General features: G+C 46.0%; 38 protein-coding genes, 2 tRNA genes and 1 pseudogene. 22 read left to right on the top strand and 19 right to left on the bottom strand.

What is annotated here, in order from left to right; translation table 11 throughout:
- Positions 1-91: 91 nt before the first annotated feature.
- The 3 genes from QUB44_RS23355 (at position 92) to QUB44_RS23345 (ending at position 3,434) form a co-directional block, all read left to right on the top strand.
- Positions 92-688, top strand: coding sequence for a VapE domain-containing protein (locus QUB44_RS23355; protein WP_333371186.1), 597 nt, complete (start codon positions 92-94; stop codon positions 686-688).
- A 362-nt stretch (positions 689-1,050) separates the two neighbouring features.
- Positions 1,051-2,511, top strand: coding sequence for a hypothetical protein (locus QUB44_RS23350; protein WP_333371184.1), 1,461 nt, complete (start codon positions 1,051-1,053; stop codon positions 2,509-2,511).
- Positions 2,512-2,735: 224 nt separating this feature from the next.
- Positions 2,736-3,434, top strand: a complete 699-nt coding sequence (locus tag QUB44_RS23345; RefSeq protein ID WP_333371182.1) for a hypothetical protein — start codon at positions 2,736-2,738, stop codon at positions 3,432-3,434.
- Between the two features lie 604 nt (positions 3,435-4,038).
- Here the strand turns inward: QUB44_RS23345 and QUB44_RS23340 are convergent.
- Together QUB44_RS23340 and QUB44_RS23335 are read right to left on the bottom strand one after the other, a co-directional pair.
- Positions 4,039-4,111 (bottom strand) — tRNA-Thr (locus tag QUB44_RS23340).
- 144 nt (positions 4,112-4,255) lie between these two features.
- Positions 4,256-6,415: a WD40 domain-containing protein gene (locus tag QUB44_RS23335; protein WP_333371180.1), complete on the bottom strand. Its 2,160-nt coding sequence runs from the start codon at positions 6,413-6,415 to the stop codon at positions 4,256-4,258.
- A 383-nt stretch (positions 6,416-6,798) separates the two neighbouring features.
- Between QUB44_RS23335 and QUB44_RS23330 the strand changes: the two genes are divergently transcribed.
- The 5 genes from QUB44_RS23330 (at position 6,799) to QUB44_RS23310 (ending at position 16,386) form a co-directional block, all read left to right on the top strand.
- Entirely contained in the window at positions 6,799-7,941 is a 1,143-nt protein-coding gene (locus QUB44_RS23330; RefSeq protein ID WP_333371178.1) for a sulfate ABC transporter substrate-binding protein, read from the top strand.
- A 103-nt stretch (positions 7,942-8,044) separates the two neighbouring features.
- On the top strand, positions 8,045-8,905 hold the full coding sequence (gene cysT, locus QUB44_RS23325; protein ID WP_333371175.1) for a sulfate ABC transporter permease subunit CysT: 861 nt from the start codon (positions 8,045-8,047) through the stop codon (positions 8,903-8,905).
- Positions 8,895-9,779, top strand: a complete 885-nt coding sequence (gene cysW, locus QUB44_RS23320) for a sulfate ABC transporter permease subunit CysW (protein WP_333371173.1) — start codon at positions 8,895-8,897, stop codon at positions 9,777-9,779. The genes cysT and cysW overlap by 11 nt, the downstream gene beginning before the upstream one ends.
- A gap of 234 nt (positions 9,780-10,013) precedes the next feature.
- Complete coding sequence (locus QUB44_RS23315; protein ID WP_333371171.1) at positions 10,014-10,373, top strand: NIL domain-containing protein; 360 nt, start codon at positions 10,014-10,016, stop codon at positions 10,371-10,373.
- 658 nt (positions 10,374-11,031) lie between these two features.
- A complete protein-coding gene (locus QUB44_RS23310; protein WP_333371169.1) occupies positions 11,032-16,386 on the top strand; it encodes a DUF4347 domain-containing protein in 5,355 nt (1,784 codons plus the stop codon).
- Positions 16,387-16,531: 145 nt separating this feature from the next.
- Here QUB44_RS23310 and QUB44_RS23305 read toward each other — a convergent pair whose 3' ends face one another.
- The gene (locus QUB44_RS23305; RefSeq protein ID WP_333371167.1) at positions 16,532-16,912 is read right to left on the bottom strand and encodes a cytochrome c; all 381 of its coding nucleotides are present in this window, start codon (positions 16,910-16,912) and stop codon (positions 16,532-16,534) included.
- Between the two features lie 180 nt (positions 16,913-17,092).
- Here QUB44_RS23305 and petG point away from each other — a divergent pair, with 180 nt between their 5' ends.
- A complete protein-coding gene (petG, locus tag QUB44_RS23300; protein ID WP_006632329.1) occupies positions 17,093-17,212 on the top strand; it encodes a cytochrome b6-f complex subunit V in 120 nt (39 codons plus the stop codon).
- Between the two features lie 100 nt (positions 17,213-17,312).
- Here petG and QUB44_RS23295 read toward each other — a convergent pair whose 3' ends face one another.
- From QUB44_RS23295 to QUB44_RS23255, 9 genes are all read right to left on the bottom strand, one after another.
- Entirely contained in the window at positions 17,313-17,531 is a 219-nt protein-coding gene (locus QUB44_RS23295; protein WP_333371165.1) for a hypothetical protein, read from the bottom strand.
- Positions 17,532-17,553: 22 nt separating this feature from the next.
- Complete coding sequence (locus QUB44_RS23290; RefSeq protein ID WP_333371163.1) at positions 17,554-18,636, bottom strand: glycosyltransferase family 1 protein; 1,083 nt, start codon at positions 18,634-18,636, stop codon at positions 17,554-17,556.
- Between the two features lie 92 nt (positions 18,637-18,728).
- Positions 18,729-19,799 (bottom strand): glycosyltransferase family 1 protein, encoded by a 1,071-nt coding sequence (locus QUB44_RS23285; protein WP_333371161.1) that lies wholly within the window; start codon positions 19,797-19,799, stop codon positions 18,729-18,731.
- Positions 19,800-19,813: 14 nt separating this feature from the next.
- Positions 19,814-21,943, bottom strand: a complete 2,130-nt coding sequence (locus QUB44_RS23280; RefSeq protein WP_333371159.1) for a glycosyltransferase — start codon at positions 21,941-21,943, stop codon at positions 19,814-19,816.
- A 250-nt stretch (positions 21,944-22,193) separates the two neighbouring features.
- Positions 22,194-22,727: a hypothetical protein gene (locus QUB44_RS23275; RefSeq protein ID WP_333371157.1), complete on the bottom strand. Its 534-nt coding sequence runs from the start codon at positions 22,725-22,727 to the stop codon at positions 22,194-22,196.
- A gap of 200 nt (positions 22,728-22,927) precedes the next feature.
- Positions 22,928-24,001 (bottom strand): glucose-1-phosphate thymidylyltransferase, encoded by a 1,074-nt coding sequence (locus tag QUB44_RS23270; protein ID WP_333371155.1) that lies wholly within the window; start codon positions 23,999-24,001, stop codon positions 22,928-22,930.
- A 285-nt stretch (positions 24,002-24,286) separates the two neighbouring features.
- Entirely contained in the window at positions 24,287-24,997 is a 711-nt protein-coding gene (locus QUB44_RS23265; RefSeq protein ID WP_333371153.1) for a M15 family metallopeptidase, read from the bottom strand.
- Positions 24,998-25,181: 184 nt separating this feature from the next.
- Positions 25,182-25,343, bottom strand: a complete 162-nt coding sequence (locus QUB44_RS23260) for a DUF433 domain-containing protein (protein ID WP_333371151.1) — start codon at positions 25,341-25,343, stop codon at positions 25,182-25,184.
- Positions 25,344-25,483: 140 nt separating this feature from the next.
- The gene (locus tag QUB44_RS23255; protein ID WP_333371149.1) at positions 25,484-26,146 is read right to left on the bottom strand and encodes a class I SAM-dependent methyltransferase; all 663 of its coding nucleotides are present in this window, start codon (positions 26,144-26,146) and stop codon (positions 25,484-25,486) included.
- Positions 26,147-26,155: 9 nt separating this feature from the next.
- On the opposite strand from QUB44_RS23255, the gene QUB44_RS23250 reads away from it, so the two are divergent.
- Both QUB44_RS23250 and QUB44_RS23245 read left to right on the top strand, forming a co-directional pair.
- A complete protein-coding gene (locus QUB44_RS23250; RefSeq protein WP_333371147.1) occupies positions 26,156-26,386 on the top strand; it encodes a hypothetical protein in 231 nt (76 codons plus the stop codon).
- Positions 26,387-26,429: 43 nt separating this feature from the next.
- On the top strand, positions 26,430-26,582 hold the full coding sequence (locus QUB44_RS23245; RefSeq protein WP_333371145.1) for a hypothetical protein: 153 nt from the start codon (positions 26,430-26,432) through the stop codon (positions 26,580-26,582).
- 342 nt (positions 26,583-26,924) lie between these two features.
- On the opposite strand, the gene QUB44_RS23240 is transcribed toward QUB44_RS23245, so the two are convergent.
- Both QUB44_RS23240 and QUB44_RS23235 read right to left on the bottom strand, forming a co-directional pair.
- Positions 26,925-28,442, bottom strand: coding sequence for a hypothetical protein (locus tag QUB44_RS23240; protein WP_333371143.1), 1,518 nt, complete (start codon positions 28,440-28,442; stop codon positions 26,925-26,927).
- Between the two features lie 166 nt (positions 28,443-28,608).
- The gene (locus QUB44_RS23235; RefSeq protein ID WP_333371141.1) at positions 28,609-28,986 is read right to left on the bottom strand and encodes a DUF433 domain-containing protein; all 378 of its coding nucleotides are present in this window, start codon (positions 28,984-28,986) and stop codon (positions 28,609-28,611) included.
- Between the two features lie 248 nt (positions 28,987-29,234).
- On the opposite strand from QUB44_RS23235, the gene rpmH reads away from it, so the two are divergent.
- The 10 genes from rpmH (at position 29,235) to QUB44_RS23185 (ending at position 37,603) form a co-directional block, all read left to right on the top strand.
- On the top strand, positions 29,235-29,372 hold the full coding sequence (gene rpmH, locus QUB44_RS23230) for a 50S ribosomal protein L34 (RefSeq protein ID WP_006632320.1): 138 nt from the start codon (positions 29,235-29,237) through the stop codon (positions 29,370-29,372).
- Between the two features lie 41 nt (positions 29,373-29,413).
- Complete coding sequence (gene rnpA, locus QUB44_RS23225) at positions 29,414-29,818, top strand: ribonuclease P protein component (RefSeq protein ID WP_333371138.1); 405 nt, start codon at positions 29,414-29,416, stop codon at positions 29,816-29,818.
- Positions 29,790-30,182, top strand: coding sequence for a PH domain-containing protein (locus QUB44_RS23220; RefSeq protein ID WP_333106065.1), 393 nt, complete (start codon positions 29,790-29,792; stop codon positions 30,180-30,182). The genes rnpA and QUB44_RS23220 overlap by 29 nt, the downstream gene beginning before the upstream one ends.
- 203 nt (positions 30,183-30,385) lie before the next feature.
- Positions 30,386-31,534 carry a membrane protein insertase YidC gene (gene yidC / locus QUB44_RS23215; RefSeq protein WP_333371136.1) on the top strand — a complete coding sequence of 383 codons (1,149 nt, stop codon included), beginning with the start codon at positions 30,386-30,388 and terminating at the stop codon, positions 31,532-31,534.
- Between the two features lie 11 nt (positions 31,535-31,545).
- Complete coding sequence (locus QUB44_RS23210; RefSeq protein WP_333039170.1) at positions 31,546-32,019, top strand: R3H domain-containing nucleic acid-binding protein; 474 nt, start codon at positions 31,546-31,548, stop codon at positions 32,017-32,019.
- Between the two features lie 97 nt (positions 32,020-32,116).
- Positions 32,117-32,629: a YceD family protein gene (locus QUB44_RS23205; protein ID WP_333371134.1), complete on the top strand. Its 513-nt coding sequence runs from the start codon at positions 32,117-32,119 to the stop codon at positions 32,627-32,629.
- A 108-nt stretch (positions 32,630-32,737) separates the two neighbouring features.
- Positions 32,738-34,246, top strand: coding sequence for an AAA family ATPase (locus QUB44_RS23200; RefSeq protein ID WP_333371132.1), 1,509 nt, complete (start codon positions 32,738-32,740; stop codon positions 34,244-34,246).
- 147 nt (positions 34,247-34,393) lie between these two features.
- Entirely contained in the window at positions 34,394-34,855 is a 462-nt protein-coding gene (locus tag QUB44_RS23195) for an SH3 domain-containing protein (protein ID WP_333371130.1), read from the top strand.
- 463 nt (positions 34,856-35,318) lie between these two features.
- Complete coding sequence (locus QUB44_RS23190) at positions 35,319-35,495, top strand: hypothetical protein (protein WP_006632312.1); 177 nt, start codon at positions 35,319-35,321, stop codon at positions 35,493-35,495.
- A 530-nt stretch (positions 35,496-36,025) separates the two neighbouring features.
- Entirely contained in the window at positions 36,026-37,603 is a 1,578-nt protein-coding gene (locus tag QUB44_RS23185) for a peptidoglycan-binding protein (RefSeq protein WP_333371128.1), read from the top strand.
- A 177-nt stretch (positions 37,604-37,780) separates the two neighbouring features.
- Here QUB44_RS23185 and QUB44_RS23180 read toward each other — a convergent pair whose 3' ends face one another.
- From QUB44_RS23180 to lipA, 3 genes and pseudogenes are all read right to left on the bottom strand, one after another.
- Positions 37,781-38,308, bottom strand: a complete 528-nt coding sequence (locus tag QUB44_RS23180) for a transcriptional repressor (RefSeq protein ID WP_190742311.1) — start codon at positions 38,306-38,308, stop codon at positions 37,781-37,783.
- 433 nt (positions 38,309-38,741) lie between these two features.
- The gene (sigC, locus tag QUB44_RS23175) at positions 38,742-40,007 is read right to left on the bottom strand and encodes an RNA polymerase sigma factor SigC (RefSeq protein WP_333210576.1); all 1,266 of its coding nucleotides are present in this window, start codon (positions 40,005-40,007) and stop codon (positions 38,742-38,744) included.
- 807 nt (positions 40,008-40,814) lie between these two features.
- Positions 40,815-41,690, bottom strand: a pseudogene (lipA, locus tag QUB44_RS23170) (lipoyl synthase); the annotation flags it as partial.
- A 102-nt stretch (positions 41,691-41,792) separates the two neighbouring features.
- On the opposite strand from lipA, the gene QUB44_RS23165 reads away from it, so the two are divergent.
- A tRNA-Pro gene (locus tag QUB44_RS23165) sits at positions 41,793-41,866 on the top strand.
- A gap of 78 nt (positions 41,867-41,944) precedes the next feature.
- On the opposite strand, the gene QUB44_RS23160 is transcribed toward QUB44_RS23165, so the two are convergent.
- Positions 41,945-42,229 carry a flagellar alpha dynein gene (locus QUB44_RS23160; RefSeq protein WP_333371125.1) on the bottom strand — a complete coding sequence of 95 codons (285 nt, stop codon included), beginning with the start codon at positions 42,227-42,229 and terminating at the stop codon, positions 41,945-41,947.
- Between the two features lie 32 nt (positions 42,230-42,261).
- The gene (locus QUB44_RS23155) at positions 42,262-42,555 is read right to left on the bottom strand and encodes a hypothetical protein (protein WP_333371123.1); all 294 of its coding nucleotides are present in this window, start codon (positions 42,553-42,555) and stop codon (positions 42,262-42,264) included.
- Positions 42,556-42,755 lie beyond the last annotated feature (200 nt).

Genomic DNA, 42,755 nt, shown 5'->3' with positions numbered 1-42,755 from the left:
TAAGTTAGGGTGAATCCGACTTCTAAACTCTAAACCTAAACCCTGCCTACTGTCTAGAACGAAATAGCCCTGGGTTTGCAATAGTAAGTGGATTATTGAGCTAGGAGAGTGTGAAGATAGTCTTACACCTTATCTCTTAAGTAAATTAAAGGGGTTTATTACGAAAACAAGCGACACCTATCGCAAGCCTTATGATAGTAAACCGATTACAATCCCTCGACAGTTTATTCTGGTAGGTACAACGAACAAAGATAAGTTTTTAGTTGATCCTACAGGTAATAGAAGATTTTGGTGCTTAGATGTAAACGAGAAAATAGATATTGACTGGGTAAAAGAAAATAGAGATTTGATTTGGGCTAGTGCTGTTAAAGCCTATAAAGATAATTATCCTATCTACTTAAATGAAACTGAGCAAGAAATGCTTAATGCCGTAAATAAAAAATATGAAGCAAATGATATGTGGGAAGATATAGTAGCTGATTGGGTAGAGAAACAAGAAAAGCCTTTTGTTTTGAGCGATGTCTTAACACAGGCTATAGGAAAAGAACCTAAGTCTTGGACTAAAAAAGATCAAGAAAGGATTACTAATATTCTGACAGGTTTAGGCTTAGAAAAACCCACTAAAGCTAGTAGAGTCAACGGTAAGTCGGGTAGATACTGGCAAGTACCTGTGGCTGTAACTAGGTAATTGCTCAGTTACGGTTGAGTTCCAAGCTGAATCCTTTATATATCACGGGGTTCAGCTATTTTGTAACTGTGTAACCGTGTAACTGTAAAATTTTAAGTAATCGTTTGGATCGATCGGTAAATCTAGTTAATTGATAGACCCGGAGAAAATAAAGATCCAATGGTGTTAAAGTTAGTTGAGTTACAGTTACATAGTTACACAGTTACACTTGTCAGGATAAAGTCACCTACTGATAAATAGCTAAAACTATTGCTATAGAATTTTAAGGCTTCAGACAATTAGGTGATTTAAGTCACAGTATATGCAGAGGACTACTGTTAAATTCATAATCATAATTACCAAAAATAAAGGAGTTAAGTATTATGGAAGTGGCTATATCTATGTTCTTAGCTGAAGAAATCACCGCTACTGATGAAAGATTAAACTATTTATCGCATGAGGAGCTGAGTCTAATTTGTCCTCATCGTGAGTGTAGGGAACTTGTCTTCCATAAGCCATGTATAGAGGGAAAAAGAGTTCCTCACTTCTCTCATTTCAAAGAGACAGGCAAGAACTGTAAGTTGGAAAGAAAGGGCAATACCCATTCCGGTGAACCCAGTAAGGATTCAGAGAGTAGAGAACAAAGCTTAGAAAAATTCCAGACTAAGTTTAAAGACATCCTCGACCAAGCCATAATTAATAATCCTAATCAAACAATCTCAAGTATTAATGAGCTTAAGGAGTGTAGGCTTCAAGGTCTAAGCTTAGTGGATACACATAAAATTGATATTCCGTCATGGTTAAGTTGGTTCAAAAAGGAAAGAAAACTTATTGAAGAAATTGCCTTATCTTTAATTAAAAACAATAATGAATTATCAAAAATACAGGGTCGAGTTTTAACATATATAGTTGATTACTTATGCGTTCCTGCTAGTGAATACATTTTAGAGGATATCCTTTACTATGTGTTTTATTTGTTAAATAAAAACGTCTCTGTTAATAACGATTCTCAGGAAGTTTGCTCTAAAGTTATTGAGTTAATACTTTATGTTTCTCGAAGCTTAACATTTGATGAGTTCCCAAGTGAAGCCATAGGGAAACATGAGATTTTAAATTTTGGTAAAACCCTAGGTGAAATAGGTACTAAGCTAGAAAAGGAACATCAACGTATAATAAATGAACCTGAGCGAGGTTTTGGGTTCAATAAGTTCGGATTATACCGTCCGTTTGGCTACGAAAGCTGGAAAGAAACTGAGCTTGAGTATATCTCTGGCAAGCGCAAACAGAACAAAAAAGGGAAAATAAGGTATGTTAAAAGTAAGGGAAAATCTCCCCAAAAGTTGAGTATATGTTGGGAAACAGATGGTAGCGAACAGCATCTCATCTTTAAGCATAATAGCGTGATAGTTGCAACTTTTTCTAAACTGAACAATGACTCACTTCAGTGGAAACCTTTATCGGGTTTTAATAAGTTGTCTAGACAGATTGCAATTCCCACCTGGTATCAGTACGACCCTATACTGAGTACGTCTCTAGAGCAATTTTTTTTACAATGGCTAGTGAGTCAAGGATTTGCCGAACACCTAAGCCTATGCTCTCGTAGACGAGCATATTCTCCTGCATTAGTAAAGCTACTACTACTGTATATGTCTTATGCAGCAGAACAGACAGAAATATCTACAGAAACCGAATTACTAGGAAGTGATATGCAAGTATCCCTAGACAAGGTAGGAGAAACCTATAAGAACCTAATATCAGGTCTGGTACAGGATACCCCCCATATGAAGCGAATCTACGAATTAGACGAAACATTTGCTCTACAAGCAGTCAAACCCACTGAATAGACCTCTCTAGTGATACTGGAAACAGCAGTAGAACCAACCACGTCACCTCCTACTCCAACAGTCGATGTAATGACAGAAAACTAAAGAGAAACAGTTAGGGTACGTGTGGTGAATACTCTAGCTCTTTCTTTACAGGTATCTGTAAAGGTAGCTACTAAACTATAAAACCTTAACTAAAAGTCATTAGTAGAAGTCAACAAAACACACAAACAATGGAGTCAACCATGCTAGACCTAAGCGTACTCGGACACACAACTTGGGCATATCGTTCAACCGAAAATATCCGTTACGAATACCGACTCGGTAAGGGTACAAAAAACAAAAAAGGTGAGATTGTCTACAAAGAGATCAAGGGTGAAAGTCCAAAGGAAATATCAGTTACTTGGACGGAGGATCAACTAGGTCAGCATCTCCTCTTAAAGGATAATACAGCAACGGTCGCAACCTTTAGCTTACTCAATGACAAAACAATTGTTTGGCAACCTCTAGAAGCTTATGAACGGGAACAAACGAGAATAATCGCAATACCCACTAATCCGAATAATGACCTAGTAATAGCAGAAACCCTTTTCTCTTTCTTTGAGCAATGGTTATACTCAAAACCGTTTGCACAGCGTTTAGATCAGTTGAGTAAGGAATTGGTCTATCCCCCTCGACTTGTCAAGCTGTTACTTTTGTTTATGGCGTACCAAGACGAGCGGTCAGACAAAGGTCAAGACGCTGCTGAATTGTCGATGATGATGAATATATCACTTGATAGTGTTGTTCAAAAGTTTAAATCCTACATAGAGCAATTGACGGGGGATGTTCCATATATGCAACGTCTTTATAATGTAGATGAGAAGTTTATCTTGTCTCCTGCTAAGCCCACAACACCAGCGATTGAGTCTATACAGGTAACTCCTTCTACTCCTGATGTGTAAGTAGTCGAGCCAATGCCACGATCTACTAATGAACCCTTACCCTACTAGATAGCCAACCAGCTCTAAATCCCTATCTAGCTTAGCTTTACTTCGCACTTTTTATACACTACTAAGATAGGACATTATATCTAAAAAGTGATATAGGAAAGTATATATGAAATATGAGTATCTATAGGAACAGAGTAGAGACGATAGCTAAATGGTTGAGGTTGGAGTAACCCGCTTTCCCTATGTGCTTCTATTACATAATTTATTTCAATGCAAACTCAAGCTTCTATAACTAAAACCAATCATATTATATGCCTCTAGATTGAGCTACATGGAGCTATAAGGCACGTAGGGGTATGAATCTACATTTATTGTGTAGAGGAGCCTTAAAACTCGATTTAAGAGGGATAGAGTGAGATGTGACCGCTTAGGGTCTAGGCAAGTAGAATTATTAGGAAGTAATTATCTTTCTATCTAAAGAATTTTGATTTACTTATAAAGCCTAGCTTTAAGACCTTAGTTGGGTATGAAACAGGTATTGTGGTACTAGACCCACTTCATACCTAGAAATGAGCAGAAGGCTAGAAGTGTTATCTAACCTTGGTTTGAGCTATAAAGCTGGTGACAGGATTTGAACCTGCGACAGGCTGATTACAAATCAGCTACTCTACCAACTGAGTTACACCAGCAGTGAAACTTAATATAGCAAACTTATAGTCATCAGCGCAACCCCCCCAGCCAACTTTTTTTTCAAATTCCCCCAAAATCTCTCCCCGCAAGGGCTGAACAAAAATGATCTTCCTCTGAGCAATGCCCGATGCTTTTGGGCCCACTCACGAATCGCAGCGCCAAATCTTAATCGTCTGATCCGCACTCCCGCTGGCGAGCAAATTGCCCGAAGGTGCGATCGCCACCGAGTACACCGTACCCGAATGTCCCTTAAGAGTGCTCAACAGCTCCCCGGTCTGCAAATTCCAAATATTAATCGTATTATCATCGCACCCGCTAGCCAAAGTCAAACCGTCCCGACTGATAGCAACCGACTCGCCCCGACTCACATAATTCTGCAAAATATGCACCGCCTCATTCGTTCCTAAATTCGTTACACCGTTTCCCCTCCCAGAATTAGTATTTAAAATCCGCAACAAACTGCCCGTGTGCAAATTCCGCAGCTTAATCGTATAATCATTGCTGACGCTAGCAAGAATCTGACCGTCCGGCGCGATCGCCACAGAATTCACCCCAACATTCAACCCCGAAAGAGTCCGCAGCAACTTGCCACTTTCCACATCCCAAACCTTGCTCGTCGCATCCGAACTGCCACTGGCCAATATTTTACCGTCCGGGCTAAAAACCACCGAATTCACATTGTCAGAATGACCCCTCAAAGTCCGCAGCAACTCACCACTCCGCCAATTCCATAGCTTAATCGTATTATCAGCCCCGCCGCAGCTAGCAATTACCAGACGCTTCGGGTTAATCGCCACCGAATTCACCTCCATAGAATGTCCCGGAAAAGTACACAGCAAATCGCCGTTATGCAAATTCCAAAACTTAATTGTTTCGTCCGAACTACCGCTGACCAACATTTTTCCGTCATAGCTAATAGCAACCGAATTTACGCGATCGGAATGTCCCGTCAGAGTGCCAATTAATTCCGTGGTTTCTAAATCCCAAATCTTAATAGTTTTATCCCAACTACCGCTAGCCAAAATTTTGCCGTCAGGGCTAATCGCCAGAGAATTCACAAACGATGAATGTCCCGGCAGCGTATATACACACCGCCATTTCTGATGTTTTAATTTGTGAGCTAATTCCTTCACCCGCTTAGCTGCCGCCTCAGCTTCCTCTCTGCGTTTGAGTTCAGCCTCCTCCAAACGCTGGCGTTCCGCCCTAGCTTTCGCCTCTCGCAGCGCCAGCCGCCGCATCTCTCCCTTATAGACTATTCGCTGCTGCTCCTGAATTTCTTTAAGAGTTTCAATATACGGTTTTGCCCAATCTTTAGAAAACCATTCCTGAGCAAATTCCGCCTCTAAATTAAATAACTGAGGTTCGTGAGTAAAATCGATATTTAAATAATACAAATCCGCTAAAAAAGCGGCCAATAACTTGTGAATAGTCACAATTATTTGCCGAATAATCCGCAGGCTCAGCTTTCTATCTTTTCCCTCTGCCTCCAACTGGTGATAAACCTCTTCCCAATTCCAAGGCTGCATCGCCACTAGAGAAACGCTCTGATTGATGACTCCCCAAAAACCAACATGAAAATTAACTTCATAATCGCTGATATCGCTGTACAGTATAGCTGTCGGTACGGGAGACAACACAGTCTGCAACCGCTCCACATCAATATCAGAAATAGATTTTTTGAAATAGTCTCCGTAAAACTGAACCGGGCACAAATCTCCGTGCGGGGGGTAGTGCTGGTTCAAAAAAGCTCTTAACTTAGCCGGCAGCTCGATATTCAGATTGTGGCGAAACGAATCCGGGCAATCTTGGCTAATTTTTGCGGGAGCAACTAACAGCAGCAATCGGTGCTGCTGCTGCTGCAAAATCTGTTCAGTTTCCTGCCTGCTCAAATTAGAAAACCAGTTGTCCCTGTCCCAAATAGTTTGAATTTCGCTCAGCTTAACTCGAATTGCTTCTGATTGAAACTCCCGCATTAAGTCGCGGCAAAGTCGGCTAATTGCCCGCTTATCTCTTACTTCTTGTGCCTTAATTCGATTAGCCCGTTCTTCCTTTACCCTTTCTTCTGCGCCGGCGATCGCGATTAATTCTTGTTCTCTGGCCTGCTGCCGCTGCAAATATCTCATTTGTGCTTTAATCCAGCGGGGGTCTTTTTTGATTTGCTGGTTCAAAGCTGAAGAACCCGATGGCTCAATTTCTGCATAGCGTTCGCTGACAGCGTTTGCCCCCAATCTTTCTCCCAATTCAGAGGCTACAGGCTTCAACAGTTCAATTAGGGTGTCTGAGACTGGGCGGGGTAAGGACATACCAGTTAAAACTTTTTCTTACTTAAGGGCGATCGCGCGAGTCAGGTATATCTCGCTGGGGTGGGGACTCTGGGCAGGGCTATTACATTTGGGCGATCGGCCGATTGTATATGTAAGGCGTATCGTGCAGGCGTATCGTGCAGCCGCGCCAGCTTAGCACCTTAACTCAATAATAATATTTATTTATACACTTTACATTTTACCCCGAATCTGAATCGAAAACACCGACGGAAAAGACTTCAAGATATGCGATCGACCCTGAGTTTACCAAATTCGTTTTTTTTGTTGCCATTTCACTCGCTCTTGTCTATAATCGTACTTCACAACCATAATTACGGTATTCCGACCTAATAACCGTACTTTCTCGCTTAGGAACAAATATAATGAGTCCGTGGCAACGCCTAACTCAACACCTTCACTGGCCGCAAGAGCCATCAGCCAGCACAAATAAATCATTGACTGCCCTGAAAAGATTTGTGTCGCTATTTTTAGTGGGAATAACTTTAAGTCTCGCCGTTGCATCCTGTGGTCAGGGAACCACCAACAACCCCGCAACCACTCCAGGCGGTGGTAGCCCAGCAGCCAACAAAGGCAATGTAGAATTAACCCTAGTATCCTTCGCCGTCACCAAAGCCGCCCACGAAGCCATAATTCCCAAATTCGTAGAACAATGGCAAAAAGAAAAAGGCCAAACCGTCACCTTCTACCCAAGCTACGGCGGTTCCGGTTCCCAAACTCGCGCCGTAATTGACGGTTTAGATGCAGACATCGTACACCTAGCCCTCGCCCTCGACACTCAAAGAATCGAAAAAGCCGGACTAATTGAGCCTGGGTGGGAAAAAGAAGTCCCCAACGAAGGCATAGTCAGCAAATCCGTAGGAGCAATAGTCACCCGCGAAGGCAATCCCAAAGGCATCAAAACCTGGGAAGATTTAAGCAAAGACGGAGTAAAAGTGATTACTGCAGATCCCAAAACATCAGGCGTTGCACGCTGGAATTTCCTCGCACTCTGGGGTTCGGTTGTTAAAACCGGAGGAGACGAAGCCAAAGCATTAGATTTTACTAGCAAAGTCTACAAAAATGTCCCCATCCTGACTAAAGACGCCCGCGAAGCCACCGATGTATTTTTCAAACAAGGCCAAGGCGACGCCTTAATTAATTACGAAAACGAGGTTATTTTGGCTGGTGAGAAAGGCGAAAAACCGACTTATACTATTCCAGACGTGAATGTGTCGATCGACAATCCCATTGCCATCGTCGATAAAAACGTTGATAAACACGGCACTCGCGAAGTCGCCGAAGCATTTGTCAAATTTCTGTACACCCCGGAAGCTCAGCGAGAATTTGCTAAAGCAGGCTTCCGCCCAGTAGATGCGACAGTAACGGCGGAACCGGAATTTGCCCAAAAATATCCCCCCATCAAAACCCTCTTTACAGCTCAAGACTTAGGAGGTTGGGGAGATATTCAGCAGAAATTCTTCGATGACGGAGCTGTTTTTGACAAAATCCAAGGTTCAATTAGATAGTAGTGGCCGGGGCGGGTTTACGAGATGATTGGTTTTAGGCAATTATTATTGGTAAAACCAGCCCCTACAGCAATTATTCTTTCCAACTCAAAACTCTTCACTTATGGCTGAATCATCTGCAATCAGTAACCCTCAATCTCCGATCGAAAATATCAAAAGGGCGATCGGCAAAATCACATTACCTTGGGGAATCACCCTAGGCTACCTCAGCTTAATGCTGTTAGTTCCAGTTGCAGCATTGCTGCTGAAAGCCAGCACAGCAAGCCCCGCAGAATTTTGGAAAATTGCCACCAGTCCGATCGCCCTTTCCGCCTACGATGTCACCTTCTTTACGGCATTAATTGCGGCATTAATTAACGGAGTATTCGGCACATTAATTGCCTGGGTATTAGTCCGCTACGACTTTCCATTAAAACGGATTATAGATGCAGTCGTCGATTTACCCTTTGCACTCCCTACCTCCGTCGCAGGTTTAACCCTCGCCACAGTTTACAGCGATAACGGCTGGATTGGTTCGCTTTTTGCACCTTTGGGAATCAAGATATCCTTTACTCGATTGGGCGTAGGTATAGCGATGATATTTATTTCCTTGCCATTTATAGTTAGAACCGTACAGCCAGTTTTACACGAAATGGAAAAAGAGATCGAAGAAGCAGCTTGGTGCTTAGGTGCTTCTCAATTTGAAACCTTCTGGCGGGTAGTTTTGCCGCCGCTATTTCCGTCTATTTTAACCGGAGTAGCACTCGGCTTTTCGCGAGCAGTTGGCGAGTACGGCTCTACTGTAATTGTAGCTTCTAACATACCCTTCAAAGATTTAATCGCGCCAGTATTAATTTTTCAAAGATTGGAACAGTACGACTATGCAGGAGCAACAGTTATCGGCACTGTCATGTTAGCTATTTCCCTGACAATGCTGTTCGCAATTAATCTCTTACAAGCATGGAGAAGACGCTATGACGGCTAATATCAATTCACCCGCTGATTACAACAACAAATTTCCGCCCGTTGGTTCTAGCCGGCGTCAAGAAAAAGCGTGGGTCAAACCCACTTTAATCGGAATTGCGCTCGGCTATCTTGCTCTTGTGTTATTTATCCCCACCCTCAACGTTTTTTACCAAGCTTTCAGAAAGGGAGTAGGGCCATTTTTTGCTAACTTAACATCGCCAGATTTTCTGCACGCAGCGCAACTTACCCTAGTGATTTCTCTGATAGTTGTGCCTATAAATACAGTATTCGGTTTGTGTGCCGCCTGGGTAATTGGCCGCCATAAATTTCCGGGCCGCACGCTATTAATTAGCATTTTAGACGTGCCTTTTGCCATATCTCCCGTAGTTGCAGGTTTAATGATTGTACTGCTTTACGGTCGGGTGGGATGGTTCGGGCCGTGGCTGGATGCGGCAAATATCAGGGTTATTTTTGCCTTCCCTGGAATGGTGCTGGCTACTGCTTTTGTTACCTTGCCTTTTGTGGCGCGCGAAGTAATTCCTGTTTTGGAAGAAGTGGGAACCGATCAAGAAGAGGCGGCGAAAACTTTGGGAGCAAATGACTGGCAAATTTTTTGGAATGTCACGCTTCCCAGTATTCGCTGGGGATTGCTTTACGGAGTAATTTTGACCAATGCTAGAGCAATGGGAGAATTTGGAGCAGTCTCGGTGGTGTCTGGAAATATTGCTAAAAAAACGCAAACTTTGCCTTTGTTTGTAGAGGATGCTTACAAGCAGTACGCGACGCAGGCCGCATTTTCGGCTGCGGTAGTTCTCGGTCTTTTAGCAGTTGTTACCCTCGTTCTTAAGGAGATTTTAGAACGAAAAACTAGGATTAAAGAAGTTGAAGAATAGTCATTAGTCATTAGTCATTAGTCATTAGTCATTAGTCATTAGTCATTAGTCATTAGTCATTAGTCATTAGTCATTAGGGCTTTAGGGTGCGCTGTCAACCTCATCCCTCAAACCAGTCATTATTAAGCTGCGACGCTATCGACAATCTGGTTGGAATATCGAAAATATCGCAGATCCGCACCCTACAAGATATTGGTGCAAAATATAAACTGAAACAAACATCAGGAGGCTTAAATGTTAGCTCACAACACTAGCGAATCTCAATTTGAGGCGATCGGCGATTTTCACAGAACCCAAGAATCAGATATTCCCAAATCTGATAGTGGTGACAGCAGACCAACTCAAACCCGCATTCGCATTCGTGTTCCTAAAGAGTACCATCAGGAACCTGTAATCTCTAACCTGATTTCTGAATACGGTTTGACGGTGAATTTTAATGCCGCTTTGTTGGGTGTCAAAACTTTAGATGACGGTTGGTTTGACTTGGAACTTAACGGTACAACTAAACAGATTGAAACGGCTCTGATGTATCTCAATGATTTAGATGTGGAAATCTGGAGCAATTCCAATAACCCGGCTGAAGAAACTTGGTAATTAGTGAGCCTTGGACGCACACAACTGGAAGAGGAGTTAATATTCGGGACTGCCACGCCTAATTTTCTTTCCTCTTGCCGGTTTATTGAGTCTAATAGTCTCTAGGAATGTTAGTCATGAGTCAGCCTATCTATTCCTGTAAAATAACCGTTATCAAGGTTCTAGTGAGGAATGCAAGCCTTCATAAAACTCAGAGGACTTGCATTCCTTACTACCAAGCAAGTTGACTGCGGTTGTTCGATCGCACATACCGATAATTCAGCAGCCAACAACTACCAAATAATATCAGCTTACAGCTAATAACCGTGACTGATAACTCTTGATTAACAAATATCGATCGCCCTCAGTTAACTATTGGATTGATAATTTTTATAAAATCTGGTGTTTTCTCCATCTCTGGTATATCAGTAAACAGCGCGCAAGTCTTCTCCAACATTTTTGTAACAGCCGGAACAATATCCCCCTTTAAAACTTCTAAGCAATCAAACTAACTCATTTAGGGCATGAAAGCATAAAAAAAGTTTTTTGTCAATATTCAATTTAGGTGAAAATTAGGGGCGATCGACTCTCATCCGCACTCACCGGAAAAAACTCGATCGCTGTTGCGGTTGGTTTGTGATATGAATTTGATGTGTGCGTGTACCAGGAGAATTTGAACGTGGAACTCTATAAAGAACCGAAACACCAGATTGTTTTTGCAGATTCACAAGTTAAAGATTGCGAAAGTTTAACAGAAACGGTCAATCCCGATACAGAAATTGTTATTCTCAAAGCCGATCGCGACGGCATCGAGCAAATCGCCGAAACACTTAAACAGCGGCCAAACATTGCAGCCGTCCACATTTTGTCTCACGGCGCAGCAGCCAGCTTGCAACTGGGAGGCACAGAATTAAATCTCAGCAACATTGAAAGCTACCGCAATTATTTAGAAACATGGTTTGCTTTGCCAGCAGCCGAAGCAAACTCCAACTCTTCAATTACAGCTAAACCAGAAATTCTGCTTTACGGCTGCAACGTCGCCGCCACAGAAGCAGGTGTCGCCTTCGTGGAAAGGCTGAGCCAGCTCACGGGAGCAAATATTGCCGCTTCCGATAACTTGACTGGGAATGCTGCGTTGGGTGGAGACTGGGAACTCGAAGTAACTACGGGAAACATTGAAACACCTTTGGCATTTTCTGCTGAGGCGAGGGAAGCTTATAGTGCAGTTTTAGTCGCCACATTTGGGGAACTGCAAGATGCGATAACTCTGGCTAACGCTTTGCCCAATGCAGACACGATCGCCATCACAGGCAACATCGCCTTCGGGGTGGGACAGGTTCTGCCCAGGATTTCCACCCCCATCACCTTTACCGGCGGCGGTTTCACCCTAGATCTCGGCAATAACCGGGGCTTTTTTGTAGACAGCGCGACTGCCCCAGTCAGCTTTTCCAACCTGACACTGACCGGTGGTCGAGCGCAAGGCGGTGCCGGTACGGGCGGCGGCGGCGGTGCGGCCGGCATGGGCGGCGCACTATTTATCAACAGCGGCACTGTCACAGTTAACAGCGTTACCTTCAATGGCAACAGCGCTACCGGCGGCGCGGGCAGCCCCCCCCCCGTCGCACCCGCAGTCGCAGGCCCAGGCGGCAACACCGATTTTGCAGGTCTGTTTCCCTTCGTTTCCGCAGGCGGCCCCGGTCAAACTGGTCTTCCCGGCTTGGTAAATAACGGCGCTGCAGGTGGACCCGGCGGCCCGGGAGGCAATGGTGGCGCTGGCAGTGGCGGATTGCCAGGAACTGGTCTTAACGGCGGAATTGGTGGCGCGGGAGGGGTTGGTGGCAGCGGTACACCGGGCGGTACTAATGGCGGAGTTGGCGGCCCTGGCGGTGCTGGTGGCGCTGGCGGCCTCGGAGGAGGAGGCGGAGGAGGAGGCGCCGGCGGCGCTGGTGGCGTCGCCGGCAGTGGCACAGTAGGTGCAGCCGGCCCTGGGGGCATTGGCGGCGCTGGCGGCTTCGGAGGAGGAGGCGGCGGCGGCGGCGGGGGTGTTGGCGGCAACGGCGGTGTCGGGGGCTTCGGAGGAGGCGGCGGCTTCGGTACAGTAGGCGGAGCCAGCACGACAGTCGGAGCTTTCACCCCGGGCGGCGTCGGCAGCCCAGCCGGCGGCGGCGGCGGTGCTGGTTTGGGAGGCGCAATTTTTGTTAATACTGGCAGTTTGACCCTGAACAACAGCACTTTGTTCAGCAACACAGCAACCGGAGGCGCGGCTGGCGGCGTGGGGGCGACACCAGGACAGGGCGCGGGTGCGGCGATTTTTGTCAACAGCGGCGCTACTGCAACTCTGACTAACAACACTATCACTGCTAATACTGCGGCTGCGACTGCTCCTGCTGTTGCTGTAGGGGGGGGTATTGCTACTAACGGCGGTATTGTGGATCTCAGAAATTCGATCGTCGCCGGGAATTTGGGCGGCGCGAATCCTGACGACGTGTTCGGAACCTCTTTCGCCGCCACCAGTATCAACAATTTGATCGGGATCGTTGCTGGCAGCAATTTACCTGCCACCCAGCAACTGACCGTTCCTCTAGCAAATGTCATCGCCCCTACCGCAGCATTGAACCAGGCTACAGGCGTTCCCCTGACTTATGCTTTGGCTGACAGCACTGGGACTCCTAATCCGGCGATCGATACTGGGGATGCCACGGCTGCGGCTGCTGCGGGTGCGACTGACCAGCGGGGTGCTGGCTTTCCCCGGACGATCGGCGCTAGTGTTGATATCGGTGCTTATGAATACGGCCCGATCGTCACAGGCGTTAAATTCAACGACCTTAACGGGGATAGCCTGCAAGGTGCCGCGGCGACTGAACCAGGTCTTCCGGGCTGGGTGATTTCTGTAGGCACGAAGAGCGCTACTACCGCAGCCGACGGCACTTACATCCTCCGCGACGTAAAAACAGATACTCCGATTACAGAAGCCCCGCCCGCTGGAACGCCTCCGACTGCTTGGGTGCAGACCCTCGGCCCGACTCCGGCAAATACGGGTATTGTTAATGTCACGGGTGCCAATTTCGGCAACTTCCAACTGACATCGATCGCAGGCAAAACCTACACCGATATCGGGGGCAACGGCTTCACGCCCGATGACACGGTATTAAACGGCATCACCGTTAACTTATACAAAGACACCAACGCCAACGGCACGCTAGAAGTCGGCACAGATACTGTTGTCGGCACTGCACAAACCACTGCAGGAGCCGGAGATTACACATTCTCGGAGATAGGCCCCGGCAATTACCTGATACAAGCCACTGCCCCAGCCAACTCCAGCATCTCTTTCCCCGTTGCCGCAATTCTCGTTAGTGCCCAAAGCGGTACTCCCGTCACCGGTCAAAACTTCGGCGTTTTCCAAAACATCACCGTTAGCGGCACCAAATTCACCGACCTCACAGGCAACGGCTTCTCTGCTGACGACACCCCCCTCAACGGCACTACCGTTCGCTTGTTCAAAGATACTAACGATAACAGCACTTTAGATACGGGTGACGCGGAAATCGCCTCTCAAGTTACCGGGACAGCGCCAGCGGCTGCTGGGACGTATAGCTTTGCCAACGTCGGCTCCGGTCGGCACTTTGTGAGAGAAGACGTGCCGACGGGATTCTCACAAACCGCCGGACCGACTTTTTATCCAATTAACCCAGTCAGCGGCACAAACATTACGGCTCAAGACTTCGGCAACTTCCAGTTGGGCAAAATCAGCGGGATCAAATTTAACGATCTCAACAAAAATGGCATCCAAGATGGGCCAGAAGAACCACCGCTAGGAGGCTGGACAATTTACTTGGATGCCAACAATAACGGCGTGCAAGACGCAGTAGCAGCCGAAACAGGCACTAACGCCGCCGTCACCGATGTCGCCGGTAACTACCAGTTCACCAACTTGCCAGCCGGCACTTATACAGTGCGGGAAGTGCCACAAACAGGCTGGACGCAAATTGTGCCCCCCGTCAACGAAGCTACGCCTACTCTTTCCGGCGCGTTTACGATCGCCGTCACCAGCGGCACAGACTCCCAAAACAACAACTTCGGCAACTTCAGACCCAACTCGATTAGTGGTCTTAAGTTCAATGACCTCAACAGCAACCGGGTACAAGATACCGGGGAACTAGGGCTGGCCAACTGGCAATTCTTCCTCGATACCAACGATAACGGCACTCTCGACACCGGGGAACCGAACACCCTCACCGATGCCGCCGGTAACTACCAATTCCTCGATTTATCAGCAGGAACCTACAAGGTGCGGGAAGTCTTGCAGCCTACTTGGACGCAAACTACCCCCGACCCGGATGACATCACTGTCACCAGCGGTCAAGACATCGCTAATATCAACTTCGGCAACTTCCAGTCGAGCACTATCAGCGGTCAAAAATTCAATGACCTCAACAACAACGGCGTTAAGGATGCCGGAGAATTGGGGCTAGGTAACTGGCAAATATTCCTCGACAGTATCACTCCCGATGGCATCTTTCAGCAGGGCGAACCCACTACCATCACTGATGCAGCGGGCAACTACACTCTCCGAGATATACCCGCAGGTACTTACCAGGTAAGGGAAGTCCAGCAAAATGGCTGGACGCAGACGACCCCCAACCCCGCCCCCGTTACGGTTAATCCCTCCGATAACATCACAGGCATTGACTTCGGCAACTTCCTGCCCCAACCCGGGGCGATCCAAGGTCTGAAGTTCCAAGACACCAACAACAATGGCACTCAGGATGCTGGAGAACAGGGTTTACCCAATTTCCAAATTCAGTTAACCAATGTCGTAGCTGGAACTGCTCCTGATCCTGTTACGACTACCACAGACAACAGTGGCAACTACCTGTTCGCGAACCTAACCCCGGGAACCTACCGCGTCACGGAAATCAACCAACCTGGGTTTACCCAAAGCACACCCCAACCCGCCGACATCACCCTAACTTCGGGCGCTATTGTCAGCGGCATCAACTTCGGGAACTTCCCAGCGCCGACGCCGACACCTGAACCGACGCCGACTCCGACGCCTCCGCCACTGCCTCCTGTACCCACGCCGACGCCTGCACCGACGCCGACACCTGAACCGACGCCGACGCCGACACCACCTGTACCGACGCCGACGCCGACACCACCTGTACCGACGCCGACACCACCTGTACCGACGCCGACGCCGACACCACCTGTACCGACGCCGACGCCGACACCTGAACCTGTACCGACAGATTTGGTTTGCCCTGAGAACTTCCCCAGGATAGCTACTCCCAATGAGGCGGGCACTCCTTCAGCGGGTAATGTGATCAATGGCCCTAACGGCGACGATACGATCGTGGGTAGTGTCGGCAGTGACTCTATCTTCGGGTTGAGCGGCAACGATTTGATCTTTGGTCGAGGGGGCGGTGACTATATCAATGGCAATATGGCCAACGATACTGTCTACGGAGGCATCGATAGCGATACTCTCTTCGGTGGCAAAGGCTTTGACCTGGTTTTTGGCGATCGCGGTAACGATACGATTTATGGCAATCGTGGCAACGATTCTCTTTCTGGCGACGAAGGCAATGACTTATTGTACGGGGGCAAAGCCGATGACGTAATTTTGGGAGGCGCTGGCGACGACGTGCTATTTGGCGATCAAGGCAATGACACTCTCTGCGGCGACGACGGTAACAATACCTTAATTGGCGGCAGCGGTGATGATTTGCTCTTTGGTGGCACCGGCGATAACTTGCTCTTTGGTGGCATTGGCAGCGATACCCTCGTCGGTGGCAGTGGCAGCAATGGCTTTGTCTTGTCAGCGGGCGGAGGAATTGACACGATTTTCAACTTCACCGCAGGAGTTGATTCGATCGGGTTGGTGGGAGGCTTGGACTTCAATCAACTGTCGTTAACCGAAACTAATGGCTCGACGGCGATCGGAATCGCCAACAGCGACCAGATTTTGGCTATACTGACGGGCGTACAGCCGAGCCAGTTATCGGCTCAAAGTTTTAGCTTGCTGGTTTAGTCCGCAGATCAAACTCGGCAGTTAAAGTCGAGCATACACTTGCCTGCCGTCCCAGCAGAGAGGGACTAACGGAAAGCAGAACCTCTAAGCATAGGTTTCGAGGCTTTGCCAAAGAAGGGGAACAAATTCCGTTCCCCTTCTTTTGTCAAATTTGTTCGAGATACTTCAGCAAGTCGGCCATTTCTTGCGGACTCGGCTGAAACTGTGGCATTGGTGGGGTTTGCCCGCTGGTAACTTGCCGGATCAGATCGAATTCGGATTTGCGCTCGGACACTCCGTGCAAGTTGGGCCCGACTTGACTGTCTGAAACGGAGATGTGACAACCCGCACAGTTCATTTGAAAGATGGCGGAACCCTGAAACGGGTTGCCCGTGAGGGATAGTACGCTTTTGACGTAAGGATCTGCGACTTGAAAGTGACGAATTGTGATAATTGCCAAGATGATGGCAAGCAACACCGCTAGCGCAAATATGGCCAGTCGCTCGATCGGGTTTTTAATTTCATTCCTGGCAAGTTGGTTATTCAAAGGAGTTCAATTAAAAATAGTATCTACAAGAAAATTTATTTCTCATAACATAGCTTAATCGTTCGCAGCGGGGAGAGCAAGATCTAATACTCCCGGAAGGACGTTTTTCGGAAAATCCATCTGTGTAAGTGCTGGTAATATTAAAAATAGGTTGTTAAATCTTAACGTTAAGGAGCTCTCATGGTAGAACCGCTGCTTTCAGGTATTGTTCTGGGTCTAATCTTTGTTACTCTGGCGGGGCTGTTTTTTGCTGCTTATCAGCAGTACAAGCGCGGCGATCAGTTGGGTATCAATAAGTAAAAGAGGCTACAGTCCCTAACTCAGGCTGTCAGGGGGAGGGGGAATTGGGAATTGGGAATTGGGAATTGGGCATGGGGGATGGGGCATGGGGCATTGGTCATTAAATCGGCCTACTTCCTTCTTCCCTCTTCCCTCTTCCCTCTTCCTTCTTCTCGACATCCGTTACATCCGTTACATCCGTTACCGAATCCGTTGCCGAACTTCCCTCTTCCTTCTTCTCAACATCCGTTACATCCGTTACATCCGTTACCGAATCCGTTGCCGAACTTCCCTCTTCCTTCTTCTCAACATCCGTTACATCCCTTACATCCGTTACCAAATCCGTTGCCGAACTTCCTTCGTTAAAGATATCGATCGAGAATAGCAGCAGTTTCCAAGCCTGTTTTTTCCCAGCTAAATTGTTTTGCTCTGGCTAAACCGAGCTTCCGCAAGTGCGATCGAACTTTGGCATCGACTGCAAGCTCTTGCATAGCCGAAGCAATTTCCTCGACGCTGTAGGGGTTGACTAATAAGGCGCCGTCCCCCGCCACTTCGGGCATTGAAGACAGGTTAGAGGTGATGACAGGAGTGCCGCAGGCCATTGCTTCGAGCACGGGGAGGCCGAATCCTTCCCAAAGACTGGGGAAAACCAGGGCGATCGCTTGGTTGATGACTTTGAGCAAGTCGGCCGCGGGAATGTAATCTAAGAATTTTACTCGATCGACCAATCCCAATTCTTGAACCTGTGCCTTCAGCAGCGGCGTGTAGCGTTTGTCTTCCGAACCTGCTATCCACAATTCGTATTCGGAATTATGATGCAAAGCAGCAAAGGCTGCTACAACTCGCTGCACGTTTTTATAAGGATTGTGGCGACCGATATAAAGAAAATAATTGCTTGTTGGCAAGTCTAAAAAACGGAAAAAACTGGTATCATATCCGGGGAAAATTGGCGTAATTAAATTAGTAGGAATCTTGCAAAAATTAGCGATATCTTTGGCAGTTGATTCTGAGTCGCAGATGACGTGTTGAGCCTGCTGCAGCACTTGGGGAATGTAATAGCGGTGGTAAGGCGTCAGAGGATCGAAGCGGCGGGGAAATCGCAGCGCTATCAAGTCATGTACTGTAATTATATAGCGGCAACCTGCAAATAAAGGAGCTTCGGGAATTGGGGAAAATAACAGGTTAGATTTTAGCTGTTTGTAAATTTTGGGGAGTTGGGTTTGTGTCCACAGTAATCGGTTGATGTGTCCTTTGGTTCCTTGTTCTGGTGTGAGGTTTGGGGGGATTTGGTAGCAATTGCTATTGGGGAATTTTTCGGCGGTTAGTAATGTTGGGTTGAGGGATTTTAGGTGGGGAAATAGGTTTTTGGCGTAGATGGCTAAGCCGGTTGGTTTGGAAATTAGGAAGGAAAGGTTGATTAGTAAGTTAGATTGGGGATTGGGCATGGGATAATATGTAGATTGCGGTTTTTGGTGGGATTTTTTTAACCGCAGAGGGCGCAGAGGACGCAGAGAGGAGAAAGGAAGAGAGGGAAGATTTAAAGATATTGTTGTAAGATGTTGGCGGTTGCTGTTCCGGTTTTGTGCCAGCTAAATTGAGATGATCTGGCTAAACTAGCAGTTTTTAAGTTCGATCGCACTTTTGAATCTGTGGCTACTGTTTGCATGGCTTCGGCTATTTCTCCGACGCTGTAAGGATTGACTAATAATCCGGCATCTCCGGCTACTTCTGGCATCGATGACAGGTTGGATGTGATGACGGGTGTGCCGCAAGCCATTGCTTCTAAAATTGGTAAGCCGAATCCTTCCCAAAGTGTAGGGAAAACTAGGGCGATCGCCTGATTCATCAATACGGGCAATTGAGAATAAGGAACGTAACCGAGAAACTTTACCAAAGATTGTAAACCTAATTCTTCCACTTGTGCTGTCAACTGCGGTGTGTAGGCATTGGGAGGCCCTGCTAGCCACAATTCGTAATTTGTGCGATCGGGCAAACTCGCAAATGCAGCAATTAATCTTTCTAAGTTTTTGTAAGGATCGTGTCTACCCGTATAAAGAAAATAATTTTTGGTTGGCAAGTCGAGATATCTAAAATTAATATTATCGCAAGCTAGGGGAATTGTGGTCATTTTCTCAGGCGGAATGTGGAAAAAATTAGCAACATCTGCCGCCGTTGCTTGAGAATCGCAAATAATGTGTTCTGCTTGTCGCAAAACCTGCGGTATGTAGTAGCGGAAATAAGCTGTTAATCTAGAAAACCGTTGGGGAAACCGCAAAGGAATTAAATCGTGAACTGTGACAATGTAGCGACAGCCGGAATACAAAGGTGCTTCGGGAATAGGGGAAAATATCAGGCTTGACTGCAATTTTTTGTAAATCTTTGGCAAGTTGAATTGAGTCCACAGCAGCCTGTTAATTTGTCCTTTCGACCCTCGATCCGGTGTCAGAGTTTCTGGGATTTGATAGCAAGTATAATTGTCAATTTGCTGGGAAGTAAGTAATGTTGGTTTTAGCTTTTGCAGTTGCGGGAAAAGATTAGCTGCATAAGTTCCGATTCCCGTTGGTTCAGGACTTAAGAAGGATAAATTGATTAAAAGTGGGTTAGACACGCTTGAATTAGCCTTTAAGTTCGATCGAGCATTTGAGCTATATCGGCAGGATTTGGCAGCCGAATTGTAGCATACTCTTGATGAATAATATCAAAAAAACTATTGACTTTTTTTTCAAAATGTGCAAGTCTAAAGTTCTGACTGCGTTGCTGTGCACCAGCTTGAAGTTCTGCTAGCAAATCAGGATTAACAATTAGTTGATGTGAATGCTGACAAAGTTCCTCAACGGTATTGAACACAAAGCCCGATCGCCCATGTTCGACAATTTCCGGTTGGCCGCCGCCGTTGAAAACAATCGGAGCACAACTGTTGTGCATTGCTTCCACAGTCGCCATCCCGAAATGCTCAAATCTTTGAGGATTGACTTCACCCAAACCGCAGCCGTGCCAAAATATGCTTGCTCTAGCATAAAGCGATTTTACCTCATCGAAGTCAACATTGACTTTTAGATCGATCGCCCTTGAATCTTGCTTCAATAAATTCTGAACAGTCTTTAAATAAGGATTTTTCGGAATGCTGCTGCCAACTAAAATTAGTCGCCATCCTTGAAAATCTTCGGGGTAATCCGCTAGCAAACTGCGGAAAGCTTTAATTAGTTCAATTTGCTTTTTTGTTCCCCCAGCTTCAAACTGTCCCACCGCCAAAATTATGTTTTCTTTCGGCACTTTAACTGTTGCCATTTCCACGGGCGGATAAAGCAGAAAAGTTGGCTGTAGGTTCCAGCGTTTCTCCAACCACTTGACGGTAAATAGACTGTTGGCAATAATGAAAGTGTAATCATCGACAGCAAAGTGACGGTTGCGGAAGGTATTGGGAAAGTGACAGAAAAATACTGAGATTGGCGACAGTGGTTTAACTTTTTCCAGTTGGTTCGCGTTGATGAAAATATCGTAGTTTTTGCTTTCTCTGGCAATTTCATCAAAGGGATTTTCCATATCCTCCACGATGATGCTGGAATCGATGCACTGCATTCCGCGTTTCTCATAAAACGCCAAGGGAATAATTTTAATTTTGCATCCTGAAAGGTTGAGTCCGTACCACGATTCTAAATCGGAAACAGCAACTGGTTTGTTAGCAATAAAAGTAATGTCAAATTCATTTTGTAACAGCGAGGCGAGGGTAGCGACGTATTTTTGACCGCCACCAATAAAATGCAGCCCATGATCGTAAATGGCGATCGACATTTTGCGATCGCCCCGAACCACCTGTAAGCGAGACAAAATGCGATCGATCTTCATCCGACTGTAAATCACCGCCAACTTTTCCGACAACTGTGGCAATACAGTTTCGATGATTTCTGGTTTCTGATAATCTAGAAGTTTTTTAATCGCTATAAATAAACTCTCGAACAGCAAATCGTACTGCTTATTAGTAAAAAAATCCGAAGTGTGAATTGCTTTGACTAATTGCAACGGTTCATGTTTCGCCAAATACAAAAACCGATTGCGGTTGCAGAAATACTCTGTCAGTTTGCTTCCTTTACTCGAACCCCGATATTCGTGATGGGCGATAGCTGCGGGAGTATAAAGCATTTTCCAACCGCGTTTGTGGCAGCGTTTGGCAAACTCTACATCCTCGAAATACATCACAAAATCTTCATCTATTGGCCCGACATCTTCCAGACATTCTCTCCGAAAAAGCACCGCCGCCCAACAAAGCCCTTCGACTTCCCGTTCTGTATCGTACTGTCCCGAATCTTTTTCGCCAAAACCGACATCTTGCCAATAAAAATTAGGTAATTGCTGAATACCTGCGCTGTTAATTCGCCCGTCTTTAAACAACAATTTGCCGCTAGTCGCACCGACATTCTTATTAGTTTCTAGCAGTTTGACAAGAATCTCTAACCAGCGACTGTCAAGGGTGGCATCGTTATTTAGAAAGCCGATATATTGCCCTTTTGCTTTGCTGATGCCGAGGTTGAGAGCTTTAGCAAAGTTGTTGGCGGAATTGACAAAAACGCGAACTTTCGGAAACAGTTCGCGAAGGGAATTAACGGAATTGTCTTGAGAACAATTATCAATTACAATTAAATCGAGTTGCTGTTCGGGATACGCAAGTTTTTGTAGAGATTTTAAGCAATCTTTCGTGTAGCGCAGACCGTTATAGTTAACTATAATTAACGAGCATATTGGCAGTGCAGTCATTCGATTTTAGATTTTAGATTTTAGATTTTAGATTTTAGATTGAGTAATTGAAGGATTGAATAATTTTCGATTTGGGATTTGGAATTGAAGAATTTTCGATTGAAAAATTGAAGGATTGAGGAATTTTCGATTTGGAATTTGGGATTTTCGATTGAGGAATTGAATAAGTTTATATTTTTGATTGAAGCATTGCTCTCGCGAATAAATCTGGGGCCTTGTGACCAAATTATTTTGGGTCATCTTTGATGCTTTATTGTGGTTGATCGAGCAATTGAGCGGTAATCTTCTCTAAAATAGCAGTATGTTGCTGCTGCACTGCTTTAATTTGCTCTATTTCCGACTGAAAAGCTGCGATCGCCTTTTGTTGAGTCTCAAGCTGTGCTGTAACTTCGGGAGATGCGCTGCTGAACTCCGATTTAATTTTTTTCTCTAGAGTTTGTTGATTTTCTTGCAATTTTTGCAATTGAATGCTCAATGTTTGAACGACGCGGGTATTCGCAAAATTGTAAATTACTTGTCGTTCCAGTACGGGTCTGAGCAATTTTCTGACTATTTTCCTAACAGCAATTACTGCGGAACCAAGCCGCCTTTGGTAAGAGGTAATGGGGATGTTATAAATGTCGAAACCCGCCTTTAAAAGGGCGATATCTTCGTCATCTTCATTTTGGGCGATCGCACTATTTTCTCTTCCCAGCAGCGACGGCTGTGCAATACCAATTCGCGGCTCCAAAGTTTGCCGCAATTTATCTATTATCTGTTGAGTTGGTATTTCTTCGTACTGCAATCTTCCGCCTCCTTTAGATAACTTAGTATGACTTATTATGCAACAAGCATCTTGGCTGCTTGAATAATAATTGTAACTAATTGTGGAACAGGCATCTTGGCTGTTCAAGGGCGGGCAGGATGCCCAACCCTACTCCCCACAAGAAAATTCATCTCTTGTTAAATCAGGATTATTGCTTCGGATATTGGCAATATCTCAATTTAAGCTAACTCAATTTGACTGTCATCACCAATCAGAAACCGCAGAGCTTTTGGACGAGCTGGCGCAATAGTCAGTTGAGCTCGCTGCCCGATTACGCTGTCAACAATTCGCTGGTGAATGCCAACTATTTTCGCCCCTTGCAATATTACACTGTGTTCGATATCAGCATCAATCATCGTCACGCGATCGGCAATACTGCTGTAAGGCCCGATAAAGCAATTTTCAATGCGGCAATTTTCCCCAATTACCACCGGCCCCCGAACTGTAGAATTAATGATTTCCGTTCCTTCGCCTATTTGGACTCGTCCGATAATTTGACTTTTTGCGTCTACTTTTAATTCAGTTGAAGCTACGATACAGCTATCTAAAATGATTTGGTTTGCACTCAGCAAATCGTCTTTTTTCCCCGTATCCAGCCACCAACCCTCTAAATTGCAGGCTTCTACGTGTTTTTCCTTATTGATGAGTTGTTGAATGGCATCGGTAATTTCGAGTTCGCCCCGGGGCGAAGGTTGAATTTGATCGATCGCCTCGTGAATAGTAGCAGCAAAAAAGTAAATCCCCACCAGTGCTAAATTCGATGGCGGAACTTGTGGTTTTTCTACTAACTGCAAAACTCGCCCGTTATCATCAACTTTTGCAACACCGAAAGCAGAGGGATTGGGAACTGGACGCAGCAAAATCAGAGCGTCTAGTTTCTGCTTGTTAAAAATCTCTAAAAACGGATCTAACTGATTCTGGATTAAGTTATCTCCTAAATACATAATAAACGGAGAATCGCCCAAAAATGGTCGGGCAACTTTCACCGCGTGAGCGAGTCCCGCTGGCTCTGCTTGCAAGATATAAGTAATTTTTGCACCGAAGCGAGATCCATCTCCTGTTTTCGTCTTCACCTCTTCACCGGTTTCGGGACTAATAATAATCCCAATATCCGTAATCCCAGCCGCCACAATTCCTTCAATTCCGTACCACAGTATCGGCTTATTTGCTACAGGAACCAACTGCTTAGCACCCGTATAGGTGAGGGGACGCAAGCGTGTTCCTTTGCCGCCAGAGAGGATGAGTGCTTTCATTGGGTGAACTCTGAGTTATCCTTTAGGGTTTGCAGTGCTTGCTTGATTTGCCTGCACTTGTTCGCTCTCGTTGATTTTAAACCACCGCTACCCCGCTGGCAATAGTTGCCGTGTCTTCTGATACAAATTATTTATGCCGATCGAGCTTTTATAGTCCTAGACGCATAGACTGTCAGGAACCAGGTTTCTTGCCGAAGAAAGCACCTAAAAGCTGAGATTTTTTATCAATAAACCCGGTTTCTCAAGGTTGCGAGTGCGGCAGTACAGATTTAATTGCGTACCGTTTTAATAGCGCCCGTATCGGGCAATCAATTGATTACCACTATTGTTTTGATTTGTCAACCAAGCCCACATCTGATCGCCCTGACAAAAATGCCACCATTCGTTAGGATGCTGCTGAAAACCCGCATTTATCATCGCATTTTTCAAGATTTGCCTGTGACGGTGATATTGCTGTTCTTGTGGGTGATTGCTGTTAGCAAAATAATCTGGATAAGAACGTTCTGATATTTCATCAATCGGAGAACCCATATTAATTGGCAGATTATTTTCATCCACTAAATTTATATCTAAAGCTGCACCTGTACTGTGAGGGGGAGGCGTCGCGCGATCGAGGCTCGGTACTGCCCAAAATTGATATACGTGTTCTATAATCACTTGGCGTTTCTCTTCGGAAACTGGAAATTCGCAGCCTTGAGCTAGGGCAATTTGATTAAAAGTATAATCTACCATAAATTGCTGGACTTCCACCGGGCGATAAGCGTCAAATATCAGAATTTTCCAATTTTGATAATTTTGCTGTAGCTGGGCTTGAGCGGCGATTAAACTATCTACAACTCCTTGCCGCAAATAGTAAGGCGAATCTGCTTTGCTATTGTGATAGGGAGCACCCAACTTTTGATAAGGGTGTGGCATTTCAAAAACAAAATGTTCTGGTGGAATAGGGACTAAAGGTTCGCCAGATTCGTTAATAGATATTTGGTGATATGGTTTCATATCAAGGTGTTACCCTAGTTTATTATTACTGATGAACTACAATACTCGGTATATGCTTTTCACTTGAGTCAGCCGCGCGGCCAATAGCAAAGCAGCTATAGCAAAACCATTTGATTTGTAAACAATGGATTCAATCATCACAAACGTTTCAGGTGGTTCTACATTCACGACTCAAATAGACTTGCTATAGAATATCCTCATGTTCTAAATCGTCATAGTCATCTATAATTTCTTTAGCATTCATACCAGAACTGAGTAATTCAAGAATCCACTCTACTGGATATCGGAGACCGCGAATACAGGGTTTTCCGTGGCAGATATTTGGATCGAGTGTGAGGCGCTGCAAAAGCTGGTTTTCCATATTTTAGGAGCAAATATTAAATATATCCTAACCTAAAGAGCGTAGCTTCCGATCATTTTGTAGTAAGGACTTTAGTGCTTTCAATCTCCACCTAAAGTCCTAAAGTCCTTACTGCCAAAAAAATTCTAACTTTGGCGGTAAGCAACTACCGCATAAAATGGATCGCCGCTTCCTATTCGCAGCATTTGCATAAAACTCGGCAAGTTAGCCTTGCGAACAATTACTTCCGGCTTGCTAAACCCGGGTATGTTCGCTCCTTTGACGGAATCAAAGTAACCCTTGACTAATTCTACCCGATCGCCCTCCGATCCTTCCCGCCAAGCCGCGATCGCCTTTTGATAAAACATCCGGTTGGAAAAGCTCATAATTGCTACTCCACCAGGCTTCAAAATCCGGTGAATCTCCGCAAAAATCGCATCCGGGTGCTGCAAATACTGTACCGAAACACAGTTGACAACTGCGTCAAACTCTGCATCCGGCAGCGGCAGTTTAGGATTTGCGTTCAAATTCTGCACGAAATAATGATTCAGTCTGCGATTCTTTGCCAACTCGTCTTCATTCATGCCGTGCCCTTCCACATGGGCAAATTGCATCTCGTCAGGCAAGTGAGAAACCCAACTGCTCATCATATCAAAAATCCGAGTATTCGGTTTCAGCCGTTCCCGATATAAATCGGTGAGTTGCTGAATGAATCCATCGTCTACGTGAGTCACAAACCGGGGAGCGGAATAGAACAAATTGTCGTCGGTGTCGTCTAACTTGGTGCGTTGGTCGGGTGGAAGCAACATAAATTCTGATTGCAAACTAGATTTACTCTTTCTAGTTTAAGAACAATAAGAATTGTTAACATATCCGGCAGAGGGCGGATTCCCGGTTTTAGCGTAGCAGTCGATCGCCAAAAAACCGACTTGCACCCTTTGGGCTTGTGGCAAGAAGACGGTTTGCCGACTTCAGCATTGGCGACAGAGAAACTGCAAGAGGTAGGCGGGACGGTGAGACGCGCGATCGCATGGAAGAAACAGGCCTAGTCCGCCGCCAGAGAGAGACGCGCGATCGGCGCATTTGGCGCATTTGGCTGACAGACTCCGGCATACAACAGAGCGGGAAAGACAACGCACAGAGCAAGAGCGACTGGCGAAGGAGCAAGTCCAGCAACGTGTAGAACGCTTAGAGGAAATGCTGCGATCGCAAGGTATCGATCCCGATCGATTACTGGATGTATAGGATGGTAGCTCTTGTAGAGAGGGGTGAAAACTCCAATGTGCGAGAAATTGGGTAATAAATTGAGTTTTCAGTCGGGAATTCGAGCAATAATCTATCTGTGGCGATCGCACCTGAGCCCAAGCAACATTTAGGCAGAATTTCACGAGCTAATTGCTGCGATCGATCTGTGCTCTGTCCTGTCCCTACTCAGAAACGAAGTGAGATAACGTTCCCAATCACCCGCCGCAGATATCCTCGAACCTCCACGAGATAACCTTCCGACGCTCGGTGTGCATTGGGGCTCTTATGTGGCGAGCCCTGCGAGCAATGCTGTTTATCACCTTTTCTATTTCCTGGACGGCTTTATTCAGGAAGGCCAAGACGCTGATAAAGCTCTTCCTGCTTATCATACAAAAAAGAATCAGCAAAACTTTTGTTAGTTTGAGATATTAAATTTTCATGAACATCATTGAATGATTTATTTCGTAATTCATCTAAAACCTGAGACAAGTTAAAACCAGCAGCAATATGAGGTTGTAGAGCTTCTAGCTCATCAATCGAAAGTATTTGCCAGTCAAGTCCAGTTACTCCTTCGGCAGTTAATAGGGTATTTATATACTCTCGAAAAAATTCGCTATTAATCAGAAATAGTGGTTCTAGTGAAACAAGAATTGGCTTAAACGTACTACAGTGGTGAAACTTCTGAAGCTCAGAAATTTTAGCCTGACAAGCAGATATGAAACTAGCAAGTTGCTTTAAGCCTTTCTTTACTTGCGCTAGACTACTCTTGACTGAATCTTCACTGGCTATTGCTTGTGCAGCTCTAGAAAAACGAGTTGCTTTACATTCAAATAAAAGCACTGTTGAACCATCAACTATAATCCAATCTGGAGCTTTCCCTTTTTCAGCCGGATAGAAGTTTCGGATGTCTGACTCTGATAATAGCTGCTCCGACAACAAACATTTTTCCAATACAAGACCTACATACCGTTCAAAAACAAAGCCGAAATATTCAGAAAATTCAGTACCATAGGTATTAAACATTTGATAAAAAATTCCACTTGAAATTCTTGAAGCGACTAACTCAGGTACAGGCGCATGAATAAAATCCTTGTCCGGAGTATAAAATTGCTTGTTTTGGCAAGGTCTAATAATTGGATACGAAAACAGAGGATTAAAATCATACATTCGGAAACGCCTATCTCGATTTTTTCGCTTCTCATATAGTTGAACCAATTTCGACTTATCTGCTATCAGTTGATTGAGGACTGCTCTGAGAGATTGGTCGCTTACATTAATTCCCTGTTTCCGCATCTTCTTGAAGTAATTTTGGCTGACGCTAAAATTTCCACTACATGCAGAATAGATTACAAAACCTATGGTTATAAAATCGATAACCGAAACTCCAGTGATAGCCTGAAATTTACTGTTAAAATCAAATTCAGGAATACCTGGAAGGTTTTTTAATTGTTGTGGAATTTCATGGAACAATAACGCTGGGCGTGAGAATTCACTAAAAAGACCAGGTTTAAAAGGGAATTGACTACTAACAATTCTTAACAGCAGAAAGACGGGATTTTCATCAATGAATTTATCATGCAAATCCTTGTCAAAAGTTATAGGATCAGCCAAGTAGTATTCATTAGAAATATTGACTATATTACGAATATCATAATTTTTTCTTAGTTGAGATGTTTTACTGGGAGGACAAAATCTAATTGCAAATAAAGCGACCCCTCCTATCATAAAAGGTTCCAGTTCAGGAGAGCTTTTTTTAAGTAGATACAGTGAATGCAGGACATCTCCCAGTTTTAGGTTTCCCAAAACTGATTGTATTGTTGATTCTAAATTTTCTAGTTCAGCTAGAGAATTAATATCCATAATTTACTTTCCTAATAAAGAGCGGTATGAAATATCCACAAAGTCACTTAGCTGTTTCCTCGACCTCAACTTTATTAGTGGCTTCTGCCTCATCTAATCGAACGTAATATTCTGCCATTTGTGCATTAGAGAGCTTGCCGATTCAAATTGTAGTCAGGCAGAATCATCATTGCTTTGTGGCTTCCCGCTGCGCTCTTCGTTCCTGAAGTTTGACTCGCATAGCTTCATATTCAGAGCGAGGAGGAGTTGCCGCGATGCGAGCAAAGCGTTCGCGGTTGCGCTCTTCCCAGTATTGCCGGGTTTCTTCGGCTGATTTCAAAACTTCTTGGTACTCAGCTTCTACATCTGTCTGGTGCGCCTCAATGTAGGAGAGGGCAGCGCGTAACTGCTCATCCGTAAGGTTAAATACGTCACGAATGAATTTAGGGGGATACTGGACTTTGAGATGATCTATTACATCATAAAGGGTTATGCGTGTCCCCGCGATCGTAAGCCCCCTTTCTGTGCGGACGACCGTCACTTTTCCATTAGGTTGTGGAGTCATAGCCCTAATCCTCCAAAAACTACATCCATAGTACCTTTTTCTGGGAATTAACCACAGGCTAAGAAACCCGCTTTCTTGGATAATCTTAATTGGGATACGAAATATCTCGAAAGAAAGCGGGTTTCTGGAAATTACCCACAAACTAATATCATGAATTTAAAATTATTTGCCAACAAAACAACTCTATGGTATACTAGAAGATTGTGAATATTAATCAAAAGTAAAGTAACAAGCCGGGAGAAATCAAAATGACACAGCAAACCCTGCACGGAACCAGCCGCAAAAGAAAAAGAACATCCGGTTTTCGCGCCAGAATGCGTACCGCAACCGGTCGATTGGTAATCAAAGCTCGCCGCAGCAAAGGTCGCCACCGCCTCGCAGTCTAGCACTGCATCAAGGTTGAGAGGCCTCAACGATCGCAGCCACCATGTTGCCCGAGACAAACCGACTCAAGCACCGAAAAGACTTCAGCGCCGTTTACCGCAAGGGAATGCGCCGCAACTCCGCTCATTTCAGCTTAAGAGCTCTGCGTAAACACAAAAGCGTCGAATTAAGCAAACCGACAGCCGAAAAATCCTTGCAGCCAACTCGCACAGGCATTTCTATCAGTCTGAAGGTTAGCAAACGCGCTGTAGTCCGCAACCGGATTAAGCGTCAGATTCGGGCAGCTTTGCGACAGCTATTGCCCCGATTAAAATTAGGGTGGGATTTAGTAATTGTCGTGCGTCCGATCGCACAAGAGTGCAATTATGCAGAAATTCTGCAAGAATTAGAGCAGTTGTTGGTAGAAGCCGAGGTACTAGATGGGAATTCGAGAGGAAGTATATTATGAAGGCGGCCCCGCGCCCGGAGACTTGATCCTCAATTTACTCTTGGGGCTGACTGTGGTGGGAATACCCCTCGCAGTAGGAGCAATTGTCCGGGCTCTGTGGCTGCGGTATCGGATCACGAGCCGCCGAGTGTCCGTAACTAGCGGTTGGATGGGGGGCGAGCAGACAGACGTTATCTACTCAGATATAGTCAAAATCGTCACAGTACCTCGCGGTTTCGGGACTTACGGAGACATGGTGCTCACCATGAAAAATGGCAGCCGCTTGGAACTCAGAGCTATGCCGAAATTTCGAGCAATGTATGACTACATTAACGAAAAACTGCCCATAGCCGCTCAAAAAGCAAACGCGGCCCAAGCTAAATAACCGAACCGCTTTGCCATCAAATCAGGGTAAAGTGAGTGCGAGTATTGCCAAACTCATTAAAACAAACCCGCAGACCGGGCGGTCGATCGACGGGCAATGTCCTAAGATAGAGACAAAACCCTAAAAATTGAGGCGGCTCGCGTTAAGCGGGTAAAAATAGTTCTCAACAGCAAACATAGAGCACCTAAATTAACTCAAAGCGAATGGATTTCGGTATCTCGTTTCTCTCCAACAACCTCATGCTTCCGATCCTAGATTTTTTCTACGGGATCGTGCCAAGCTACGGTTTAGCGATCGTAGCTCTGACGCTCGTGATTCGCTTTGCTCTTTATCCTCTCAACGCAGGCTCTCTTCGCAATATGCGGCGCATGAAAGTAGCGCAGCCATTGATGAAAGAGCGAGTAGATCAAATTCAAAAACTCTATAAAGACAATCCTGCAAAACAGCAGGAGGAAATGAGCAAAGTATACAAAGAATTTGGTAATCCTCTAGCAGGATGCTTCCCCTTGGTGCTGCAAATGCCAGTGCTGTTTGCACTGTTTGCAACGCTCCGGGGTTCGCCGTTTTCTGACATAAATTACAGCGTCAACGTTCAAGTTTTGCCGAAAGAACAAATAGAATCTGTTCAACCGCAAGCTTTTGCTACACCGCCACAAAATATTTACGTCACAGGTACTTTTCATGCTCCTGTTGTGGGCGTAATTCCAGGCGGCGACAAACTCGCAGTCGGCGACACAACCAAGATTAATTTTCAAACCCCAGAGGGCAAACCTCTCAAAGTTTTAGCGGGAGAAAATAAGAGCGAAATCGACTTTGAACCCGGCTGGAAAGTCATCAAAGGCGAAGATCTGATCAAGGTAGATGAACAGGGAAACATCACGGCCTTAGCGCCCGGTGAAGCCACAGTTCAAGGCACAATCCCTGGATTGGCTAGTAACAAAGGATTCCTGTTTATTGAAGCTCTAGGCCGCGTTGGCGCGATCGACTCAGACGGTACAATCCACTGGGATATTTTGGTAATGATCCTGGGCTTCGGCATCAGTTTGTACATCAACCAAACCCTTTCAGGACAAGCACAAGGGCCAAACGACAACCCCCAGCAGGCTACAGTTAACAAACTGACGCCAGTCATATTTTCAGGGATGTTTTTGTTCTTCCCGCTGCCCGCCGGCGTGTTGATGTATATGCTGATTGCTAACATCTTCCAAACAGTTCAATCGTTTATTTTGTCGCGAGAACCGCTGCCCGAAAACCTCCAAAAAATAGTGGACGAAGCAGAGGCGAAAACCCAAAAAGAACAAGGATTAGATGCACTTCCCTTTGAGCCCAAGCGTTCTAAGAAAAAGGCTTGATTTTAACAACAATGAAAGACTCTCAAATGCAGCGCGGACAGGCATGGTTAGAAGAATTGCTACAACTGTCCGCAATTCCTTCAAAAGTGGTATGCGAACAACAAAAAGATTGCTATTGGATGACAATAGATGAAAGCAATCTGACTCCAGAACAAGTTGCAATCTTAGTCGGGCCAAACGGTAATGTAATAGATGCCATTCAGTACCTCTGTAACACGGTTCAGAATATAGGTCAGGAAGTAGAGGAGTCAATTCCTTATACAGTTGAACTAAATGGCTATCGCATCCGCCGCCAAGAGGAATTGCGATCGATGGCAGAGTACGCAGCAGATCAAGCGCGCTCGACAGGAGTTGAAGTTGAAATAAAATCGCTGTCTTCGGCAGAACGCCGTCAAGTCCACAGCTTTTTGAGCGAATGTGAGGATATAGAAACTTACAGTCAAGGACAAGAACCCGATCGGCGTTTGGTAGTGCGACTGCGCTGACGCTAAAGAAGGAAGAAGGAAGAAGGAAGAAGGAAGAAGTTAAAAATTAACTATTCCTTTTGACCTTTGAATTCAAGAAGTAGGAAGGCAAAAGATTATGGAGACAATTTATATCCCTCATCTACTCACAAAAACTGAGCGGAAAGAGGTCATTGATTTTGAACAATTTATCCCCGATTTAGAAACTCTTACTCCGGTGCGAGGGCGACTGCAAGTGACTCACCAAGGGAATTATCTTGAGGTAAAGGCAAAAGCAGAAACAATTGTTACTCTCACCTGCCACAGATGCTTGAAACAATACAATCATCGTTTGGCACTCAACTCATCGGAACTAATCTGGCTCGAAGAAACAGCAAATCAAACAGATTCCAGTTCAGCAGAAATAGAAGTTGCTTTAGAAGATTTGGTGGAAAATTTGTCCCCAGGTGGCTATTTCTCTCCGGGCGATTGGGTGTACGAGCAAATGTGTTTGGAACTGCCGCACAAACAGATATGCGATACTGAATGTCCGGGAATTTCTTTAACTGATGATGCAAATACAGAAAGCACCGAAACAGTCTCAGACAGTCGCTGGGCCTCTCTGGAAGCACTTAAACGGCAATTGCCTTAGTCAGTTGGCAGTGGACAGTTGGCAGTGGGCATTAGCTAATAACAAATAATAAATAACAAATAATAAATAACCACTGACCACTAACAACTAACCACTGACAACTGACTAATGACTATTTTTAGCGACGAGTTTGAACTGCTGCTGCGATCGCGCTACCCCCTAATTTACATTCCCACACGGGAGGAAGAGCGCGTAGAAGCGGCGATCGCCCAAAGTGCCAAAAAACAAGGTTCTCGCGCCGTCTACATCTGGGATTTTGTTGATGGCTACCAAGGCAATCCCAACGATGCTGGTTTTGGCAAGCGCAACCCGCTGCAAGCTTTGGAATTTCTCGAAAAATTGCCCGCCACCGCGCCGGCAATTTTTATTCTGCGCGACTTTCAGCGGTTTTTGGAAGATGTCTCGATTTCCCGCAAGCTGCGGAATTTGGCGAGACTCCTCAAATCAGTGCCCAAAAACATTGTCATTGTATCTCCTCTAATTTCGATCCCGGAAGACCTCAGCGAAGTGATGACAGTTTTGGAGTTTCCCCTGCCTGCGGCGGCGGAAATCAAAAGTGAGGTAGAAAGGCTGTTAGGGGCTACCGGACAAGCCATTGAAGGGCGTTTGCTGGACGAAACAGTCCGCTCCTGTCAAGGCCTGTCGATCGAACGAATCCGCCGAGTTTTGGCAAAGGCGATCGCCACCAGAGGCGAACTCCATCCCGACGACGCGGAACTGATTTTAGAAGAAAAGCGCCAAACAATTCGCCAAACTCAAATTCTGGATTTTTACCCAGCCCGCGAAAATATATCCGATATCGGCGGTTTGGACAATCTCAAAGAATGGCTGCTGCGGCGCGGCGGTGCTTTTTCCGATCGAGCCCGCCAATACGGTTTGCCGCATCCCAGAGGTTTGTTGTTAGTCGGAATTCAAGGAACCGGAAAATCCTTAACTGCAAAGGCGATCGCCCACCACTGGCATTTGCCTTTGCTGCGGTTGGATGTCGGGCGCTTGTTTGCCGGATTAGTCGGAGAATCCGAATCCCGCACCAGGCAAATGATTCAGCTAGCGGAAGCTTTGGCCCCCTGCGTGCTGTGGATTGACGAGATTGACAAAGCTTTTGCGGGATTAGACGGTAAAGGGGATTCCGGGACAACCAGCCGCGTGTTCGGGACTTTTATTACTTGGTTGGCAGAAAAAACTTCGCCGGTGTTTGTAGTCGCAACAGCCAACAACATCCAGTCTTTGCCGCCAGAAATGCTGAGAAAAGGCAGGTTTGACGAAATATTTTTTGTGGGTTTGCCCAGCCAGGAGGAACGGCGGGCGATTTTTGAGGTACATTTGTTGCGGTTGCGATCGCACAGCATCAAAAATTACGATGTAGAGCGCTTGGCTTACGAAACTCCCGATTTTTCAGGGGCCGAAATCGAGCAAACTTTGATTGAAGCAATGCACATTGGGTTTAGCCAAAATCGAGACTTTACCACAGATGATATTTTAGAATCAGCTAGTCAGATGGTGCCCTTAGCCAGAACGGCTCAAGAACAAATCCAGTTTCTCCAAGATTGGGCCGCTGCTGGGAAAGCTCGCCTTGCTTCTAGATACGGCAGTTTGAGCCGCCGGATTCAAGGCTAAGCTTTTGAAGTCAGTAGTCAGTAGTTACTAGCCAGTTGTCAGTTGGCAGTTACCAGATTTTACTCAACATTCAGCAGTCAACACTCAACAGTCAACCTTCTTCCCTCTTCCTTCTTCCTTCTTCCTTCTTCCTTCATTTGCGGTTTTATGAACACTGTATATAGCGTTTTCAAATTTTTAGTGGGTTTTCTGCTCGCGATCGTCCTGATGGCAGGTGCTAGCGTGGCTGCTGCACTTTACTTTGCCGCTAAGCTAACTACTGTGCCCGAAAAACCTGTTTTTTCCAACGACAAAACACCAGCTCAGGTTGCGGGCGCTGCGCCGAAGTCAACAGCCCAGGCTAGCTCTGTTTCTACCTCTAGCGATGCCCCGTCTCCGAAACCGCTGGAACCAGGAGCTTACCGCGCGATGGTGACTCAGCCGATCGGCTTAATTCTCCGCGATACTGGTAGCCGAGACTCGAACCGCATTGGCGGTGTTGGTTACAAGGAAAGAGTCGTAGTTTTGGAAGAGTCGCCCGACAAAGAGTGGCAGCGAATTCGGATTGAGGATGGCAATCGCGAAGGTTGGGTCAAAGGCGGCAATACTGAAAGAATTGAGGGCGAATAAAACTTAGATACTAATTAGACTAGACAACAAATATACTCATCTCATTGTGAGGGCAGCGAAGCAATCGCAGCGTGAAAATTGTTCACCAACGCCGGGTTTTTTCCTGTCTATTGTTGCCACTATCGAGATACACATTTATCACAAAAAGTCAAGTTAAATTTATTTACGATATTTGGGATTGCAGTTTGATGCGCTGACACTGCAGGTGCGATCGCCTCTGCAAAATCCTGAATTGGACATGAAAGCCCAGCAGACAAAAGGTTTCAAGAGCTAAACTTCAACATAAAAACTCGAAAATACATAATCCTAACTTAGGTTATTCAGGAGAGTATGTTAAGAAAATTAGCAAAATTTTAAGGTTAGTTGCAAAACGCAGGCTGTTGTCACCGCCGAACAGGCAAGAGTGGTAGCTTGGATTACAAGATGTAAGTTTTCAGCTTAACAGCTACCAACAATAAAAAATATGTACGACAAACGTCCCGATAGAGATTTGGCGACTGCTGCTGTTACTGCGGCTTTGGGAGCTGGGGTCGTTACCTCTTTTGCGGTTAGCAGAGGGCAAAACCCGCTGGTAGCCATCGCAATTACTGTTTTTGCAGCGGGAGTAGCTGTAATTTGCGATCGGTTCGGCTTAATTTAAGCGATCGTCGATTTTTTACTACAAAGTCAACTTCTAAAGAAATCCCCGCCCGATTTGCAACTAGCAAAAGTGGGGATTTTTAGTCGCTAGTTTTTTGGTTAATCAGCGGTACTTTCCCAGACGCACTCGCCACATGAAGAAGCCGCGTTTTTTAACAAAAAAACTGCTATTTCAGGCTCTTTACCAGATAACCAATTAAGATGATGACAAACTGCGCCCAAGTCTTGTGGTAATTTCTGCGGCAGCCAGATAAAATATTAGCCAGCACTACCCCAGAACTTATTGTCTTTTGGCCTTAAAGGCTAAGACTATGCCTGCAAACTTTTTTGCTGAGTCTCGCGTCTCTAGAAGGAGCAATGCTATCTTGGGTGTTACCTGTAATTATTTTTGACAGTAAATTTTTTATAAACACGGGTGCTTCGCGCTTTCCAAGTAGAACTTAGCGTTGATAGAATCCAAGCCAAGCGTACCAAAAATCATTTTTGGCAGTTTGCTCACACAACCCACCCACAATTTCACACTAAAAAATTATGGAATCTCTTGCTTACCTCGAACTTGCTCTTGTTTGCGAAGCACCCGCAGAGTCGAAAAATTTTGATGCGCCCAAGTGGCAAAACCTATCGAGTCAGGCTTACGTCCGTTTGCTATCTCTGGCTTTGATGCTGTCGGTTTTGAGTGCAGCCGGTTCGGCTTTTGCTCAAATAGATCCGGGATATCCGAATGTGCGAGCGGTTCAAGACAGGTTGCGGGAACTCGGTTATTTTCCCAGATCTTCGACAGGTCAACTCGGCCCGGTTACTCAACAAGCGCTGGCTAACTTTCAGCGAGACTATCAACTGTCGCTGACTGGTAGGCCTGATCGAGCTACTGTGATAGCACTCAACAGTTTTGCCGGGGATGACGATCGGCCTTTTAATACTATTTATACAAATTATCGGGAGCTGCGTTTTGGAAACGCGGGTGCAGATGTTTCTGCTCTCCAGCGCAGGTTGAAGCAGCTAGGCTACTTCAGCGCCCATCCCACAGGGAGTTTTCGCGAAGTTACTCAAAATGCGGTTAGATACTTCCAGCGAATTAATCGACTGCGGGTAACTGGAATTGCCGATAGGCAAACTTTAGCTTTGCTGTTTGGTTCCACCCGGCCTGTTCCCCCCGTTACGCTTCCAGGGAATATTTCGGGAAATGGCGGTTGCAAGGGGCTGCGGTTCGGCGACAGAGGGGCGACGGTAGACTTGATCCAGCGGCAATTAAAAGCTTTGGGCTATTTTGAAGGCGGCGTTGACGGCAAGTTTCGGGAACGCACTCTCTACGCTGTGACTCGTTTTCAGCAAGATTACAATCTCATTTCTGACGGCTGCGCTGACACTGCTACTTTGACTGCTATTGATGCCCAGATGAGGCAAGCTGAAATTACCTCCTGGACTGAGGAAGATGACCAACAGAGTAATGCCGGAGATTTTCTGGAGTTGGGCGACAGAGGCCGACAAGTAGAATTTGTCCAGCGGCGGCTGCAAGAATTGGGTTATTACAGGAGCCAGATTCACGGTTGGTTCGATCGACCAACTCAGGCAGCTTTGATCCGCTTTCAGAGAGATAGCGGGATGTTCGGGACTGGAAGAGTCGATCGCAGCACTCGATCGGCTTTGCGGCAAGGCAACAGGCAGGCTGCAGCGCCTGTGCCGCAAATTGCCGCTGGTCTGCGACGGGGCGATACTGGGCCTGCTGTCCGACAGCTTCAGTCTACGCTCAGAAGTCTGGGCAAAAACCCCGGCCCGGTGAACGGAGTATTTGGAGCCGAGACCGAGTTTGCGGTGCTGTCGTTTCAGCAGGAACGCAATTTGTCACCGGCGACGGGTATTGCCACTCCGGCGACTTTGGCTGCGATCCAAAACGGATTAGCTGGGCGGGTAGCTGTTTCTGCTGTTCCAATTAGCAGCAGTTCCAACTCTCGATCGAGCATTCAGCAATTACAAAGGCGACTGCAAGACCTCGGCTTTTACACAGGCTCGATCAGCGGAGTTTTGGATACTTCGACGAGAGACGCTCTCGATCGAGCTCAGCGCAGTTACGGGATCAGCAGCGACGATTTGTTGAGCCAAACTTTTTAGCCCCACGCTTGCGGACGCTACATCAAAGAAATCGGGTTTCTTGTTTCCGGCTCATTCCTGAAATGATGTATTTTTCCTAAGAAACCCGGTTTCCGCGTAACTGTGATCGCACTTGGGCTACCAAGTTTTGTTAAAAGTTGTAACAAGTCATACTTGAAATGCGAAAATAGTGTAATGTCACTCGATTGAATCCGGGGCGCTGCTGCCGTTGTGGGCGATCGACCTCGGACAAGACCAATTGCTGGAAACCAAAGACGGCCATCCCATCCGCAAAGCTTCGTGACACACCGTATGAATGGTTAGCTGGCAGTCTAGCAGGTGCAACCCAGACTTTTCAGCTTGCTTCATGCCAATTTTCAAAATCGAATCGTTGTTAAATTCGATCGTTCTGTTGCACTGAACGCAGACTAGGTGGTGGTGGTGATGCGGGTAAGGCTGGTTTATTTCATAGTGTTTGTGACCTTCTGCTAGTTCGAGTTCGCGGAGGAGGCTCATCCTTGCCATTAACTTTAAAGTTCGGTAAATGGTGGACAAGCTAATATTTTCTCCGCGATTTTTTAACAAAGTGTACAAATCCTCTGCACTCAGGTGATTGCCTTTGGGGAGGTTCTGAAACACGTGCAAGATGGTTTCCCGTTGGGGAGTCATCCGCCAGCCTTTGTCATTGAGTTCGGATTTGAATGAGGACGCGGTATAAAGTGCCATAGTGACCCTCTCAAGAAAGTCTGCCTATTGACAATAATACACAACGATCGAGATATTTTGCAAATATCACAGCTTATTGAAAAAAGATTGAGGAAAAAATTTGGTTTTTGATATTTTTTGACTTTTAACAAGCTTTATGACTGAAAGCATCCAGGATACAAGCCCCCGGATTCATTCCTTCGGAGACTCAGGACCCAGAAATAAAAAACCTGTATCCGATGAAACTTGCCCCCCGAATTTATCCGTGGGGTCAAGGCTTCAATTCTAAAATCTAAAATCTAAAATCTAAAATCTAAAATCGATTGACTTGCTGCAGAGGACAGAGAAGTGGTTGAGAAGTAAATATTGTTACTTCTGCCGAATGCCTCATGCCTTCTGCACAAGTGCCAAATGCCTTGCTCCCTGATTAATCGCGCTGACTGACCGGCCAAATTTAAGTCAGAGACTCCAGATAGTCGCGGACGCGGTTGCGACGCTTAGGTTGGCGGAGTTTTTGCAAAGCTTTGGCTTCAATTTGACGGACGCGCTCGCGGGACAAGTCGAGGGCGCGACCGATTTCTGCCAGCGAATAGGGGTGTCCGTCACCCAAACCAAAGCGCATCAGAATTACATCTCGCTCGCGGCTGGTCAAATCTGCCAGCAGTTGCTGCAAGTCGCGGTGCAAAGCTTCTCGCATCAGCATTTCTTCTGGGGAGATGCTGTCGGTTTCTAGCAAGTCGCCCAACTCTGTATCTTTTTCGTTGCCCACTTTAGTTTCCAAAGAAACAGAACGGGGTACTCGCAACAAAACTTCTCGGACTTGGGGCGCTGTCATGTCCAACTCGACAGCGATGTCTTCGATCGTAGCTGTCCGACCTTTTTCTTGAGAAATTTTGCGCTGGGCTTTTTTGATTTTGTTAAGTTTTTCGGTGATGTGGACGGGGAGGCGAATGGTGCGGCTTTGAGTGGCGATAGCCCGCGTAATTCCCTGCCGAATCCACCAGTAGGCATAGGTGCTAAACCTATAGCCCCGCGTCGGGTCAAACTTTTCTACAGCTCGCTCCAGTCCCAGAGTACCTTCTTGTATTAAGTCGAGCAATTCTAAACCGCGATTTTGATATTTTTTCGCCACCGAAACCACCAGGCGCAGGTTCGCCTTAATCATGTGGTCTTTAGCTTCGACGCCTTCAGCTTGAATTCTTTCGATCGTCTCGACCGTCATCTCGGCTAACTCGGCCCACTGGCGCTTGCCTTCAGACATAATTCGCTTGAGTTCTGGCACGTCACTGACACCGGCGGTTAATGCCCAGCGTTCCAGGGAAGGTTTATGTCCCAACTGTGCTGCTAACCGATCGCGCACCTCAATTAAATGCACGAAGCGCCCAATTAGCCCTTCTTCCTGGGAGGCGACGGTGTTGCGTAATTCCAGCAATTTGATATAGCGCTGAACTTTTTGAGCTTCCGAGACTTCTTCGTCTCTACCCAAGAGACGAACCCGACCTATTTCTTGGAGGTACAGGCGCACTAAATCTGTAGTGCGACGGCTGGCATTTTTTTGCAATTTGGCTGCTGGGTCTGCATCTTCGGTCTCTGCTGGGTCTTGGTCGAGCAGTTCGTCTCCAGCTTCTTCAGCATCTTCATCCAACACATCACCTTGCAAGGGATTGACTCGCAGTTGTTCGTCGAATTCAGCTTCAGCGTAAAAAGAGGTGGCTGGCATAGTGATTTTCTCAGTGGCTCCGGGTGAAAAGATGCTACGCTTAGCGGTTATTTATAATTAAGATGCCCATTTGGTTAAGACGAAGCATCACCGCTTTGTGTTTCTTTAGTAACTTTTCTGACTTTTCTGCTGTTGTTCGATCGAACTTTTGCTGCCCCACTTGTTTTACCAAGATTCTGGAAAACGCTAAGAACTTTCTGATGTAACAGGTTGAAGGCCCGAAAAGTGTGTTGTACTTCTTTGTTTATGTAGCTAGTATAGATAGTGACTGGCTAGAAACAAGTGACGTTAGTCAGAAGTTAAGTTAATCTTCATCACCAATAACCTGGTTCCCGATCACTTCGGAAAATTAGCCATTTTTTTAATAAAACTTTATATAACTCGGCGCTGTTGATTAAATACGCGGCAGTGAGCGCAGAAGTTTAATCCATTATAGAATATGGGTTTCAGAGTTGCTAGAGTCCCCAGTACCCAGTTATTGGCTGACGCAAAAACCGGGTTTCTTGCTCAAATTTCTGGATTAAAACCTAGAAGTTTGAGCAAGAAACCCGGTTTCTGGATTTCTTTTGGGTAAGTCGCGACTTGGAGGCGACGATTGATCGATAATTGTTTTGCTGTTCGCTGCTGCTTCCCGCTTAACATCACGCCCAGAACACCAGCATCTAAAACCGGGTTTTTTGCCCTTGGCCTGCATATAAAGCGCAAGTTTTTCCTCGCTGTTACCCGGTTGATCGGGTTTTAGTGAGAATGGTGCGATCCTCTTCGAGGGCTTCGCTAACGGGCGCGAGTCAACTCAAATTAAAATTGCTAGCGTGGGTAAAGTTTCATCAGTTCCCTTACCTGTTCGGCGTGATAGGAACTGCGAGTTAAGGGAGAAGCGACAACTTGCAAGAATCCCAAAGATTCGCCAAACTTTCTCCAAGCATCAAACTGTTCTGGAGGCACAAAGTTTTCTACGTTCAAGTGCTTTTGAGTCGGTTGCAGGTACTGTCCAACTGTTAAAATATCGCAGCCGACAGCCCGCAAGTCTTGCATTGCCTCCCGAATTTCGGCGTCTGTTTCTCCCAGTCCCACCATGATGCCGGATTTGGTGTAAACCCCAGGTGCGAGTTCGCGGCTTCGCTGCAATAGTTCCAAGGTGCGATCGTACTTTCCTTGCGGCCGCACCTTGCGGTAAAGTCGCTTTACGGTTTCGGTATTGTGGTTGAGTACCTCTGGCCGGGCTGCGAGAATGATTTCTAAAGCCTGCCAGTTGCCGCACAAGTCGGGAATCAAAACTTCTATAGTTGTATCGGGCATCGCCGATCGCACTGCTTGAATGCACTCGACAAACCGAGACGCGCCCCCATCCGGTAAATCGTCCCGGTTGACAGAGGTAATCACGACATGGTTGAGTTTGAGCCGCTGCACTGCTTGCGCCAATCTTTGGGGTTCCGTGGGATCTAAAGGTTGGGGCTTTTTCTCAAAATCGATGTCGCAGTAAGGACAGGCGCGGGTACAAGCCGGGCCCATAATCAAAAATGTCGCAGTACCTGCGTTGAAGCATTCGCCGATATTCGGACACGACGCCTCCTCGCAAACCGTATTCAGGGATAAATCCCGCAAAATTTCTTTGACGTTGCCGACGCGCTCCCACTGGGGGGCTTTAACTCGCAACCACTGGGGCTTAACTGTCACGTCTGTCTCCGCCTGAGTAGTATTTTACAAATAATTATCAAATAATTATATACGAGCTTGCTCAATTTTGACTTGAGTATGATAGGCTAAAAATATAGTGACTAATTTCGGGATGTAGCGCAGCTTGGTAGCGCACCTCGTTCGGGACGAGGGGGTCGCAGGTTCAAATCCTGTCATCCCGATTGACTTTGACTCTTTACAGGTAACGGGTTTCAGATTTATTACCCTCTAGGATATTCCACTTTCCGCTCATCCTTCGCTCAGTCCGACTCTTTTAAGTAGCTGAGTATCTCCAACAGTGCCTCCATATCAGCCAAGTCTGCCCTCGACTTTTTGCGCCGCGCTTTCAACTGGTTGAGTAAGTCGGCCGGCTCTGGAAATTCTGCGACGGTCGGAGCCAAGTTTTTATTTGCTTCCCGATCGCGCCGCGCTTCCTTGAGTTCTTGCTCCAACATCTGCACCTTCAGTCCCAAATCGCCGTTGCGCTCGTGTAACTGATTGAGTTCTGCATCCCATTCTGCAAGTTGCTTGTTGGCCGCTTTCAATCCCTGCCTGAATGATTCATCGTTGCCATCACTCAGGCACTCAATTTTCCCAAGCGTTCTTCAATCCCTGCTAATTTAGCCGCTAGCAGAGTGTCTAGTTTAGTGTCTAGCAATTTGTCTAGCACTGGTTCGATGTCCGAAATTTCGGACACTTGTGTTTGAGGTTGGGTTGTCGGCGCTGCTATTGCATGGTTGGTCGCTTGCTCCAAAGTTCGCACTACCCAAGCGTTGACGCTCAAACCCTCTGCTGCTGCGACATCTTTAATGGTTTCGAGCAAGTCTCGGCGGCCGTCCAATCTCAAATTAAGCTGGCATCTGTCTGTCATGTCTAGTACCTGTCTAGTTGTTGTTTAGTTAAATGCTAGCATCTGTCTAGCATTATGTCTAGTTAGATGGTAGTAGTTGTCTAGTAGCTGTCTAGTGTTTCTAGAGAATCAGCGTCATTTGTCTAGTAAGTAGTCAGACACAATTAATTACACAAATACATAGTAGAATGATATTTCCGGCAAAATTATGAGTTAATTAC

It is taken from the genome of Microcoleus sp. AT3-D2, assembly GCF_036705715.1.
In the GTDB taxonomy this organism is placed as follows: Bacteria; Cyanobacteriota; Cyanobacteriia; order Cyanobacteriales; family Microcoleaceae; genus Microcoleus.
Note: the sequence above shows the minus strand (reverse complement) of the source record. Positions and strands in the feature narration are given on the sequence as shown.

Excerpts from the sequence above, each read along its gene's own strand:
- QUB44_RS23350 (WP_333371184.1), top strand. The coding sequence starts at position 1,051 with ATGGAAGTGGCTATATCTATGTTCTTAGCTGAAGAAATCACCGCTACT.
- QUB44_RS23345 (WP_333371182.1), top strand. The coding sequence starts at position 2,736 with ATGCTAGACCTAAGCGTACTCGGACACACAACTTGGGCATATCGTTCA.
- QUB44_RS23335 (WP_333371180.1), bottom strand. The coding sequence starts at position 6,415 with ATGTCCTTACCCCGCCCAGTCTCAGACACCCTAATTGAACTGTTGAAG.
- QUB44_RS23330 (WP_333371178.1), top strand. The coding sequence starts at position 6,799 with ATGAGTCCGTGGCAACGCCTAACTCAACACCTTCACTGGCCGCAAGAG.
- cysT (WP_333371175.1), top strand. The coding sequence starts at position 8,045 with ATGGCTGAATCATCTGCAATCAGTAACCCTCAATCTCCGATCGAAAAT.
- cysW (WP_333371173.1), top strand. The coding sequence starts at position 8,895 with ATGACGGCTAATATCAATTCACCCGCTGATTACAACAACAAATTTCCG.
- QUB44_RS23315 (WP_333371171.1), top strand. The coding sequence starts at position 10,014 with ATGTTAGCTCACAACACTAGCGAATCTCAATTTGAGGCGATCGGCGAT.
- petG (WP_006632329.1), top strand. The coding sequence starts at position 17,093 with ATGGTAGAACCGCTGCTTTCAGGTATTGTTCTGGGTCTAATCTTTGTT.
- QUB44_RS23290 (WP_333371163.1), bottom strand. The coding sequence starts at position 18,636 with ATGCCCAATCCCCAATCTAACTTACTAATCAACCTTTCCTTCCTAATT.
- QUB44_RS23280 (WP_333371159.1), bottom strand. The coding sequence starts at position 21,943 with ATGACTGCACTGCCAATATGCTCGTTAATTATAGTTAACTATAACGGT.
- QUB44_RS23270 (WP_333371155.1), bottom strand. The coding sequence starts at position 24,001 with ATGAAAGCACTCATCCTCTCTGGCGGCAAAGGAACACGCTTGCGTCCC.
- QUB44_RS23265 (WP_333371153.1), bottom strand. The coding sequence starts at position 24,997 with ATGAAACCATATCACCAAATATCTATTAACGAATCTGGCGAACCTTTA.
- QUB44_RS23255 (WP_333371149.1), bottom strand. The coding sequence starts at position 26,146 with ATGTTGCTTCCACCCGACCAACGCACCAAGTTAGACGACACCGACGAC.
- QUB44_RS23240 (WP_333371143.1), bottom strand. The coding sequence starts at position 28,442 with ATGGATATTAATTCTCTAGCTGAACTAGAAAATTTAGAATCAACAATA.
- QUB44_RS23235 (WP_333371141.1), bottom strand. The coding sequence starts at position 28,986 with ATGACTCCACAACCTAATGGAAAAGTGACGGTCGTCCGCACAGAAAGG.
- rpmH (WP_006632320.1), top strand. The coding sequence starts at position 29,235 with ATGACACAGCAAACCCTGCACGGAACCAGCCGCAAAAGAAAAAGAACA.
- rnpA (WP_333371138.1), top strand. The coding sequence starts at position 29,414 with ATGTTGCCCGAGACAAACCGACTCAAGCACCGAAAAGACTTCAGCGCC.
- QUB44_RS23220 (WP_333106065.1), top strand. The coding sequence starts at position 29,790 with ATGGGAATTCGAGAGGAAGTATATTATGAAGGCGGCCCCGCGCCCGGA.
- yidC (WP_333371136.1), top strand. The coding sequence starts at position 30,386 with ATGGATTTCGGTATCTCGTTTCTCTCCAACAACCTCATGCTTCCGATC.
- QUB44_RS23210 (WP_333039170.1), top strand. The coding sequence starts at position 31,546 with ATGAAAGACTCTCAAATGCAGCGCGGACAGGCATGGTTAGAAGAATTG.
- QUB44_RS23205 (WP_333371134.1), top strand. The coding sequence starts at position 32,117 with ATGGAGACAATTTATATCCCTCATCTACTCACAAAAACTGAGCGGAAA.
- QUB44_RS23200 (WP_333371132.1), top strand. The coding sequence starts at position 32,738 with ATGACTATTTTTAGCGACGAGTTTGAACTGCTGCTGCGATCGCGCTAC.
- QUB44_RS23195 (WP_333371130.1), top strand. The coding sequence starts at position 34,394 with ATGAACACTGTATATAGCGTTTTCAAATTTTTAGTGGGTTTTCTGCTC.
- QUB44_RS23190 (WP_006632312.1), top strand. The coding sequence starts at position 35,319 with ATGTACGACAAACGTCCCGATAGAGATTTGGCGACTGCTGCTGTTACT.
- QUB44_RS23185 (WP_333371128.1), top strand. The coding sequence starts at position 36,026 with ATGGAATCTCTTGCTTACCTCGAACTTGCTCTTGTTTGCGAAGCACCC.
- QUB44_RS23180 (WP_190742311.1), bottom strand. The coding sequence starts at position 38,308 with ATGGCACTTTATACCGCGTCCTCATTCAAATCCGAACTCAATGACAAA.
- sigC (WP_333210576.1), bottom strand. The coding sequence starts at position 40,007 with ATGCCAGCCACCTCTTTTTACGCTGAAGCTGAATTCGACGAACAACTG.
- QUB44_RS23155 (WP_333371123.1), bottom strand. The coding sequence starts at position 42,555 with ATGACAGACAGATGCCAGCTTAATTTGAGATTGGACGGCCGCCGAGAC.